Source organism: Bacteroides sp. 214, from assembly GCF_010501015.1.
Lineage (GTDB): Bacteria > Bacteroidota > Bacteroidia > Bacteroidales > Bacteroidaceae > Bacteroides.
The window spans coordinates 1-57,671 of the sequence record NZ_QVML01000011.1 but is presented as its reverse complement, the minus strand read 5'-3'; the positions used below and the strand labels follow the sequence as shown (position 1 = coordinate 57,671).

The following is a 57,671-nucleotide window of genomic DNA, read 5'->3' as shown; positions in this document are numbered from 1 at the left end:
AATATTGTGGAACTTGCCGAAGCCGGCGAATTTGGTAACGTTATTATAGATGGTCCGCTCGATGTACGCACCGCCTGCGAGAAGGCAAGTGGTGACATCAAAGGAATAGCATCTCCTATTAACGGTGAAGCAGATGTGTTGATATTTCCTAACATAGAAGCAGGAAATACATTTTATAAATCTGTATCTTTGTTCGCGAAAGCCGAAATGGCGGGTTTGCTGCAAGGCCCTGTCTGTCCGGTAGTACTTCCTTCGCGAAGTGATTCGGGCTTGTCTAAATATTACAGTATCGCCATGGCTTGTTTAACCAGCAAATAATACACAGATGAGAATTTTAGCTATTAATCCAGGCTCTACTTCTACCAAGATTGCCGTTTATGAGGATGAAAAACTCATAATGGAACGCACTATTCGTCATTCGGTCGATGAATTGAGTAAATATCCTTCGGTTATTGACCAATATGCTTTCCGAAAAGAGTTGGTGCTTACTGCTTTGAAGGAACAAAACAATTCGCTTACTTTTGATGCGGTAATTGGTCGGGGCGGATTGGTGAAACCTATTCCTGGTGGTATATACGAGGTAAATGATGCGTTGAAACACGACTTATTGCATGCCAAACGTAATCATGCATCCAACTTGGGCGGACTCATAGCCGCCGAGCTTGCAGGCATGATACCTGGTTGCCGCTCTTTTATTGCCGACCCCGTTGTGGTTGACGAACTGGATGAAATAGCTCGAGTTACGGGTTTACCTTTTTTACCACATCTCTCCATCTTTCATGCGCTGAATCATAAAGCCATTGCCCGTAGACATGCTGCCGAGCAAGGTGTTAAGTACGAAGAGTTAAACCTTATCGTTTGCCATCTGGGCGGAGGAATTTCTGTAGCAGCTCACCGCGAGGGGCGTGTAGTTGATGTAAATAACGCACTCGATGGCGAAGGCCCATTTTCGCCCGAGCGAGCAGGAACACTCCCGGCCGGGCAACTTATCAAGCTTTGTTTCAGTGGCGAGTACACCGAAGAGGAATTGCAAAAGCTTATTGCCGGACGTGCCGGACTAACAGCACACCTTGGTACTACCGATATCCCTTTGATTTTGAAATGTATTGAAGAGGGCGACGAACGTATTCAACTGGTGTTGGATGCTATGATATACAATGTGGCCAAAGCCGTAGGAGGTGCTGCCGCCGTGTTAAAAGGAAAGGTAAACGCCATTTTACTAACAGGTGGAATAGCCTATAGCGAATATGTTACGTCGGCACTGCGAAACTACATTTCTTTTCTTGCTCCTATTCACGTTTATCCGGGTGAAGATGAGTTGCAAGCACTTGCAGAAAATGCCTTGGCGGCATTAAAAGGCGATTTGGAAATAAAAACGTACTGCTGATAATTACTCAGCAGTATTGTACAGTGAGGTAGACAAATAACGCTCTCCTCCGTCAGGAAGCAGTGCAACTATCAGCTTACCCTCATTTTCGGGGCGCATAGCCAATTGTGTCGCTGCATAAACTGCAGCTCCCGAAGAGATGCCAACAAGTAATCCCTCTCTTGTTGCAAGTTCACGACTTGTGCGAATGGCTTCATCACCGGGCACAGGCATTACTTCGTCCACTATTTCGGGATTATAATTAGCAGGAATGAAATTGGCCCCTATCCCTTGGATTTTGTGTGCGCCAGCTTTTCCTCCCGAAAGTAAAGGCGATTCGGCAGGCTCAACAGCAACAATTTTAACTTGTGGGTTGTGTGCTTTCAACGCTTTGCCCACACCGCTTACCGTTCCTCCTGTACCTACTCCAGCTACAAAAATGGCAACATTGCCATCTGTGTCTTCCCATATTTCTTCTCCGGTAGTACGCACGTGAGCATCAGGGTTGGCAGAATTGGTAAATTGCTGCAAAATAATGGAGTTCTTTATCTCTCTGTTTAGCTCATCGGCTTTGTTGAGCGCTCCTTTCATTCCTTCGGCGCCGGGAGTAAGTACAAGCTCGGCACCGTATGCTTTAAGGAGTGTTCTACGTTCTACACTCATACTCTCGGGCATAACCAAGATTAGGCGATAGCCCTTAGTGGCGCATACCAACGCTAAGCCTATTCCAGTATTGCCGCTGGTAGGTTCTATAATTGTTGAACCGGGAGTAAGCAACCCTTTGGATTCGGCATTTTCTACCATTGCCAATGCAATGCGGTCCTTCACACTTCCTGCGGGGTTAAAGTATTCGAGTTTGGCTACTAACGTAGCTTTCAGATTTCTACTTTTCGCATAGTTCTTTAGCTCCAATAGGGGAGTACGACCAATGAGGTCAGTCAGAGTGTTTGCTATTTTTTTCATAACAATAATAAGAGGGTATTAGGAAGAATAGGTCATAAACCACCGCGTAATCTTTTCGCTGTAGCTTTTTGATATGGGAATGTCGGGTACGCCACCTATGCTAAACTCCAGATAGATTCCGTCGTTTTGCCTACGAATAACCTTTACCAGCGCAAAATTGGCCATGTACGAACGGTGACAACGAAGAACGGTCGAGTTTCGCATCCTTTCTTCAATAGACTTCAACGAGTTGCGAAGCATAAACTTGGTAAGATGATCCTTGTTCATGTACCAAATATTGACGTAGTTATCGGCAGTCTCAATATAGAGCAAATTGTTTTTATGAACAGAAAGACGCAGCTCATTCCGTTCGTCGTAAAAAGAGTAAACGTTATTCTGGCTACCTGCATCTCCTCTTTCTCCTTCCATTTGCTGTAACTTCAGCAGGTTGTCTCTATATAAAAAATATAGGTGCAACGCCGAATAAGGGAGCAATAACACTAACGCCGTATTGATAGATGAGCTTTTGAAAACAGACAACCATTCGCGCTCCGGGTTTAGCGACAATGTATAGATTGTATAGAAGAGAGACATGGAAAAAAGTTCCAATACAATCCATATCACATATTGACGAACGTTTATAGTATGTCGTTTCCCCCAGTAGTACATAATAATTCTACTAATTACCACAACAAGAACACCTGTGAGTATAATAAGACTGGAGAAAACAAAGAATTTAAAATCGGATACAGGATACCAATTCGAAGACTCAAAAGGTTTATAGAGATTGATAAACACCAAGGCGAATAAAGCGGTTAAAAGGATAAGTCGAACTATTACCCTTTTCTCCAAAATAAAGTTAGGTATCTTTTGATTCCACATACTGCCTCTTTAGACTAAATTCGTGACAAATATAACATTATTACCATTTACTTTCGTCCCTGAATACGTTTTTTTACCCCTAAATAGCACTTTTCGCCCCTTCTTTGGGGTGAGTAAACCATAAATTTGACAAAATAACTTTTACCGCTTTAATTTGTATCATAATTAAGAAAAAATACCCCGGAGCCTGTTTACTTGCACATTTTCAGTTTAAAACGTCTTTTAACCTAAACCGGACGGAGGTTCCGGGAATATTTTTTCTTATTCCTTTCCTCTCCTTTCCCCTCTTTTCACTACATTTGTCTAGAAGCTTTTTTGAATTAGCTTGTTCTTTTATTCTGTGGAATTTTAAACAGCTTCTATATACAATTAAAAATAGACCATTATGTTCTCAAAAGAAACGTACGTACAACGTAGATCCGCGTTAAAAAAATCCGTAGGGTCGGGGGTTTTATTGTTTTTAGGCAATGATGAAACAGGTTTGAACTATGCCGATAATAATTTTCGTTATCGACAAGATTCCACCTTTCTTTATTACTTCGGGTTATCATTTGCCGGATTATCTGCTGTTATCGACATAGACGAAGATAGAGAAATCATCTTTGGCGATGAGCTTACCATTGACAGCATTGTATGGATGGGTGCACAACCCACGCTAAAAGAGAAAGCAGAACGAGTAGGTATTATTCAAACGCTTCCTTCCGCTTCGCTGACCGATTATTTGAGTAAAGCCATAAAGAGTGGTCAGGAAATTCATTATCTTCCTCCATATCGTTCGGAGCATAACATAAAATTGATGGAATGGCTCAACTTACCTATTGCGGCGCAGAATGGTTCAATTCCGTTTATTAAAGCGGTTGTGAATCAGCGTAACTACAAATCTGCCGAAGAAATTGTAGAAATAGAGAAGGCTTGTAACATTACTGCAGATATGCATATTGCCGCTATGAAAGCTATACGCCCAGGCATGAAAGAGTACGAAATAGCCGGTTTGATGGAAAGCATTTCGTTGACGCTTGGTGGAAATCTTTCGTTCCCTACTATTGCTACCATTAATGGACAAACACTGCATAATCACTATCACGGAAATACGATAAAATCGGGCGATTTGTTCCTGATAGACGCCGGAGCCGAAACCGAAATGGGGTATGCGGGCGATATGTCTTCTACCATTCCTGCCGACAAAACATTTACATCACGTCAACGCGCGATTTACGAAATACAGAACCGGATGCATGTTGAAGCAGTAAAAGCGCTTCGTCCGGGTGTAACGTTCGAAAGTGTTTACGATTTATCGGCCAAGATTATGGTTGAGAGCCTGAAAGAAATAGGATTAATGAAGGGAAATGTCGAAGAAGCTGTTCGCGAAGGGGCACATGCTATGTTCTATCCGCATGGATTGGGACACATGATGGGACTCGACGTACATGATATGGAGAATCTGGGCGAGGTATGGGTAGGTTATGATGGTCGCCCGAAGAGCACACAGTTTGGCCGGAAATCGCTCCGATTGGCAAGAATGCTCGAACCGGGATTTGTACTTACCATTGAACCGGGCATCTATTTCATTCCCGAGCTGATTGATAAGTGGAAAGGCGAACATAAGTTTACCAACTTTATCAATTATGACTTATTGGAAACATACAAGGACTTCGGTGGTATTCGTAATGAGGAAGATTACCTGATTACGAGCGATGGCGCCCGTCGGTTGGGTAAGAAAATACCGCTAACACCAGAGGAGGTGGAGGCTTTGCGATAAAAAAATCGTTTGTCATGCAGTAATTCCCTTTTTCTTTCATTTTCATAATAAAACCTAATAAACAATACGTTTTTGCAGGTTGCCTTGTGAACTAAAAAACAATCAAAATTGTTTAATAAGCACTATACCAAACCTTAGTATTAGCTACATAGAAACAATAACTATTATGAAAAAAGGAATTGCGCTTTTATTCTTTTGTGTACTTTATCCCTGCATAATTATAGCAGTGATACTTATGGGGTTCAGAAAAGAGGCTTTGCACAAGAGATTCTTGTTTTGAGAAGAAAAAATAAGCCTAAACCCACCTTAACGAAGAAAGGCGACTCGGTAATGGAGTCGCCTTTTCTGTTTTCATCAGTACTGTGTTTTTGTTCTTCTTTGCCTATTTTTTGCCAGTGCGTTGGCAAGCTTTTGCCAACGCGGTGTCACAGTCTTGCCAACGCATTGGCACAACTTAGCCAACGCACTGGCAAACATTTGCTGATGCAGTGGCAAAATAAGAACTAAGCCTAGCTCCTTTAACAAAAAAGCGACTCCGTAATGGAGCCGCTTTTGCTTATTTATCTCAAAATGTCTATTTGATTACAATTGAGGACCTGAAGGAATCAAGTTAGCTCCTTCTGGAAGATATTGCTCGAAGTTCTTGATGTAACGTCCGGCAAGGTCTTTCGCTTTAGCTTCCCACTCAGCTTTGTCAGCATAAGTGTCGCGTGGGTCAAGGATACCTTCGTCTACATTGTTCAGCGCTTTAGGAGCAACCAAGTTCATGATAGGAATATTGATTGTTTCCGCTTTTTCGATTGAACCATCAATGATAGCATCAATGATAGCACGTGTATTCTTCAACGAAATACGTTTTCCTGTTCCGTTCCAACCAGTATTTACCAAGTATGCTTTAGCACCATGTTCTTTCATTTTGCCTACCAATGTCTTAGCATACATTGTTGGGTGCAGCGTCAAGAATGCTTCACCAAATGCAGGAGAGAATGAAGGTACGGGTTCTGTGATACCACGTTCTGTACCAGCCAATTTAGAAGTATAACCGCAAAGGAAGTGATATTGAGCCGAGTTTTCATCTAAGATAGAAACCGGAGGCAATACACCGAATGCGTCAGCAGAAAGGTAAACGATCTTGCTTGCGTGGCCAGCTTTAGAAGGAAGTACAATCTTGTTGATGTGATAGATTGGGTAAGAAACGCGGGTGTTTTCTGTTTTTGAAGCCTCTTTCGAGAAGTCGGGAGTTCCGTCAGCATTTACAGTAACGTTTTCCAATAGAGCATCACGACGAATTGCACGCCAAATGTCTGGTTCTTGTGCTGCACTCAGGTCGATAACCTTAGCATAGCAACCACCTTCGTAGTTAAATACTCCGTGGTCGTCCCATCCATGTTCGTCATCACCAATCAGGTAACGTTTTGGGTCGGCCGAAAGAGTTGTTTTGCCTGTTCCCGAAAGACCGAAGAATACAGCTACATCGCCTTCTTCGCCTACGTTTGCCGAGCAGTGCATAGAAGCAATGCCTTTCAATGGCAAGTAGAAGTTCTGCATAGAGAACATACCTTTCTTCATTTCACCACCGTACCAAGTACCGCCAATAACTTGTACTCTCTCTGCAAGGTTGAAGATAACATATACTTCAGAGTTCAAGCCTTGTTCTTTCCACTTGTCGTTAGTAGTCTTAGAGGCGTTGAGTACTACGAAATCGGGTTCACCGTAGTTGTTCAATTCGTAGTGAGAAGGACGAATAAACATGTTGGTAACAAAGTGTGCTTGCCATGCTACTTCCATGATGAAGCGAACCTTCATGCGAGTATCTTCGTTTGTTCCGCAGAATGTATCTACTACATACAGTTTTTTGGCAGTATTAAGTTGTTTCAGCGTCAATGATTTGCAGTAATCCCAAACTTCTTCGTTTACTGGTTTATTGATGTTACCATCCCACCAGATTTGTTCCGAAGCAGCGTTCTTAACAATGTAACGGTCTTTAGGAGAGCGACCTGTAAATTTGCCGGTATCAACAGAAACCGCACCGGTTTTAGTCAATGTACCTTTTTCAAATCCTTCGTTTGCAGGATCCATCTCAGCTTGAAAAAGCTGCTCGTAAGAAGGGTTGTGAACAACTTCAATGTTGCCACTAATACCATACTTGCTTAAATCTAAATTTCCCATCTTTTAACAATTAATGATTGAGTTTTTATTACTATATTCTCTTTTTTTACCTTATTATTACCGGGCTACCAAAAGCGCCCTAGTAAACCGGATACAAAAGTAGCGTTTTATCTTTGAAACAAAAGTCTGATTATGGATATTTTTCTTTAATGAAAGACGATTTATGTTTAGATAACAATATCTGCAAAGTGAATGTTGCAAAATCGAATATAATTTGTTCCTTTGTAACACTTTACCCCTGAACTTAAAGAACAAAATGTTATGAGAATAATTAATTTGTCGGATACAAACTCGGTATTAAATCAATATATCGCCGAAATCAGAGACGTTAATATACAGGGCGATCGCCTTCGTTTCCGTCGCAATATTGAACGGATAGGGGAGATTATGGCCTATGAAATAAGCAAAACATTTCAATACGAGACGCGAGATATTCAGACTCCGCTTGGTGTTGCACCTACCCGGTTGTCGGATGCTAAGTTAGTACTAAGTACTATTCTCCGGGCAGGTGTTCCTTTCCATCAGGGATTTCTTTCTTATTTTGACTATGCCGAGAATGCTTTTGTTTCGGCATACCGTAAATATAAGGACACGCTGAAGTTTGATATTCATATTGAATATATCGCTTCGCCTCGCATAGATAATAAAATACTGATTATTACCGATCCTATGTTAGCCACGGGTGGTTCTATGGAACTTACCTATCAGGCTATGCTTACCAAAGGGCAACCGGCAGAGATTCATGTGGCAGCAGTTATTGCCAGCGAACAGGCGGTAAAGCATATTGCTACTGTTTTCCCCGAAGATAAAACCACTATTTGGTGTGCTGCTATCGACCCTATGATAGATGACCATTCGTATATTGTGCCTGGCCTTGGAGATGCAGGCGACTTGGCGTACGGAGAGAAGGAATAGGCGTTGGCGAAATTAATTCTGCCATAGTCTGACGCACCATCTGCCTATGGCTGACGGGTCATGAGCCTATGGTTGACAGGTCATGAGCCATAGGCTGACGGGAGATGAAACTATGGCTGACAAAACACACTTTTAAGCAATTGTCTTTTTTCTGACTGGTTTTTGCTTCACTTCTGACTGGTTTTCGACCTGTTTCTCAGTGTTTTCTTGGTACAAAAACAGTCGGAAAATTGCCTGTGAAGACCCTGTGAAGGATAAAAGAGGGGGTCTTCACACATAACTAACTCACTATCATAAACTTACAGCGATTTGTGAATGTGAAGACCTATTTCGTAGAACGGCATTTGGAGGGTATATGAAGCTATTGGGTTAAGAAATATGTATTCGAATAAGATTATACATCAGCCTAATTATCCTCCTGCATAATTTCCTTTGCCCTTTCTAGTGCCTTATTTATATTGGGGCAAATATTTTCTTCTCCCATCAACTGATAGAAACCAGAATTCTCCAACGCCTCGTGTACTGCTTGGTTTACACCCGAAAGTACAATGGTTATTTTTTCCTTTCTTGAGGTCTTGATTAAGTTTGTAAGATTATGAATACCGGTAGAATCGATAAATGGTACGCGTCGCATACGAATGATGCGTACAGCAGGTCTGTCTCCTAAAAGTATCATCTGTTCCTCGAATCTATTGGCGATGCCAAAGAAGTAAGGACCGTTAATTTCGTACACCTCCACGCCTTTAGGAATTTGTAGATTCTCATCCTTGTTAATATCCATATCGAGTTCCTCGCTGGGATTGATTTCATCTTTCAGTACAGATATTTCGGTGGTTTCGGTAACGCGACGCATAAAGAGCAGACAGGCAATAACCAAGCCTATTTCAATGGCAATGGTCAGGTCAAAGATAACCGTAAGTAAGAATGTAGTGAGCAACACCGCTACATCCGACTTGGGGTTACGTAGTAACGCTTTGAATGTACGCCACTCACTCATATTATAGGATACAATAACAAGTACACCCGCCAGACAAGCCATGGGGATGTATTGTGCCAACGGCATCAGGAAGAGAAGGATTAATAAAAGCACTATTGCATGTATGATTCCGGCAACGGGAGTCTTTCCACCGTTATTGATGTTTGTCATTGTACGGGCTATTGCGCCGGTAGCCGGTATGCCACCAAATAGCGGCGCAATAATATTCGCTGCACCTTGTGCCAGAAGCTCGGTGTTGGAGTTGTGTTTATCGCCAATCATACCGTCGGCAACAGTTGCCGAGAGCAGGGATTCAATAGCACCCAGTATAGCAATGGTAAGAGCGGCAGGAAATAGTCCGCGAATAGTTTCCCAGTCCATCGCGGGGACTTCTACCGCAGGAAGCTCTGATTGGATAGTAAAGCGATCGCCAATGGTATCAATCACAGTGATGCCTGCAAAGGTTTTCAGTAAGTAAACCACTACTGTCATCAGTACAATGGCAATGAGCGATCCGGGTATTTTCTTAAAGAGTTTGGACGAATAAACAATAACCAGAATGCTGGTGATACTTACCACTGTGTTCCACCAATTAATGGTATCGAAATGACGGAAATAAAGTATCCATTTGCCAACGAAATCGCCAGGAACGGTTTCGCCGCCAAAGTTCAACCCGAATATATCGGCAATCTGTGTGGTAAAGATAGTCAGTGCGATACCGCTGGTAAAGCCTACAATGATAGGGTAGGGAATAAATTTAATGATAGCTCCCAGTTTGAAGAGACCTAACAACAGTAGCATAACTCCGGCAATGATAGTAGCAATAATCAGTCCCGTTTCGCCATACTGTTGCACAATGCCGTAGACGATAACAATAAACGCACCCGTAGGGCCACCTATCTGCACCTTGCTACCTCCCAGAAAAGAGATAATAAAGCCGGCAACAATAGCAGTGATGATTCCTCTCTCGGGCGATACACCCGAAGCAATACCAAAGGCGATAGCTAATGGAAGTGCTACAATTCCTACAATAACGCCCGCCATGAGGTCGGACATAAATGTTTCCTTAGAGTAGTTCTTAAGCGTAGAAAACAACCTGGGCTTGAACGCAAAGACTTTTTGTGTATCCATCTCAATACGTATAACTGTTTAAAACTGAGTGCAAACTTAGGTAAAAAAGAAACACAAAGTATGCTAAACGCAATCTCTTTTTGTCCTTATAGATAAAATCTATTTTGCTAATAAACTTTATTAATTAAAAAAAAGAGTTGTTCTGCTGAGCAATTTATACCTTTGTTTTGTTATTAGGAAGTGGAACTACTAATTATAAGAAAATATATAACTAATTATTAACTCAAAAAACGTATAAAATTATGGCTACTATCAAAGGAACCCAGACCGAGAAGAATTTATTAACCTCATTTGCCGGCGAGTCTCAGGCAAGAATGCGCTATACTTATTTTGCTAGTGTAGCAAAGAAAGAAGGATTTGAACAAATTGCCGCTATCTTTACCGAAACTGCCGATCAGGAAAAAGAACATGCAAAACGTATGTTTAAGTATCTGGAAGGTGGTATGGTAGAAATTACAGCTACATATCCTGCAGGTGTTATCGGCACTACTGCCGAGAACTTAAAAGCAGCAGCTGCTGGCGAACACGAAGAATGGAATCTGGATTACCCTCACTTTGCCGATGTAGCAGAGCAAGAAGGATTTAAAGATATTGCTGCTATGTACCGCAACATTGCAAAAGCAGAAAAGGGACACGAAGATAGATACCTTACTCTCTTGAAGAATGTAGAAGAGAATCGTGTATTTGCGAAAGAAGAGAAAGTAGTATGGCAATGTCGTAACTGTGGATTTATGCATGAAGGTAAAGAAGCTCCACAAACTTGTCCCGCTTGCTTACACCCACAAGCTCATTTCGAAGAAATGAAAACGAACTACTAATAATAAGACCGGTTATAAAAAACCTTAACAAAAAGGGAAGTGCTCTGACAAGTACTTCCCTTTTTTTACTACTCAACCAATGCAAAATCCAGTTGCTTCCGCTCCAGATTTGCTTTGGCTGTTTTTATTTTTATAGCATCGCCGAGACTATAAATTCCATGTTTGCGACGACCACGTAAACAATAGTTTTTCTCATCAAACTCGTAGTAATCATCGTCAAGGTCGCGAATAGGTATCATTCCCTCGCACTTATTCTCGTTAATTTCCACATAAATTCCCCATTCGGTAACACCCGAAATAACGCCATCATACACTTGTCCTATTTTGTCCATCATGAACTCTACCTGTTTGTACTTGATAGAGGCGCGCTCGGCATTGGCTGCAATTTGTTCCATGTTGGAACTGTGGTCACATAAATCTTCGTATTTTGCCTCCGACACACTTCGTCCGCCATCAAGATATCGCGTTAACAGGCGGTGTACCATCATGTCGGGGTAACGACGGATAGGCGAAGTGAAGTGTGTATAGTAGTCGAATGCAAGTCCATAATGACCCATGTTGTGTGTAGAATAAATAGCTTTCTGCATGGCACGGATAGAAACTGTTTCGATTAAATTCTCCTCTTTCTTTCCTTGAATATCGTCGAGCAAATGGTTGATAGATTTGGATACATCGGTCTTGCTGCCACTGGTGCGCAGTTTGTAGCCAAAACGAGCGATGAATTGTGCAAGGTTGTCCAATTTATCAGGGTCGGGCAAATCGTGAATACGATAGGGAAATACTTTTGGTTTTTGGCTTTTGGGTACTTTGCCTATCTTTTCGGCAACGGTTTTGTTGGCAAGCAACATGAATTCCTCTATTAGTTTATTGGCATCTTTGGATACTTTGAAGTAGACTCCAAGTGGTTTCCCTGTATCATCAATATCGAATTTTACCTCGTAACGGTCAAAATTAATAGCACCGTTGGCGAAGCGCTTTTCGCGGAGTGCTTTGGCAATCGTGTCGAGTATCAACACTTCTTCTTTATAATCACCTTTGCCGGTTTCTATAATCTCTTGCGCTTCTTCGTAAGTAAACCGTCGGTCGGATTTAATCACAGTATGCTTGATGCGATAATCCTTTATCACGCCTTTGTCTGTTATATCGAAAATAACAGAATAGGTTAGCTTTTCTTCGTTGGGGCGCAAAGAGCATATAAAGTTGGAAAGTCGTTCGGGGAGCATCGGGATAGTACGATCTACTAAATAAACCGATGTGGCACGCTTTTCGCCTTCCTTATCAATGATGCCACCCTCTTTTACATAGTGCGTTACATCGGCAATGTGTACACCTACTTCCCACAACCCTTCTTTCAGTTTGCGTACTGAGAGTGCGTCATCAAAATCTTTAGCATCTTTGGGGTCTATAGTAAAGGTTGTTACCTCACGGAAGTCTTCGCGTTTGGCAATTTCTTCTTCTGAAATAACATCAGATAGTTTTTCGGCAGCGGCTTCTACGGCTTTAGGATAGATATAAGGCAATCCAAATTCTGCAAGAATGGCGTGCATCTCGGTGGTATTATCACCTGCTTTCCCTAAAATATCAATAACCTGTCCGATGGGATTCTTGGCACGGTCGGGCCATTCTATTACTTTAACCAATGCTTTATCGCCGGTAACTCCTCCTTTAAGTTTCTCGCGTGGAATAAAAATATCATTGGCAAGCGTACGGTTTTCGGTTACAAGGAAGGCATACGATTTGGTAACCTCCAGCGTACCCACAAAAGTATCGTTGGCACGTTCCAATATTTCTACTACCTCACCCTCGGGCTCGCGCTGCTTGCGTTTAGCGAAGAAAATAACCCGTACTTTATCGTTGTTCATGGCATGGGCAGAATTGCGTTCGGCTATGAAGATAGGGTCGCCACCCTCTTCGGGAACAAAGAAATTCTTACCGTTGCTTTTGCGGTGGAAAATACCAATGAGTTCTTTCCCTTGTGTATTCAACTTAAATTTATGCTTATCTACTTCAGTAAGATACCCATCCATGGTCAAATCGCTAAGAATATCCACACAAAGCATTTTGAGCGGATGCGTAGTGAGACGTAAAGCTAAGAAGATAGTCTTCAAACTGAATACATTATTGGGTTCGGTCTGAAAGAAGTGTATCACAATCTCCGCCAGTTGCTTTTTTGTCATGCGTTTACCGGCTTTCTTTTCTTTCTTTTTTGCCATATTATTGTTCTGTTTTAGTATATTGTTGGGATAAGTTTTCGTAACTTTTTGCGAATATAGGGAATTAATAAACTTTCTTATCTATATTTGCAAACATATTACGCAAGGTTTTTGTTCTTGCCTCTTGGCAAAAGAATAACCAAACTAATAACTAAGGTACATGGCAGCGAGTATATTGGTAACAGGAGCCAGTGGTTTCATTGGTAGCTTTATTGTCCAAGAAGCATTGAAACGGAAGTTTGGTGTATGGGCAGGCGTACGACCTACTTCGAGTAGGGACTATCTGCAAGCACGCAAAATACACTTCCTCGAGCTTGACTTTGCACATCCCAATGAACTACGAGCACAGTTATCCGGTCATAAAGGAACATATAGCAAGTTTGACTATATAGTTCACTGTGCCGGGTTGACTAAGACCACCAATAAATCTGATTTCGACAAAGTAAACTTCCTACAAACCAAATACTTTATTGAAACGCTGAAAGAACTGAATATGGTTCCAAAGCAGTTTATCTTCCTTAGTTCACTAAGTGTATTCGGTCCTATTCATGAAAAGGATTACACCTCTATTCGCGAATACGACATACCTAATCCCAATACTCTTTACGGTATCAGTAAACTGAAAGCAGAGTTGTATATACAGAGTCTTGCTGGTTTTCCTTATGTAATTTATCGTCCTACAGGGGTTTATGGGCCACGCGATAAGGATTACTACCTGATGGCAAAAAGTATCAAGAATCATTTTGACTTCTCGGTAGGCTACAAACAACAAGACATCACTTTTATATATGTGAAGGATTTAGTTGACGCGATCTTTGCCGGCATTGAAAAAGATGTTGTAAGGCGTGCCTATTTTGTAGCCGAAGAAAACGTTTACCAGAGCAGCTCTTTTTCTGAATTGATAAGGAAAGAGTTGGGTAATCCATTTGTGTTTCATATAAAAGCACCTTTATTCGTATTAAAAATTATATCTTTGCTCGCCGAAACCGCGTCTCGGCTTACAGGAAAGAGTAGCACACTCAACGCGGACAAGTATAACATATTAAAACAACGGAACTGGCGGTGCGATACCTCCCCTATTGAAAAAGAGTTAGGTTTTAAACCTACTTACTCACTAGCTGAAGGGGTAAAAGAAACCATTGCCTGGTACAAAGAACAAGGATGGCTTTAGATTTATTTAAAAAGGTAGAATCAAGAAAAGGATTATTTGCCGTAGAAAAGATTTCTCTGATTTACAACTTACTTACCACAATCATTATGTTGTTCCTCTTTACGGAGATGGATCATCCGTGGCTCATGTTGCGTGACAGGATTGCTATTGCTTGCATGACGTTTTTGTTGATGTATGTGTATCGTTTAGCACCTTGTAAGTTTTCTGCTTTTGTGCGCATCGCTATCCAGATGGCACTTCTCTCGTACTGGTATCCCGATACATTTGAATTCAACCGTGTGCTTCCTAATCTCGACCATGTGTTTGCTACGTGGGAACAAAGTCTTTTCGGCTGCCAACCTGCCGTGTTATTCTCGCAATATCTACCTCAAATATGGGTTAGCGAACCGCTTAACATGGGTTACTTCTTTTACTATCCAATGATTTTATTGGTGACAATGTATTACTTCGTTTATCATTTTGAGTGGTTTGAGAAGTTGTCGTTTGTCTTAGTAGCAGCATTCTTTATATATTACTTCGTTTATATATTCGTGCCATGTGCAGGTCCTCAGTTCTATTTCCCGGTAATTGGCAGTGAGAATGTTGATCTTGGAATTTTCCCCTCTATTGGCGACTACTTTAACCAGAATAGTGAGGTGCTTCTTGCGCCCGATTACGAACAAGGATTCTTTTATAATCTAGTAAAAGCCTCACAACAGGTAGGTGAGCGTCCTACAGCTGCTTTCCCCAGCTCGCATGTAGGTATCTCTACGATATTGATGATTATGGCTTGGCGTGCCAACAAGAAATTGTTTTGGTCTTTGTTTGTGTTCTACATCTTCCTTTGTCTGGCTACTGTGTATATCCAAGCACACTACCTGATTGACTCAATTGTAGGATTCTTTTCGGCGTTTGGACTTTATGTACTGGTAACGAAAATGTTTAAGAAGTGGTTTGCCGTACCCATGTTTAAGTCAATGGAGTAGTAGCTACCATATCTTCTATCCGGGCAAATATTTCAAATAATTCCTCCACCGATTCTGTGCGTAGCATAGCGATACGTGTTTCACGGAAGTTGGGTATACCCTTAAATAGCGGTGTAGCAGCCAAGTGGCGACGAATATGAATAATACCTCTGCGTTCGTCCAGCCGTTCCACGCTGCTTAACACCTCCTCGCGGAGTACTTGCATTTTCCAGGCAAAGGAGAGTGGTGGAAGTTCTTCGCCTGTCTCTAGATAGTGTTTTATTTCTTTGAATATCCACGGGCGACCAATACTGCCTCTCCCTACCATGATAGCATCTACACCATAACGGTCGAAACATTCTTTGGCACGCTGTGGAGTAGTTACATCACCATTGCCAATGATGGGAATGTGCATGCGGGGGTTGTTCTTTACTTCGCCAATGAGTGTCCAGTCGGCTTCGCCGGTATACATTTGCGCGCGGGTTCTGCCATGAATAGCTAAGGCAGCAATACCACAATCTTGTAGTTGTTCGGCAAGTTCAACGATGATTTTACTGTCTACATCCCAACCAAGGCGGGTTTTTACTGTAACGGGTATCTTTACTGCATCAACAACAGCCTTGGTTATTTCGAGCATTTGAGGAATATTACGCAACATACCCGCTCCTGCCCCCTTACCTGCCACTTTTTTTACCGGGCAGCCAAAGTTGATGTCTAGAATATCAGGCCGTGCTTCTTCTACGATTTTAGCGGCACCTACCATGGCTTCGGTTTCTTTGCCGTATATTTGGATAGCCACGGGGCGTTCTTCATCGCTAATCGTTAGCTTCTGCTTGGTTTTGTTTACTTCGCGAATCAGTGCGTCGCTCGAAACAAATTCCGTATAGACCATGTCGGCACCAAAACGTTTACACATCAGGCGAAATGCGGGGTCTGTTACATCCTCCATAGGAGCTAGAAGGATGGGGTATTTGCCAAGGTCAATTGTATCTATTTTCATTCACGAATTGCAATTATTGCCCGCAAAGATACTACATACGCACTAAAAAGCTACCTTTGCAGGTAATAATTAAAGAATTATGATACAGGATTTTGAAATCATGGCACCCGTAGGCTCTCGTGAGTCACTGGCTACTGCCATACAAGGAGGGGCCGACTCTATCTATTTCGGGATAGAAAATTTGAATATGCGTGCACGCTCATCCAACAGTTTTACCATAAACGATCTTAAAGAGATTGCGGAAGTGTGCAAGAAAAACGGACTCAAGAGTTATCTTACCATCAATACAATCATCTATGACGGTGATTTATCCTTGATGCGGACAATTATTGATGCTGCTAAGAAAGCGGACATATCGGCTATCATTGCTGCCGATGTAGCGGTCATGAATTACGCCCGTGAAATAGGACAGGAGGTACACCTCTCTACCCAACTAAATATATCTAATATTGAAGCACTGAAGTTTTATGCACAATTTGCCGATGTAGTAGTGTTGGCTCGTGAACTTAACCTCGACCAAGTAGCCGAAATCTACCAACAGATAAAAGAACAGAATATTTGTGGCCCCAATGGAGAATTAATACGTATTGAAATGTTCTGTCATGGAGCACTTTGCATGGCGGTATCGGGTAAGTGTTATTTGTCGCTGCACGAAATGGACAGTTCGGCAAATCGCGGTGCTTGTATGCAGGTTTGTCGCCGTGGTTATATTGTGAAGGATAAGGAAACAGATGTGGAGTTGGAAATAGATAATCAATACATCATGTCGCCCAAAGACTTGAAGACCATCCATTTCATGAATAAAATGATCGATGCCGGTGTGCGGGTGTTCAAGATAGAAGGACGTGCTCGCGGTCCTGAATATGTTCGTACTGTATGCGAGTGTTATAAAGAAGCTATACTAGCTTGTTTGGAAGGAACCTTCACAGATGAGAAGATTGCTGCGTGGGACGAACGACTTAAGAAGGTTTTCAATCGTGGTTTCTGGGATGGATATTACTTGGGGCAGCGACTGGGCGAATGGAGTAAAAACTATGGTTCGGAAGCTACAGAACGCAAAGTCTATGTTGGTAAAGGAATAAAATACTTCAGTAATATAGGCGTGGCTGAGTTCCTTGTTGAGGCTGCCGAGCTTTCTGTTGGAGACAAACTGTTGATAACAGGACCAACTACCGGTGCCGTTTTTGCCACACTCGACGAAGCACGTGTAGATCTAAAACCGGTAGAAACCGTACATAAGGGCGAACGCTTCTCCATGAAACTGGAAGATAAGATACGTCCAAGTGATAAGCTTTTTAAATTGGTGGATGTAAACCAACAAAAGAACAAATCTAATGAGTAAATATATATACGAACTAACGATGAAGGTACGCGATTACGAATGTGATCTGCAAGGCGTTGTAAACAATGCAAACTACCAACATTATGCGGAACATACCCGTCATGAGTTCCTTCTTTCAAAAGGTGTAAGCTTTGCAAAGTTGCACGAGCAGGGGGTTGACCCCGTTGTTGCACGTATCAACATGGCTTTCAAAGCTTCTCTGAAGAGTGGCGACGAGTTTGTTTCCAAGCTTTATGTAAAAAAAGAAGGTATTAAGTATGTGTTTTACCAAGATATTTTCCGCAAAGAAGATAATAAACTCGCGCTGAAAGCAATAGTCGAAACGGTGTGTGTTATCAATGGAAAACTATGTCACAGCGAATTATTCGACACCGTATTTGCACCTTACCTATTTTAAATGAATTCTGAAGAGACTATCTATTCTATTGCCCTGACACAAGTTCCGGGCATTGGAGCAATCTGGGCAAGAAACTTGATGAATGCCGCCGGCTCTGCCAAAGAGGTATTCTTGCGACGCAAAGAACTTCCTACCTTATTAAAAGGAATAACTCCCCGTGTGATAGAGGCTTTGAACTCTCCCGAAGCCATTGAACGCGCTGAACGCGAGTATGCTTTTGTGGAGAAAAACAATATTAAGTGCCTTACTATCCAAGATGACGACTATCCGTTGAGACTGCGCGAATGCGAAGATGCTCCTGTTGTGTTATTCTTCAAAGGGAATACAAATCTGAACAACCTGCGAATTATTAACATGGTAGGTACAAGAAATGCAAGTGAATATGGTAAATCGCTCTGCTTTCAGTTCCTCAAAGAGCTGAAGGAGCTATCGCCCGAAGTGCTTGTGGTGAGCGGATTGGCCTATGGAATTGATATACATGCACATCGTGCAGCATTAGATAATAGCCTCTCTACCGTTGGTGTACTGGCACATGGGTTAGACCGTATTTATCCGTCTGCACACAGAAAGACTGCTGTTGAAATGGTAACATCAGGTGGTTTGCTTACCGAATTTCTGACAGGAACCACGCCCGACCGTTATAATTTTGTTAGCCGCAACCGTATTGTTGCAGGAATGAGCGATGCTACTATTGTAGTAGAATCTGCCATAAAAGGTGGGTCGTTGATTACTGCCGACCTCGCGAATGGTTACAATCGCGAATGTTTTGCTTTTCCGGGTAGAGCTTCTGATGAATTTTCGAAAGGGTGCAACCAATTGATTAGAGACAACAAGGCGCACCTCATTCAATCGGCAAAAGATTTCGTTGGATTGATGGGGTGGGAAAGTAACGCTTCACAAAATAAATCAAAAAATATTCAACGGACACTCTTCCACGACCTATCAGAGAATGAGCAACAAGTGGTAGATGTTTTGATAAAAATGGGCGAAACCCAAATCAACAACCTTGTTGTGGAAACCAACATCCCTATCCATAAGATGAATGCACTACTCTTTGAACTAGAGATGAGGGGCATTATCAAGGTGTTGGCAGGCGGAGTATATAAACTACTGGCGTAATACAACAAAGAATCCCCCAAGTCAATAAACCTGAGGGATTCTTATCTTTATAGCACTATAAAATTAATCTTTCAGTTTCGCTGCGATAAAGTGACGGTTTAAGCGCGCGATGTGACTGATTGAAATGTTCTTAGGACATTCGGCTTCGCAAGCGCGGGTGTTGGTGCAGTTACCAAACCCAAGCTCATCCATCTTAGAAAGCATTGCTTTTGCACGGCGGCTTGCTTCAATCTTTCCTTGCGGAAGTAAGTTGAGTTGGCTAACCTTTGCCGAAACAAATAACATTGCCGAACCATTCTTACAAGCAGCAGCACAAGCACCGCAGCCAATACATGAGGCGGCATCCATTGCCTCATCCGCCACTTCCTTAGAAATAAGAATTGCATTGGCATCTTGAGGAGCACCTGTGTTCACACTTACGTATCCACCGGCTTGCATAATCTTGTCATAAGCCGTGCGGTCTACCATTAAGTCTCTGATAACAGGAAAACCTGCCGAACGCCAAGGCTCAACGGTGATGGTTTCTCCATCTTTGAAACGGCGAATGTATATTTGGCAGGTAGTTGCTCCTGTACCCGGTCCGTGTGGACGTCCGTTAATGTACAAAGAACACATTCCGCAAATACCCTCGCGGCAATCATGGTCGAACACAATCGGTTCTTTTCCTTCGTTGATCAGGTTTTCGTTCAATATATCAAGTGCTTCCAGGAATGATGTATCGCCCGGAATATCTTTCATTTGGTATGTTTCAAATGCTCCTTTAGCTTTTGGTCCTTTTTGACGCCATACCTTCAGCGTGAAACTTATTATTTTTTCCATTTCCTTTATGCTTTGTAGTTACGGGTTTGAACCTGCACAAATTGATAATTCAGGTCTTCCTTAATTAATTCAGGTTTTGAGTCTTCGCCGGTATACTTCCAACAAGCTACATACGAGTAGTTGGCATCGTCACGAAGGGCTTCTCCTTCGGGAGTTTGATATTCTTCGCGGAAGTGTCCACCACAAGACTCATTACGATTGATACCATCCAATGCCATCAACATGCCCACTTCTATAAAGTCGTCGAGACGCAGTGCTTTTTCAAGTTCAATATTCAATTCGTCTATATCGCCCGGGATGCGAACATCACTCCAGAACTCTTTTTTGATTTTTTGAATCTCAACCAAGGCTTTTTCCAAACCTTCTTTGGTACGACCCATACCTACTAATTCCCACATTACAAGACCTAGTTTCTTATGGATAGAGTCTACCGAGTGCTTACCGTTAATTGCTTTCAGCTTCTTCATCTTATCCACGATTGCTTTTTCGGCTTCCTTAAACTCTGGAAGGTCAATAGAGAAACGTGGAACCTGAATCTGATCGGACAAGTAATTTTGTATGGTATACGGAAGCACGAAGTATCCGTCTGCCAGTCCTTGCATCAATGCCGATGCGCCAAGACGATTTGCTCCATGATCGGAGAAGTTAGCTTCGCCAATGGCAAATAAACCGGGAATTGAAGTCATCAATTCATAGTCTACCCAAATACCACCCATGGTATAGTGAATGGCAGGGAATATCATCATTGGAGTATGGTATGGATTATCGTCGGTGATTTCTTCGTACATATCAAAAAGATTACCGTAACGGTCGCGTACCACGTCTTCTCCCAAACGTTCGATAGCATATTTGAAGTCAAGATACACAGCAAGACCAGTATTGTTTACCCCAAAACCAGCGTCACAACGTTCTTTGGCAGCGCGCGAAGCTACGTCGCGAGGAACCAAGTTACCGAATGCCGGATAACGACGTTCGAGATAGAAGTCGCGATCTTCGTCGGGTATTTCAGTCGGTTTAAGCTTACCTGCTTGCAATGCTTTGGCATCTTCAATCTTCTTTGGCACCCAGATACGTCCATCGTTACGAAGCGACTCGGACATCAGCGTCAACTTTGATTGTTTGTCGCCATGTACAGGAACACAGGTTGGGTGAATCTGTGCAAAAGCAGGGTTAGCAAAGTAAGCACCCTTTTTGTAGCATTGAATAGCAGCCGATCCATTGGAACCCATTGCGTTTGTAGAGAGGAAGAAAGCGTTTCCGTATCCGCCTGTACCGATAACAACAGCGTGTGCAGAGAAACGTTCAATTTTTCCGTTAACCAAGTTGCGTGCGATGATACCGCGAGCGCGACCGTCAATAACAACGAGGTCCAACATTTCATAGCGGGTAAACAATTTTACGTTGCCTTGATGTACTTGGCGGCTTAATGCCGAGTAAGCACCCAATAGCAACTGTTGTCCTGTTTGACCACGAGCATAGAATGTGCGCGATACTTGCGCACCACCGAATGAACGGTTGTCGAGAGTGCCACCATAATCGCGGGCAAAAGGTACTCCTTGCGCCACACATTGGTCAATGATAGCGTTTGACACTTCGGCAAGGCGATATACGTTTGCCTCACGAGCACGATAGTCACCACCTTTAATTGTATCGTAGAAAAGACGGTACACAGAGTCGCCGTCGTTTTGATAATTCTTTGCAGCATTGATACCTCCTTGCGCAGCAATAGAGTGTGCGCGACGCGGAGAATCCTGAATGCAGAAGTTGAAAACCTTAAATCCCATTTCGCCAAGCGAAGCAGCAGCCGAAGCACCGGCTAAGCCTGTACCCACTACAATAATATCCAATCGGCGTTTATTGGCAGGGTTTACTAATTTTTGATGAGCTTTATAGTTACTCCATTTTTCGGTCAATTGACCTTCGGGAATTTTTGAATCTATCTTAGTCATAATGTATGTTCTTTATAAAGATTTCGCGAAATAGATAATCACTACCAAGGCAAAACCGCCCATCACAATGCTTGTGTAAATAGCAGATACTACTTTCCATCTGTTCAACCATATTTTGTTGCTCCATCCCATCGTTTGTAAAGCACTCCAGAAACCATGATTCAGGTGAAACCAGATAGCGCCTAACCAGATAAGGTACAACACCACATACACTGGGTTGCTAAAGGTAGCGGCAATAAAGCCGGCACCGTCGGTAGGAGCAATGCCACCGTTTTCTATAGCCCCATGAATACCCATGATTTCCGAAAGTTGCATCTTGTACCAGAAGTTGAACAAGTGCAGTCCCAGTCCCAGAACAACAATAAGTCCTAATACGAACATGTTTTGAGAAGCCCATGTTACTTGTTTAGGAGTGTTTGTTACAGCATAACGTTCGCTACCCCTTGCTTTTCTGTTTTGGAAGGTAAGCAACAATGCGTAGAGAAAGTGAAGAGCAACAAGCCCCGCAAGTCCAACAGTAGCAACCAACGCATACCAGTTGGCACCCAAAAACTCACAAATCATGTTGTAAGCCTCCGCACTGAAAATAGCAACGAGGTTCATCGCCATGTGAAAGGTTAGAAACAGGATAAGGGCAAAGCCAGTAAGACTCATAACCACTTTCCTACCTACAGATGAATTAATTAACCACATAAATGATTGTTTTTTAATTATTTAATTGTTATTACTATAAAATTCTATTTTGTAATCTCACTTATCTGGCAAAAGTACATGAAATCCCTAAACAAAGCAAGTTATTAAAGAAATAATTCTTTAATAGTGCTGAGGGCGAACAGCAACTATAGTTGACGAACCATAAGCCATAGGCTGACGGAGCACGAGACTATGGCTGACGGGGCATGAGACTATGGCTGACGGGGCATGAGACTATGGCTGACGGAGCATGAGGCTATGGCTGACAGCGCCTTTAGATAAGAAGAAATTCTCACCACGTTGAGAACAAATACTCGCCTTGTTGAGAACGAATACTCACCATGTTGAGAATTTATTCTCAACATGATAAAACCTTTTGAGAAAAACCTGTTGTGGTTGTGATTTAACTATTCTTTTTTTTATTGGCTGTGAAGACCCTGTGAAGGATAAAAGAGGGGGTCTTCACACGTAATCCACTTACTGTTAATTGGTTACAGCGTTTTGTGAAGGTGAAGACCTATTTTGTAAAAGTCTATTTGGAGAATGTGTCATAAAAAAACGAGGCTCATTCTTTCTAAAAATGAACCTCGTTTTTGCGAAGTTTAGGCTTCACTTTCGGTTGATATGAAGCCTACTTATTTAGTACTTAAAACTACTTCCCCCCAAGAACTCCCTTAATAATGATGTTGGTGGTATCTCGTTATCTTGTATCGGCAAGAAATATTTAATAAACTTCAGCAATCGGTATGCTTCCGCATACTCCGGACAGTTGCGTGGCACGGACATTAGTATTGGCTCCACATGTCGGCGTAGTACTGCCAACTCAAACAACAGTGCTGAGTTAAACATAGAATCTGCATTTTCCTGGAAAGGGAATATCCATTTATCTTCACCAGCCCGTACGCTTGCCCAACGCGAAATAGTTTCTTGAGCTGAGTAACCACGATAGTTGTAGTCGCGCAAGATGCGGCGAAGAAGACGGTTGTCGGTAGTAGGAATCCAGTTATGGTCGTCAATCGAAATAGTGGTCAACGCGGATACGTAGATTTTATATTTACTGTGATTATCTATATGCTTGGTAAGTTCTGGGTTTAACGCGTGGATGCCTTCAAGAATAAGTACCGTGTGCTTATCAATGCGCAACTTATCGCCTTTGTATTCTTTCTTTCCGGTAGTGAAGTTATAGCGCGGTAGTTCCACCTCTTCTCCATTAAGAAGTGCTTCTATCTGGCGGTTGAACAAATCCAAGTCCAAGGCATATAGCGACTCGTAGTCATAGTCTCCATTTTTATCCAGTGGTGTTTGGTCTCTGTCTACAAAATAATTGTCGAGCGAAATAGGATAAGGTTTGATAGCATTTGTCATCAATTGAATAGATAGGCGCTTGCTGAATGTCGTTTTCCCGGAAGAAGAAGGCCCAGAGATAAGTATCAACTTCACCCTGTCGCCATTCATGCCTCGTCCGTAAATGGTATCTGCAATTTGTGCTATCTTTTTTTCCTGAAGAGCTTCCGCTACATTAATCAGTCCGGTAGCACGTCCTTCTGCACAGATAATATTGAAGTCGCCCACATTACTTACTCCCATAATAGAATTCCAGCTAAGGTGCTCCTTGAAGATATCGTTCATCTTATCTTGACGAATAATTTCAGCGAGCTTATTTGGATTCTCTTTATTAGGAATACGTAATAACAACCCATCAAAGTATTTAAGCAGGTCGAACAACTTAACGAAGCCGGTGCTGGGGACTAAACTACCATAGTAATAATCTATCGTTTTGTCCAGCGTATAATAATAGGTATAAAGCGAACCTGATGTTTCCAGCAACTTAACTTTATCTTCCATGCCGTTTTCGCTAAAGATGCGAACAGCTTCGGTGGTATGACATTCTGTGCGATGGAAGCGTATATCAGCATCTATAATTTCCAGCATACGCTCTTTGATACGAGTTACATCTGCCTCGGTAATAGCTCTACCAATGTCTAATTTGCAGTAATATCCTTTGGAAACAGGGTGTTCTACAAACAGTTTCCCTTCGGGGAAAAGTTCGCTTGCCGCTTTATAAAGGATAAAACAGAGTGAACGTACATAGGTTCTCATTCCCGAAGAATCGCGCACATCCAGAAATTCTACATCTTTATTATTATATACCTTGAAGGTTAGTCCTTCTGTGCGATTATTAACTTTGGCGCTAACTACCTGATAAGGCATATTTAGATTAAAACCATTATAAATATCCAAAAGAGAACTCCCAATCGGGAATTTTTTGGAAATATTATTATTTTTGCAAAGAATTTCAATTGTGTCTACCATATCGTTGTCATTTAATTCCGAAATATATTGATAACTAAGGAGTAACACAAAAATAAATACTTAATAAATAAAGATGGAATATTCTTTTTATGATTTTTTAAAGCTAATAGGCTCTTTAGGGCTCTTCTTGTACGGAATGAAGATCATGAGCGAAGGCTTGCAAAAGGTGGCTGGAGATAGACTCCGCTCCATACTTACTGCAATGACTTCCAATCGTGTGACGGGTGTGCTGACCGGTGTGGCAGTAACTGCTTTGATTCAATCTTCATCGGCAACAACCGTTATGGTTGTAAGTTTTGTAAATGCCGGTTTGCTTACCTTGGCGCAGTCCATCACGGTTATTATGGGAGCCAATATCGGTACCACAGTCACGGCATGGATTATATCCGTCTTTGGGTTTAAGGTTGACATGGCCTCCTTTACTCTTCCGTTAATTGCCTTCGCCCTTCCACTTATCTTCTCTAAAAAGAGCACCCATAAGTCGATGGGCGAATTTATTTTTGGCTTCTCCTTTCTGTTTATGGGGCTTTCGCTACTGAAAGCAAATGCACCCGACTTAGGTAAGAACCCCGAAATGCTGGCTTTTGTTCAGAATTATACCGATATGGGCTTTGGATCTGTGTTGTTGTTCTTGTTCATAGGTACGCTACTTACCATGATTGTGCAAGCTTCGGCGGCTACAATGGCTATAACACTCATTATGTGTGCCAATGGTTGGATTAGCTACGAATTGGGGGCTGCACTAGTGTTGGGCGAAAATATAGGAACAACTATAACAGCCAATCTTGCTGCGTTAACAGGGAATACGCAAGCCAAACGGGCGGCACTAGCACATCTTGTTTTCAATATATTCGGTGTTATTTGGGTGCTGCTTTTGTTTACGCCCTTAACGAGTAGTGTTAGTTGGTTTGTTGATAATTATATGTTCCCCGGCTCGGAAGAGGTTGCGGTATCTTATAAGCTTTCGGCGTTTCACACCTTATTTAATATATGTAATGTATGCGTCTTGATATGGTTTGTGAGACTAATTGAAAAAACCGTGTGCTTTATCATTCCTCAAAAAGAAGAAGAGGAAGAATATCGTTTACGCTATATCAGTGGAGGTATGCTTTCTACATCAGAACTCTCGATTGTGCAGGCGAGGAAAGAAATTCACCTCTATGCAGAACGCACACAACGGATGTTCACCATGGTACAAGACTTGCTGCATACCGAAAAAGACGATGAATTTAATAAGATATACAGTCGCATAGAGAAGTACGAGAATATCAGCGATAACATGGAAATTGAAATCGCCAACTATCTCAATGAGGTATCGGAAGGTAGGTTAAGTTCTGAATCTAAGCTACAAATCAGGTCTATGCTACGTGTTATTACAGAGATAGAGAGTATTGGCGATAGTTGCTACAATTTGGCACGCACAATCAATCGTCAGCGTGAAGCGAATGTGTCTTTCAGTGCGAACCAGTACGAACATATTCATTCCATGATGAAAATGGCAGATGCCGCCTTGTTACAGATGATAAATGTGGTAGAGCGTTCGGTAAATCAAATAGCCGACTTAAACAAGTCGCACAATCTGGAGAATGAAATCAATAACTACCGTAACCAACTGAAAACTCAGAACATTCTAGATGTGAACAATAAGGAATATAACTATCAGGCGGGAGTCTACTACATGGATATCATTGCCGAGTGTGAGAAACTGGGCGACTATATAGTCAATGTTGTGGAAGCGCAAATACTAAAAGAGCACAAACCTGTATAAAAAGATTGAGGCAGCCAATTGGCTGCCTCAATCTTTTTATACAGGTTATGGGTATTAATACTCATCTTCATTAAAGAAGAAATCTTCTTTACTTGGATAATCTGGCCAAATATCTTCAATACTTTCGTAAATCTCACCTTCATCTTCCATCTCCTGAAGATTTTCAATTACCTCCAATGGTGCACCCGAACGCATGGCGTAGTCAATCAACTCTTCTTTAGTTGCTGGCCAGGGGGCGTCTTCTAGTCTTGAGGCTAATTCCAATGTCCAATACATAATAGTTTTAGGTTTTTACGTGAATATTTATTTCTACTCTCTATTTTTCGGCAAAAGTATAATAATTATTCTCACTTGCAACTATTATTCCAAAATATTTCGTCGTGTGCAGACTGAATATTCAATTTTCGCGACAAAACAAACAGATAATCCGAAATTCGGTTGATATATGCCATTACTTCGAGAGCAACAGGGTAGGTTTCCGAGAGAGCAACAACTTTTCTTTCCACCCGCCGGCAAACTGTTCGACAAACATGGCAAACAGCTGCAGCACGACATCCACCGGGAATAACAAAAGCTTTAAGTGGTGGAAGTTGTGAATCTACTCTGTCAATCTCTTTTTCTATACCTTCAATATGCTCGTGGGTAATAATACTTGATTTACTTAAAGTAACTTTTTCCTGATCGGTAGCAAGATGAGCCCCTATGGTAAATAGCTTATCTTGAATATTCAACACAATCTCTTTATCGTGCTCATCGGTCAAATAGGTACACAGTACACCAAGTTGTGCGTTAAACTCATCTACGGTTCCGTAAGCTTCTAAACGTATATCTGTTTTAGACACTCGGGTTCCGCCAATCAAACCGCTACTTCCTTTGTCTCCGGTTTTTGTATATACCATACTCTTCTTCATTGTATTAAGTAGTGTTTTTTTAGAAGTTCACTTTATAATGCTGTTTCTCTTTTTTGCGATCGAAGAATATAATTCCTATATCGTACAAATCAAATGTGATTCCTGTTCGTTCACTCTCCTTTAGCTGTTTCCACAATTGTTTCATCTCCGGTGAGTATTGAATACCTTCAATAATAAGAACTGAAGAATCGGTTATATTATTGTCTATCAGCTTAAAGATTAGCTCTTTTGTTTCCTTTGCTTTTTCTTTTTTGTAGTGGAAGAGGATTAAATCCGCTAAGTACACGTCTATACTGGTATCGGTAGTGGTGAGATGTGTGTAGTTACACATTCTTTTTGCGGCAAGCAGGTATTTCTGGCTTAACGGTGTATCGCCTATTTCGAGGATTGTTGTAGGCTGTAGTGAGTTGGTAATTCTGAAGAATAGCCTGTTTAGTTTTCTGGAGAGGTGTGTCGATAATTGCTCTGCGTTTTGCTCCAGCTCTTTGTACGCATAGTAATTCTCTTTTTCATAAATGACTTGGGTTATGAAATTGAATGCGAACGGAGAGTGTACACCATAACCACAACGATAGCGAAAACGCTTTAGCCAAACAAAAGAACGCTTTAAGCTATGAATAATGCCCATTGCCTAAGAGGGGTTTTGGCTTTGTACTTGTACTGTTGGGTCGAATGGAATAGTAAACCAGAAAGTAGAACCTTTCTCAAGTTCGGATTCTACACCTATTTCTCCACCCATAGCAGTAATGATGCTTTTACAAATAGGAAGCCCCAAGCCTGTACCTTGCTCAAACGAATCGAGTTTTATAAATCGTTTAAAGATATTCTTCTGTTTTTCATCGGGGATACCTGTTCCCGTATCTGTTACATAAAAATAAATTCGGTTATTCACGGGCTTTTTGTAACCAAAGTGGATACTACCTTCGTAGGTAAATTTGATGGCGTTGTTAATAAAGTTAGTAATAACCTGCATTACGCGACTTTGGTCGGTGTACAATCGTAGCGCACTCATTGGTATTTCAGCTTTGATCTCAATTCCTTTTCTTCCTTTAATCCGGGATGTTTGCTCTATTTCTTTGAGCATTTTATTGATATCTACATCCGAATACATGAAGTCCAATGTTCCTGCCTCTATTTTAGCTAAGTCAAGAATGTCACTAATGAGTTGCAACAACAGTTCATTATTATGCTCAATAATGCTAAGATATTCTTCTTTCTCTTGCTCGTCGGTTTCGTGCGCAAGTATACTGGAAAATCCTACAATAGCATTGAGTGGTGTGCGAATTTCGTGACTCATGTTGGCAAGGAAAGCAGATTTTAATCTGTTTGCTTCTTCGGCTTGCTCCTTGGCTTTACGCAAGTCGCGCTCCATGATTTTCATGTCGGTAATATCCCAAGCAGTATATACAATCCAATTGCGATTGTCAGGCATGGATATATAGTTATTGTTCTGAAAAGTGAAATACTCTTTACCTTGCGAATCAAAAAAGTGTCGAATATCCGATTGTGCAATACCTGTCCTGGCTAACTCAACATCTTCTTCACGAATCATATCGGCAACGTCCTTTTCCATAATGTCGTAATCTGTTTTTCCAACGGCATTTTCTGCCGGAAACTCAAATAGCTCGGCTGCTTTTTTATTCCAGAAGAGGTAACGCATATTGTCGTCCGGGTCTTTTATTTTGGCAGCTATGGGCAGATTATCTAATATAGACTCCAAAGACTGTTTGTGGGTTTGCTCATTCAATAATACTTTGTATGAATCGGTTTTGTCAATAAGAAACGTATTGATAAATCTCTTATTAGATGCTTTAAACGTTAATTTGTCAAAGTGTCTGGTTTGTCCGCTTACATCGGGTATGGTAATTGAAACATTTTCATCTATTTTACTTTCTAGCATAAAGTTGAGTGTGGGTGTCTTCTTGATGATAGAATCCAAGCGTTTACCAACAATGTTTTTTTTGCTTACACCAAAAAATGCTTCGAATGAGGGGTTAACATCAGAAACAATAATTCCTGTTGTCTCCCCTTTCTCATTGAATAAGAGTTCCTTCTTAAAGAAGATAACCGGCATATTAGAGATAACTCCTTGATAGCTGGAACTCAACTCATGCTCTTTCTCTGTGTGCCTTTTCTTAAGTAATAGTATGTGCCGTTTGTGTCTTAAATAGAGAACTAAAAAGAAAAGGAGGCTGATGATGGCAATTATATACGCTGTGTGTTTTTGCCAAAAAGAAAGCGGAACATCGTAGTAAACCGCGTCTTTAGGGAATAACTCTGAGGGTATTCCTTTATTTTGAAGATATAAATAGCTGAGGCGTGTAGCGGCATTGGTTATCCTAATTTCTCGTTCAGTAGGAGTAACACCGTTTAAGAGGTTAATAATCAGATTTAATGTTTGCTCTTCGATAGCTGATTTATCGGGAAAATGCCCACCAGCCAACAACCCTGGGAACAGGTCGGCCAATGCAAAAACGGGTGTTTTGCTAATGTCTGAAACATAGCGATGCATCCGTTCACTAGGATAGTACATATCCACAGCAGAATTTCCTGATAAGTTAATCCAAGAGTGAAAGATAATACCTGTATGTATATCATATTCGTTTAATTTGCCTAACATAGACTCTGAGTCAATCTCCGGATAGGTAAGTAGCTCTATCTCTATTTCTGGAAAATTATTTTCGCACGCTTGTAGTAATTCTTTTCTTAACAATGCACAAGTAAATCTTTGGTCAGAAATAAAAGCAAGCTTTTTCATTCCGGGGATTACCTTTTTCATGGCAAGGATGGTTTCGTCAATGTAGAAAGGTATCTCAATGGTATAAACATTGTTTTCTTCCAACATCTTTTGAGAAGAGATAAGCTCCTCGTCGGGGATTTCTTGCAATGCACAAAATGATTTCAAGTCGCTATATGAATGTTCTTGCGTATGGTAAACCACAACAGGAATATCTTTCCACTCGTTGGTTAATAACGGCTGACACACGTACCATCCCACATCACCTACAATAACAACTATTTTTGGAGGAATGCTGTCAAATTCTTGTTTTAGATAAGCTCTTTTTTCGTTAACTAACTCCTGATTGTTTAATTCCCAAACAACCAATGGCTCAGCGTGAACATTCATAGAAAACTCTTTCATGAGTGTTTCTTTCATTTTTGCATGGATGCTATTTGCCCATCTATCGCGAAAGTTGGATGAACTTAACAAAAGGGCATAATCAGAATTTATTCTATGGGAATGAATAGAGCCGGTTACTAAGGTTAATAGTATCAAAAGAAACAAACACCTTTTAGAAAAGAACGATAGGCTAATATGCATAAATACAATTATATGAATACTAAAAAAGATTTTTTCAAACGATTAAGCGCACTATTAGGGTTAAAACTTTGCAAATATAAAAAAATGTACAGATAAAAATGAATTTGAAGAACAAAATGTTCAATAGACACAATTTTTTTAATGAATATAAGTTTTATGTGTTGATGAAGTCCTCTAAATGTTTGTTTATAACCGTTTTAATGCTTTTGCTATCTGCTACTGTAAAAGCACAGTTCGATGCTCATTTCAGTCAATTTTGGAATGCGAAAGGGTACTACAATCCGGCATGGGCAGGGCAAACGGACCTCCTCACTATAACCGGTGCTTACAACATGGAACTGCTGGGATTTACGAATGCGCCAAAGTCAATGTATCTGGCTGCGGATATGCCGATCTCATTTATGGAAAAGAAACATGGGGTAGGGCTTTCTCTCTTTAGTGAAGGTATAGGATTGTTTCGTGACCAACTTATGTCGTTGCAGTACTCATACAAAACAACAATAAAGAAAGGAAAATTGGGGATAGGTATCCAAGCGGGCTCACTTAAAGTCTCATTTGACCCTACCAATATCAATCTTGGTGAAGATACCGATGACGAGGCTTTTCCTACTAACAAAGAGAGTGGCTCAGCGCTGGATTTGGCAGCCGGGGTTGTCTATACACATGCAAAATACTATCTTGCCTTTTCTGGTCAGCATCTCACCGCGCCGAAAATTTCATTAGGCGAGCGTTCCGAAATAGAGATCTCTCCGGTAATTTATTTAACAGGCGGATACAATATTCCAACACGTAATCCGTTAATAACCATACAGCCATCAGCTCAGTTGCGTACGGATTTTACAACAACGCGCTTGGACTTGGCCGGCAGGTTGTTCTATACGCACAACGAAAAGATCTTCAATGGAGGGGTTATATACACCCCCGATACGTCTGTCGCTGTGTGCTTGGGTGCTACTATTCGTGGTGTAACGGTAGGTTATGTCTATGAATATTATACATCTAAAATATCCATAGCCAATGGCGGTCATGAATTGTTAATCAGCTATGCTACAGAGATAAACCTGTTTAAGAAACAAAAGAATAAACATAAAAGTATACGAATATTGTAACGATAGTAAACGTATGAATACCAATAAAGAAACATCATCGAAATCTCTTCTTACTGCATTTATAGTGGTTCTGCTTATTATGCTTGCCTCGTGTATGGGTCCTGCGAGTGTTACTTCCCGTGGAGGCGAAGTTACAGGAATGAGTGCAGTGGCATGGAATGAACCTACGCCGTTTGGAATGGCCTTAATCAAACGCGGATCATTGAAAATGGGTGCCGAAGAACAAGATAGTTTGTGGGGAAGTCCTGTCCCAACAAGAGAAATATCCGTCGAATCTTTCTGGATGGACGAGAAAGAAATTACCGTAGGGCAATACAAACAGTTTGTAAACTGGGTACGCGACTCTATCATCCGCGAACGCTTAGCCGATCCTGCTTATGGTGGTAACGAAATCTACAAAATAGAGGAAGATAGAGAGGGGAATCCTATTAAACCTTATCTTAATTGGTCGCGACCTATTCCATGGAAGCGCGCTTCTGAGGATGAGCAAATGGCTATTGAAAGTGTTTACAAAAGACATCCTATCGATGGAACGTTAATGCTTGATGCTTCGCAAATGAATTACTACTACGAAGTATATGACTATACAGAAGCTGCTAAGCGTCGTAATCGTTTGAATCCTGAAGAAAGGAATAAAAATACGGATATCGAAGTAGACCCCAACGAAATCATCATGATTTCCAAAGATACAGCCTATATCGATGAAGAAGGACGTATTGTCAATCGCACTATTACCCGTCCACTCTCGGGCGAATGGGATTTTCTGAATAGCTACATAGTTAATATATACCCGGATACAACGTGTTGGGTTAATGATTTTGATAACGCCAATAATGAAATGTATATGCGTATGTATTTCAACCATCCGAGTTATAACGAACATCCGGTAGTGGGGGTAAGTTGGGAGCAAGCAAACGCGTTCTGTAATTGGCGTACAGACTATCTTCTGGCAGGGCTGCGTGGTTATGCTAAATATATACAGCGTTATCGACTGCCTTCCGAAGCCGAATGGGAATTTGCCGCGCGTGGTCGTGAAGAAAACCAGTTTCCATGGAAAGCCGATGCCACGAAAGATGATGATGGTTGTTTTTATGCCAACTACAAACCTGGCAAAGGAAACTATACCAAAGATGGTAACTTGATAACCAATAAAGTAGGTGCTTATGGCACCAATTCGCAAGGCCTCTATGATATGGCGGGCAACGTCTCCGAATGGACATCTACCGTATTTACTGAGTCGGGTGTGCTTTCAATGAGCGATCTCAACCCCGATTTAAAATACAATGCTGCCATAGAAGACCCCTATGCTATGAAGAAGAAAGTGGTGCGTGGAGGCTCTTGGAAAGATGTCAGTTCGTTTATTCGTTCTGACTCTCGCTCTTCGGAGTATCAAAACGAACAACGCTCATACATTGGTTTTCGCTGTGTACGTTCGTATGTAGGTGCCAATCGTAAAGGAAAATAGTAACCACCGAATATATAAATAATCTATATGACTACAGATAATAAAAAGAAGAGAAGCTTGGCACGGAGAATACAAAACTATCTCGGAACCTATCGTGGACAAGTTTATCTCAATTATGCTTATAACTGGGGAGCCGCAGTTGTAATACTTGGTGCTTTGTTTAAGCTAACCCACCAGGATGGTGCCAATACAATGCTTTGGATAGGTATGGGTACGGAAGTGCTGGTGTTTTTCATCTCAGCTTTTGATTTACCTCAACGCATAGATGCTTCGCCAAGTGCACAACCCAATATTAATATTCAGGTAGCTGGTGGAAGTACAGACCCGCAAGGCACTATTAATATTGCTGCTGGTGGAGGCGGTGGCGTTTCGCAAAGTGTACCTCAGTATGCACAAGATGGTGCAGCTGTAACATCGATACCTCAACAGGCAGGAGTTCAATCTGCAATGGCACCAGGCATGGAAGATTCGTTGATTGCTTATCAAGAACAACTGAAGGAAATGACCGAAGCTTTAAGCCGTTTTGCTAAACAAACGGATTCGGCGGCTATGGATTCCGAACAGATAGCTATCCTCAATAAGAACCTTGCAGGCATCAATGCAATCTACGAAATGCAGTTGCGCAGTGTTAGTTCGCAAATAGGTACAATAGATCAAGTACACGAAGAAACCCGCAAAATGGCTCGTCAGATAGAAGAGTTGAACGAAGTATATGCGCGTATGTTGGAAGCTATGAACGGAAACAAAAAAGCATAACCTATGGCTGTAAATAATAAAACACTCACCCCACGGCAGAAGATGATAAACGTAATGTATATCGTCTTACTGGCTATGTTGGCGCTGAATGTTTCTTCAGACGTACTGGAGGCCTTTTCGCAGGTCGATGATAGCCTGAAGCGTACTGCCGAAGGATCTATGAAACAGAACGAACTGCTATTTGCCGACCTTACCGAGCACATGAGAACTAATCCGGAGAAGGTAGGCGCTTGGTTTAAAAAGGCGGAGCGTGTAAAGTTGCTTTCCGATTCCTTATATAATTATGCGCAAGAGCTAAAAGTGCGTATCGTGCAGCAATCCGAAGGAAAAAAGGGGGATGTTAACAATATTATCAATAAAGATGATTTGGAAGCGGCCGCATCTGTGATGCTTGCTTCGGGAAAAGGGCATGGCAAGAAACTGCTGGAAAGCATCAATGCTTATCGTGAAGAAATGCTCTCTATGGTAGAAAGTACCACGCAACGAGATATCATCAGGCAGAATTTAAGTACAGAGGTACCTCCTAAAGAATCTGCAATGGGGAAAAACTGGCAAGAGTACATCTTTGAGAATACCCCGGTGGTTGCAGCAGTAACGTTGTTGTCTAAGCTGCAAAGCGACATACGCTATGCAGAGGGAGAAGTGTTACACACGCTGGTTAAGTATGTCGACGTGCGCGATTTACGTGTAAACCAGCTCAATGCCTTTGTCATTCCTAACTCTCGCCACGTAGTGCGTGGAGGAAAGTTCAGTGCGCAGATTGTATTGGCAGCAGTAGACTCTACACAGCGCCCCGTTATATACATTGATGACAAGCCATTGCCTGCCAATAATAATGGATTGTATGAAATGGTTTGCAATAGTACCGGTGAGTTTACCCTCAAAGGACATCTTGAATTGGGTGGCGCAAACGGTGAAGTCTTTAAGCATAATTTTTCGCAACCCTATACGGTTGTAGAGCCTTCGGCTACTGTATCGGCTACCTTAATGAACGTGCTTTATGCAGGATACGATAATCCTATTAGTGTATCCGTGCCCGGAGTGCCCAGCGGAAGTGTACAAGCGGTTATGGCAAATGGCAACGGAACGCTGCAACGCACAGGAAACACATACATCGCCAAACCTGCTAAAGTAGGCGAAGACGCGGTTATCCGTGTAACTGCAAGTGTGGATGGACGCACACAGGTTATGGGCGAATATGTTTACCGTGTACGCCAGCTACCCGATCCCTCTCCTTTTATTGAGTACAAAGACGCGCAAGGTGCGGTAAGAAGGTATAGAGGTGGTACTGGGTTCTCTAAAGCGATATTGATGAATACAGATGGTATTGTAGCTGCGGTAGACGATGGGTTACTTGATATCAACTTCCGTGTACTAAGTTTTGAAACCACTTTCTTTGATAACATGGGAAATGCCGTTCCCGAAGTATCGAATGGTACCAACTTCTCGGCGCGCCAAAAGGATATGTTCAGAAGATTGTCGCGTGGGAAGCGCTTTTATATTTCGCGTGTGCGGGCAATTGGTCCCGATGGCATAGAGCGCGTGCTACCTACCACGCTCGAAGTGATAGTTAATTAATAGGATTACGACCCAAAAGAAAAAATAAAGATGAAAGGCATACTTATTTTAATAGCTGTTTTACTCTGCACCCACTTCACGGCTGTAGCTCAACCCAATGCGCGAGCTGCTCGCGAACGGGAACAAAATACGAAATCAGACATGTCGCTTAGAGCGCAAACAAGATATCCTCGTTCCAAATCATTGCCCGAAGACCTTATTTGGATGCGCGAGATTTATCGCACACTGGATTTAACCAAAGCTGCCAACGGCACACTGTATTATCCTGTTGAGGCTATGAATGATAAACAAAACCTGATAACTACTATGTTTAAGCTATTGGCAGAAAAGAAAATACCGGCGTACGAGTATATGCTTGATGGGACGGAGCGTCTGACCGATAAGTTTAAAGTAGATTTTAAAGATGTGCTGGACCGCTTTCAAATCTTTTATGAAACGCAACGAGTAGGTAGTCGTGATACCGTTTTGGTTATCAACGATAGTGATATTCCCTCTCCCGAAGTAAAGAGTTATTTTATAAAAGAAGTATGGTACTTTGATCAGCGTACTTCTACTTATGGGTCGGTGGTTACAGCTATTTGTCCGGTGATGCATCGTGCCGATGATTATGCTTCGGAAGAGTTGAAACTCCCTATGTTTTGGGTAGCTTATGCCGACATTGCCCCTTACCTTACACAAATGCGGGTAATGACCAGTAATCTGAATAATGCTGCCACGCGTAGTGTAGACGATTTCTTTGTGTCGCGTTTGTATGATGGAGATATCTATAAAACAACCAACATGCAAGATGTTATCTTGGCGCAATATTGCGAAACGGATAGTGCCTTGGTAAAAGAACAGAAACGTATTGAAGATGAGTTGTTGTTGTTCGAAAAACGTCTGTTTGGTGAGGAAGAAGTAATAGCAAAGAAAGATTCTATTCCGGCAACTAAAGCGGTAAAAGAGAAGACTACTAATACCAAACGTCAACGAAATACGACCGTTAAGGAAAGCAAATCCAAATCTTCTTCATCCAAATCTTCTTCGGGATCGGCAAGAGTAAGCGTTCGTAGGCAAAGAAGATAGGGCAACATACCCTCCAAATGGGCTTTTAGGAAATAAGCCTTCACATTCACATATCGCTGTAAGTTTATGGTGGTGAGTTAGTTATGTGTGAAGACCCCCTCTTTTATCCTTCACTGGGTCTTCACAACCAATAAAAAGAATGGTTGAGTCACAACAAAATAGCTGTTTTTCTCAAAAGGTTTTATCATGTTGAGAATAAATTCTCAACAAGGTGAGTATTCATTCTCAACAAGGCGAGTATTTGTTCTCAACGTGGTGAGAATTTCTTCTTAAAGGCACTTCGTCAGCCTCATCTTCCGTCAGCCATAGCCTCCTCTCCTGTCAGCCATAAGCTCATGCTCCGTCAGCCTATGGCTCACGCTCTGTCAGCCTATGGCTCACAACTGATGCGCCTATGGCTCATCGTTCGTCAACCATAGTCAAAAAGGGAAAGTGTCTAAAAGCAAAAGAGGCTGTCTCAACTTTTGTCTTGAGATAGCCTCTTTTATAGAAATCAGGAATGTTTTTTTATTTACTCCATTCTTTATTAATTGCAGTTGCTATTTCGGCAAACTCTTCTGCGCTCAATTTTAACTTAGGGTTAGAGAACAACATGTCTCCTTCCTTATTGATAGGTATTAAATGGATATGCGCATGTGGCACTTCGAGCCCAATAACTGCGACACCAATGCGTTTGCAGGGAATTACTTTTTCGATGGCATTTGCAACCGACTTGGCAAACACATGCATAGCAGCCAAGGTGGAGTCATCCAAATCGAAAATATAATCGACCTCTTGTTTGGGCACCACCAAAGTGTGCCCTTTTGCTAATGGGTTAATATCCAAAAAGGCATAGCAGTATTCGTTCTCAGCTATTTTATAACTAGGAATCTCTCCTGCGATTATTTTGCTAAAAACTGTTGCCATAATTCTATATGTTATTTTAGAATGATATGTTTAAGATCTCGAGGCTTACGCTTCCTTGTGGCACTTTGATGTTTGCCACCTCTCCCACTTTCTTACCCAACAAGCCTTGCGCGATAGGAGTGCTTACCGATATTTTGCCTTCTTTGAGGTTAGCTTCACTCTCAGAAACAATGGTGTATGTCATTTTCATGCCATTGCTTACATTTTTGAGTTCCACTTTATTGAGTATCTGTACCGAATCTGTTTTTATCTTAGATTCATCAATAATCTTAGCATCGGCAATGATCTCTTTAAGTTTGCTGATTTTCATTTCCAGCATACCTTGCGCTTCTTTAGCAGCATCATATTCTGCATTTTCTGATAAATCACCTTTGTCACGCGCTTCAGCTATCTGGCGTGAGATTTCCGGACGATTTACTGTTTCCAATACTTTTAGCTCTTCAACTAATTTCTTGTATCCATCTTCTGACATATAAGCCATTGTCTTTCCTCCTTTTTATTATTGAAGTATATAACAAAAAAGAATTCCAACACTGTGTCATGTTGGAACCCTTTTCTCAAATTTCTTATGCAAAGGTATGCTTTAATATCACATCAGCCAAAATCAAAAGGCTGTTATGTAACATATTTTAATTAATTTTGCCATTACGGCTTCTTTTCAGTGCGCCTATAACAATGCTTTGATAGCCGATTCGAGGCTTTCAATAGAGTCTTCTCTGGAGCTCAACTCACTATTCTTATTAACTAAAAAATAGGTAGGAACTTTCTGGACATTGTAAATATTGACGTAAGTAGAATAAATGCCATTGCCATCTCTTACGCAAACCCAAGGCAGGTTGCCTGCTACGGTTCTCCAAAAGTGCTCGTCGGAGTCTAAGGATAGTTGGTAGATTTCCAATCCTTTGTCGGCATATTTCTTGTAGAGGTCTACTAACATGTGGTTGTGTGGGGTCGATAAATTGGTTTGATAAACGGTGAAATCTATCAATACCACTTTGCCTTTAAGCTCACTGACTTTCTTGATATTTCCTTTGATATCGGGCAATGCGATGTCAATGATTCCTACTTCGGATATTTTTTCTTCCGGAATTTCTACAACCTCTTCCTTCACAATACGTGTGTTTTTAAGACCGCGTATGGCAAGATTTGCAAGATTTTTTACTCGAAGCGCATGTGGGTAACGCATATCCCAACTTGTGGCAACAGCCTGAAAACACTTTAAGTCTTCTTTGTTGTTCATCGGATCGAAAATTAAATACTCATTCAACTTCTGAAACAGTGCAAAGTAAGCGGCGGGACTATAGGGCTGTGTAAATATATAGTTAAATTTTACGTCGTTCTTATAAGCACTCAGTAAGTTGGAAATAGAGTCTCCTAAGGCAACATTTGTCATTCGATATTCTTGATTTGCCTTGAGTAACTTGTTTACCTCGCTTTGAAGAGCAATCTGTTTCAGTACCAGTTCTTTTATATGTGTACTGCTCTCTGAACCTTCTACGGAATAAGCGGTAGAGAAATTCGCAAAAGGTGCGTTGATTTTTATTGTTTCGGTAGAGTCTACAGCAAAGTTTATGACTTTGTTTTCTATACGTAGTCGGAAAAACTCAGGAGAGGCAGGTGCCGGGTAGTTGAACTTAAAGGTTCCGTTTTCTTTCAACTTTACAGAATCAAGTAAAGCTATTCCTTGAATGGCGGAAGCTTCCAGATATATTTTCTTGCCAGCGGCAGCGCTGATAGTTCCCTCTATGGTAAACTTTGCTTCTGGTTGGCAACTAGCCAACAAAACTATTACAAAAGTGAGAAAAGATAATTTCTTCATGTTATTCAATGTATTTTAACGATGCAAATATAGCTTTTTTACAAATTACTCAAAGCTTTTTGCTCCGCTTCTTGTTAATGTAAAGAGGAAAAACGAAAAATGAAGTAACTTTTCGGCTCATTTTCACTATATTAGGAGTAGATTGTGTATCTTTGCCCGAATTTTAAAGAGAAAAAGAATACAAAACAATTATTTATGATTAATCCAATTGTTAAGACAATCGAGCTGGGTGATGGAAGAACCATCACACTCGAAACCGGGAAATTGGCAAAACAAGCAGATGGTGCTGTTATGCTTCGTATGGGAAAAACCATGATGCTAGCCACTGTTGTTGCCGCAAAAGACGCAACTCCCGGAGTTGATTTTATGCCACTACAGGTAGAGTACAAAGAGAAATTTGCTTCTTTCGGAAGATTCCCCGGAGGATTTACCAAAAGAGAAGGTAGAGCCTCAGATTATGAAATCCTTACCAGTCGTTTGGTAGACCGTGCGCTTCGTCCACTCTTCCCTGATAATTATCATGCAGACGTATTTGTTAATATAACCCTTTATTCTGCCGACGGAGTAGATATTCCTGATGCACTTGCCGGACTTGCTGCTTCTGCTGCACTTGCCGTATCGGATATCCCATTTAATGGACCAATCTCGGAGGTGCGTGTTGCACGTATTGATGGTAAATTCGTTGTAAATCCTACTTTTGAACAATTGGAGAAGGCCGACATCGATGTGATGGTAGCTGCTACTATGGACAACATCATGATGGTGGAAGGTGAAATGAAAGAAGTATCGGAAGCCGAACTGCTCGAAGCGATGAAGGTAGCTCACGAAGCTATTAAGGTACATTGCAAGGCGCAAATGGAGCTGATGGAAGAAGTGGGTAAAACCGTAAAACGTGAATATAACCATGAGGTGAATGACGAAGAACTTCGCCAAAGAATACACGAAGCTTGCTATGATAAGGCATATGCTATTGCAGCTTCGGGGAATAAAAATAAACACGAACGTCATGATGCCTTTGTCGCTGTTTGCGATGAATTCAAAGCATCAATGACTGAAGAAGAATTGGCAGAAAAAGCAGGCTTAGTGGCGCGCTACTATCACGATGTGGAAAAAGAAGCCATGCGTCGTAGCATCCTTGATGAAGGAAAACGCTTGGATGGTCGTACTACAACAGAGATTCGTCCTATTTGGTGTGAAGTAGATTATCTACCGGGTCCTCACGGCTCTGCAGTGTTTACACGTGGTGAAACACAATCATTGACTTCGGTTACATTGGGAACCAAGCTTGATGAGAAAATGGTAGACGATGTGTTATTCCACGGAAAAGAGCGTTTCTTATTGCACTATAACTTCCCTCCATTCTCAACAGGCGAAGCAAGACCACAACGTGGTGTAGGACGTCGTGAAATTGGACATGGTAACTTAGCGCACAGAGCTTTGAAGGGAATGATTCCTGCCGATTATCCATACGTAATTCGCGTTGTTTCGGATATTCTTGAATCAAACGGTTCTTCATCTATGGCAACTGTATGTGCCGGCACATTGGCGCTTATGGATGCGGGCGTGAAGATGAAAAGTCCGGTTTCGGGTATAGCCATGGGATTGATTAAGAATGCCGGTGAAGAAAAATATGCCGTTCTTTCGGATATTCTTGGAGACGAAGACCACTTAGGCGATATGGACTTTAAGGTAACCGGAACTACCAAAGGTATCACTGCAACGCAAATGGACATCAAGGTAGACGGACTGTCATTCGAAATCCTGGAAACCGCATTGAACCAAGCTAAAGAAGGTCGTTTGCACATCCTTAATAAGATTACCGATACAATGCCCGAACCACGTGTTGATCTTAAAGACCATGCACCACGCATTGAAGTACTTGTTATTCCAAAAGAATTCATCGGAGCTGTTATTGGACCGGGTGGAAAAATCATTCAAGGAATGCAAGAAGAAACCGGTACAGTTATTACGATTGAAGAAATCGATGGAACTGGTAGAATTGAAGTTTCTGGAACCAACAAGCAAAGTATTGATAATGCTATGCGCCTGATTAAAGGTATTGTTACTGTGCCCGAAGTTGGCGAAGTATACAAAGGGAAAGTACGTTCTGTAATGCCTTATGGTGCTTTCGTTGAATTCTTGCCAGGTAAAGACGGATTGCTTCACATCTCTGAAATAGATTGGAAACGTCTGGAAACAGTAGAAGAAGCTGGTATCAAAGAAGGCGACGAAATAGAAGTGAAATTGCTTGATATTGATCCTAAAACAGGTAAGTTCAAGTTGTCAAGAAAGGTGTTGCTTCCTCGTCCGGAAAAGAATTAAATTCCTAACGCCAAAACGTAATAGGAAAACCTGATCAATTTTGATCAGGTTTTTTTTAGAACGATAAGTAAAAAGCGTACTTTTACAAAAAGAATCGGAAAGTACCCCCATACCTTCCGATTCAAAACAGTTACAAATCGACCATAATCAATTTATTAACTTAACACATTGCAAATATAAAATAATATTTTGGCAAAAATGTATTTTATGTAAACTTTTAGTTTCAAATGCAACACAGAGTATTTATGAAGAAAACTATTTTGGCATTAGTATGGCTTATAGCTATGCTGGCTCCTGCGATTGCATATGCTCAAACAGCAGTTGGAGGAAATGTGACAGATATGAAGGGAGAGCCGATTGGTGGGGTATCTATAGTTGAGAGAGGCGCCAACAATCGTGTGTTTACCAATGCTAATGGCGACTTTGTCATTGATCTTAATGCGGATAGCGAACTGCTCATAACCGCAACCGGGTATAGAACACAGCTAATACCGGTAAATGGGCGTACGCAAATTCCTATCCGTATGGAAGTCGAAGCACTTATGGAGACTGCTATCGTTACGGCGATGGGTATTACCAAAAAAGAGGCTTCTATTGCATACTCTACGCAACTGATACAAAATGAAGAGTTTACACGCGTAAAAGATCCTAACTTTATAACCGCGCTGGCCGGGAAGTCGGCTGGGGTGCGTATTAATCGTAGCTTTTCCGGACTTGGTGGCTCTGCCAAGATTAACATACGTGGTACCCGTTCAATTAATAGTAGTAATCAACCTCTGTTTGTGATAGACGGGGTGCCTATCTTGACTAGTATCAACGAAGGTGTATCGACCGTTATCGGTGGGATATCTAATGCTGCTAACCGAGATGGAACCGATGGTATTTCCAATCTTAACCCCGACGATATTGAGAGCCTTAGCCTTTTGAAAGGTGCTTCGGCGGCAGCTCTTTATGGAACGCAGGCAGCAAATGGTGTTATTGTGATTACAACTAAGAAGGGAGAACAAAACCGTCAGCTGACCACATTCTCATCTACCACTATGGTTGATTATTCAACATCTTTGCCGGAGTTTCAGAACCACTACGGAATGGATGATAATAGAATGAGTTGGGGAAGCGCGGGTAAGTTACAGCAATATAATAATGAGAAAGATTTCTTTCGCAAAGGAGTGACGAGCATTAATTCGCTAAGTATTTCCAAGGGTACTAAGGAGGCACAAACCTATTTCTCTTACGCAAATACTTATGGTAGGGGAGTTGTAGATAAAAACAACCTGAAGAAACATAACCTGATGTTTCGAGAAACAACCAACTTCTTCAAGAACTACCTTAAAGTGGATGCCAACGTAAATCTGATGCATCAGAGCGTGAAGAACCGTCCTACTACCGGTGGCTATTATATGAATCCGTTGGTAGGACTATATACTTTTGCACGTGGCGAAGATATTAAACCATACAAGGAAGGGTTTGAAGTGTATGACGCAGGAAGAAATATGAAGGTGCAGAGCTGGTACAAAGACATTACCAGTTTTGAACAGAATCCTTATTGGCTTACAAACAGGGCGTTAAGTGAAGATACCCGTTTTCGTGGCATAGCAAACCTAACGGCAAATATTAAAATAACCAATAAGTTAAAGTTGCAACTGCGCGGTACGGCAGATTATATTAATGATAAATATACGCAAAGAATATATGCCTCTACTGCCTCCGAGATTGCCGGGCTCTATTTCCCCGAAGGAGAAAGTAACGGTTATGCCAATGGACGATACATTGATATGAAGCAAACCGAGTTTCTGCTTTATGGCGATATTATGGCAATGTATGAAAACACATGGGGAAACTGGTCTTTCAATAGTGCAATCGGTGCAAGTATCAATAATACAAAGGTGAATATGTTGCGTTTAGATTCCAAAAATGCCTCATTGTATTACCCTAATCAGTTTAATGTTGCGAATATCGTGATGAATACAAATGCCGATATAGAAGAAAGTATTGATGAGTGCAGAGAATTGCAATCTCTTTTTGGTACCGTACAAGTGGGGTGGAAAGATTTTCTATATGTAGATGCTACGTTGCGTAATGACTGGTCATCTACATTGGCATATACCAAAAACAATAGTTTTATGTATCCTTCTATTGGGGTGTCGTGGGTAGTTGGTAACTCTATGCGCTTGCCTAAATGGATATCACATGGAAAGTTGCGTGCTTCTTGGGGGCAAGTGGGTAATGACCTGCCTTTGTTCATCAGCAAGCTGCAAGATAAGATTGTTTCGGGTGGAGGTATACAAGCTAATGATAAAGCACCATTCGAGGAACTGAAACCAGAACGAAATACTTCGTACGAAATAGGTACTGACTGGAAATTTTTTAATCAGCGACTGGGCATAGACCTTACTTTTTATCGAAGTAAAACAAAGAATCAGCTGCTTACATTGCCCAACGCTGCCGGAGCTGCTTATAAATATTCTATGATGAATGCCGGTGAAATTCGCAATAGTGGCATTGAGTTGATGCTGGAAGCGACGCCAGTTATTTATTCAGGCTTCCGTTGGATAACCGGTTTGAACTATTCATGGAATAAGAATGAAATTGTTTCATTACATCCCGAACTGCAAAGTTATATTTACGGAGATGAAGGTATTTCAATGAACTACGCCATGCGCTTGGAGCCGGGTGGCTCGTTTGGCGATATTTATGGTAATGCTTTTCAACGTGATGAAAACGGGAAGATAATGCTGGATGAAAGTGGATTACCCTTGTCGGCTGGGCAAAAAAATACAGAGAAGGTGGGTAACTGTACTCCTAAGTATATGCTTGGTTGGGATAATAATCTAATGTACAAAGGTTTTTATCTTTATTTTCTTATCGATGCTCGTATAGGTGGAGAGGTGTTTTCGGCTACACAGGCAGAGTTGGATTACACCGGAGTGAGCAAAGCAACCGGTAGTGCACGCGATAAAAGCTATGTAGTGGTAGATGGACAGAAGTTTACTGACGTAGAGGGTTTCTATAAACTGGTAAGCTCCCGCAATACCTGCATTACCGAATATTATATGTACAGTGCTACAAATGTGCGGTTGAGAGAACTTTCTATCGGTTACTCGGTACCCAAAAGCATTGTGGACAAAACGGGTATATTCAATACGGTTGACTTCTCGCTGATAGGTCGTAATCTATTCTTCTTTTATAAGAAAGCACCCTACGACCCGGACAATACCATGTCTGCGGGCAATGCTTTGCAAGGAGTAGATGTGTTTGGTTCGCCTTCTTACCGGAGTTTTGGTTTCAACATTAAAGTATCTTTCTAATAATATTGCACCATGAGAAAAATATATAATACTTTATCGGTTATCGGAATTATTGTTTTCTTGACGGCTTGTACCGGGTCTTTTGAAAAATACAATACCGACAAAACAGGTTTCCCTGAAGAAGAACAAGAATACGATTATAATAAATATGGTATTCAGCCCAGTATTATTCAAAAAGGGATTTACTTTAACTATAACTGGGGAACAGGCTTGAATTGGCAATTCCAGATTATGCAGAATTTGAATGTAGATATGTTTGCAGGCTATTTTCATAATTATACCCATGCCAATACTACCAATTCTGTTTATAACTTGCACGATGGTTGGAACTCCAGTAATTGGGAAAATACGTACGGATATATTATGCCCGCCATCTATAAATCGGAAGAACTAACGTTGTCCGATGAATATCCCTCTTTTCTTGGTATAACCAAGATACTAAAGGTGGCAACTATGCATCGCATTGCCGACCAGTACGGTCCGCTGATTTATTCGGCATTCGGTACTGAAGACAACAGTCCTGAATCTTTGCAAGTAGCCTATCAAAACTTTTTTTCCGATTTGGAAGAGGGTATTATATTGATTCAGGCATGGATGAACGAGAATCCGGGCGTTGAATCTTTTGCCAAATTTGATATAATCACAAAGACACGTACGTACGACGAATGGCTTCGCTTTGCCAATACATTGCGCCTTCGGTTGGCTATACGTGTCTCGAATGTAGATAAGGCAATGGCTCAGACGCAAGTGAACAAGTGTTTTGCAAGTAAAATTGGCTTTTTGAATACCAACGAACATCTTATTGCCGTGTCAACTATCGGAAGCGGATACATCAATCCACTGGGTGAGATTAATAAGAGTTGGGGCGAAGTCTTTATGAATGCCAATATGGAGTCGTTTCTAGTAGGCTTCAATGACCCGAGGCTACTAGCCTATTTCGATCCTGCCGAAGGAGATGGAGATGGACAATACATCGTTAATGTCAAAGGAATCTATAAAGGTATCCGTCAGGGAACGGGTGTTGCAAGCAATATCTATAATTCGCATTCCAAGAGTGCTATATCGCAAACAACAAATGCGATATTAATGACTCCTGCCGAAGCGTGGTTTCTTCGTGCCGAAGCGGCACTTCGCGGTTTGACTGCCGAGAATGTAGCGGAATGTTACGAGCAGGGCGTTCGAGCTTCTTTCTTGCAATGGAGCGTATCTTCCGAAACTGATACGTATTTAAAGAGCGAGAGGACCCCTGTTGATTATTTCGACGCGTTCAATGCGCAATTTGATGTAGCTACCCGCTCTTCCATCACACCTAAATGGGAAGAAACCGATACTAATGAACGGAAATTGGAACGTATCATCACCCAAAAATGGTTAGCCTGCTACCCCGAAGGTGCGGAAGCTTGGGCTGAGCAACGTCGCACCGGATATCCGCAACTCTTTAGAGTCGCAGTGAATAATAGTGGTGGAACCATTAATACAGAAGAGATGATTCGCCGATTACCTTATCCAACCAATATGGCATCATCGCAATATAACAAGCTACTTGAACTGCTTGGCGGAGTAGATACCGGGGGTACGAGACTTTGGTGGGATGTAGGACGGAATGTGTTCTAACATGGTAGTGATTGACGTTCAAAAACTCAGTCGGTTTTACATCAAAACTCAGTCAGAAAATAAAAAAACTCAGTCAAAAGAGAAGTAAAACTCAGTGAGTTTTTTGAAAGAGGAAGGTGAACCTCGTTTTATCCCGGAATGAACTTTGTTTTTATATAAATTGGGCTTCACTTTGCATAAAAGTGAAGCCCAAAAACTAATTGATTGTATTTCGTTCAGCCTTATCGGGCTATCACTAAATAATAATTCTTCTTGCCTCTTTGTACCAGCAGGTATTTGCCGTTGAGTAAGCTATCGGTGTTGATAACTTGGTCGAATGTTTCCAACTTTTCTTTGTTTAACGAAACTCCTCCGCTTTGTACCAGCTTGCGCATTTCTCCTTTGGATGGGAATATGGCAGAATTGTCAACAAACAAATCGACAGCTTTTACACCTGCTGCCAGCACTTCTTTATTCACTTCAAACTGGGGTACGCCTTCGAAAACAGCAAGGAGTGTTTCCTCGTCCAGCTTTTTTAAGGTATCGGCGGTTGCGTTTCCAAACAGAATGTTTGATGCTTCTACTGCGGCATTATAGTCTTCTTCGGAGTGTACCATGATGGTAATCTCTTTTGCCAGACGTTTTTGAATTGCCCGCAGGTGTGGTGCTTCGGCTTGTTCGGCTTCGATTGATGCTATTTCTTCCTGGTCAAGAGCCGTAAATATGCGGATGTATTTAGCTGCGTCTGCGTCGCTTACATTCAACCAGAATTGATAAAATTTATAAGGAGAAGTATAACGACGATCCAACCAGATGTTCCCGCTTTCTGTCTTGCCAAATTTACCACCATCGGCTTTGGTTATGAGTGGGCATACAAGTGCAAATGCTTCGGTTTCCGAACCGAGCTTACGACGGATTAACTCTGTCCCTGTGGTGATGTTTCCCCACTGGTCGGAACCTCCCATTTGTAGGCGGCAACCTTCGTGTTGATATAAATATAGATAATCGTATCCTTGCAAAAGCTGATAAGAGAACTCTGTAAAAGAGAGTCCTACACTTGATTCGGAATTCAGACGTTTCTTTACCGAATCTTTTGCCATCATGTAATTCACTGTGAGGTGCTTACCGATATCACGAATAAAATTCAGGAACGTATAATCCTTCATCCAGTCATAGTTGTTGACCAACTTGGCTGCATTGGGCGCATCTGAGTCGAAATCCAAAAACTTCGCCAATTGCTTTTTGATACTTTCCTGATTGTGACGGAGAGTGGCTTCGTCCAGTAGGTTGCGTTCTGCCGACTTCATCGAGGGGTCTCCGATCATACCGGTGGCTCCACCAATCAAAGCGATAGGACGGTGTCCCGCACGTTGAAAATGCTTCAACATCATTACACTGACCAAATGTCCTATGTGCAATGAATCTGCCGTAGGGTCAATTCCTACGTAAGCAGAAGTCATTTCCTTTTGTAACTGTTCTTCTGTTCCCGGCATCATATCCTGTATCATGCCTCTCCATCTTAATTCTTCTACAAAATTCATCAAATGATACTATTATTTATACATAAAATTGATTTCGCAAAAGTACGACTAAAGGTTTGAACAAACAAACTCTTCTTAGCTAAAAAACACAGTGTCAATGTTTTGAAAAATCTCTTTTGCAAGTACTTTAACCGGCATGGAGTGAATTGTAGCAGCGAGTTGGTATAACGTGTGGATGTCAATATTGCTTTCGTCTGTTTCGAGAAAGAGCTTGTTAAGAGGAGTGGCTAACATGGCTTCTTGTTGATACTTCTCACCAAATGAAAGATAAAAGCCATGTTCTATTAGTTGCTTGGCAAGTTCTTTTTTACCACGAAAGCCATGAATAATCCATGGTACAGTTGGTTTAATATCTCTCTTTGAGCAGATTATTTCATTATAGCTCTTTACTGCATGGATGATAAGGGGTTTGTTCGTTTCCTCAGCAAGGGTGGCTTGTTGTTCGAAGGATATTCGCTGCTCTTTCAGTGAAATGCTGCGAATTTTATCTAACCCGGTTTCGCCTATGGCAAGTACCTGTGGGTGTTTTGCACATTCGGCTAGCAGTATCCAATCTTCCTCAAGGTAGCTCGGTAAGTACCACGGATGTAATCCTACAGAATAATACATATTCGGTTGTGGACTAAATTCTCTTGGCGAGCAATTGAAAATGGCTTCCTGAGAGTTAAGAAGGCTGTGTGTATGTATATCCAGTAACTTCATAACCAATTATTAAGGTACGGGGTCGTATCCCGAATCTCCCCATGGGTGACAACGGAGTATCCGTCTGACTGCTAAATAAAATCCCTTGAATGGCCCGTGTTTTTTAATTGCTTCAATAGCATATTGAGAACAGGTTGGGGTAAAACGGCAAGACGCCGGTGTGATGGGGGAGATACATGCCCGGTAAAAATAGATTGGGGCTAATAATATATAAGAGAGTAGCCGTTTCATACGCTAATCTTTTCGTTGATACGTGTCAAGGTTGTTATTATTTTGTTTTCCAACTCTTCGGATGAAATGATTTCGTCGGATAAATAAATAAAAGCGATGGCTAGCCCTATTTGCTTTTCCTGTAGTGAGTTTAATAGTTCGTGCTTGTTCTTGCGGTACGCTTCTTTTATTTGTCGTTTAACGCGGTTGCGCTTTACTGCATGCTTAAAACGTTTCTTAGGGACACTTACCAATATGCTTGCTGCGCATTCTTCTTTTTGGTTGGTAGGCATAAAGACTGTGCGAATAGGGTAAATCGAAAAAGATTTTGATTTACCCGAGAAGAGTTCTTCAATCAGCAGCTTACTGTTGATGCGTTCGGATTTGCAAAGCGTATTTCTTTCATTCATAGCTAAAGCGAAAGTAAATAAAAAACGGTTAGTAATCAACTTTTGCCAACTACTAACCGTATATTTATTGTTTCTTGACTTCTGGGCGTTATTTCCCTTTGTTTGTTTCCTTAATAAACAGGTCCAAAGCAGCAGTCATCGAAGGCGCCTGAACTGTTGGAGCCTCGAGGTCTAAACGTAAACCGGCATCACGCACAGCTTGCGCTGTAGTAGAACCAAAAGTACCAATCTTTATATCTTTCTGTTCAAAATCGGGGAAGTTCTTTTTGAGCGAACTGATACCCGAAGGGCTGAAGAAGATAAGCATATCATAATCAAACTCTTCGTCTGCAGTGAAATCATTACTTACCGTACGATACATAACACCTTCTACGTATTGTACTTTTAGCTTGTCCAACAAATTTTTGATGTCATTGTTGTGTACATCCGATACAGGAACAAAAAACTTCTCGGAGTTGTGTTTTGTAATAGATGTAGACAGGTCGTCTATTTTTCCCGATTGCCCGAAGAAAACTTTACGCTTTCTGTATTGAACGTACTTTTGAATATAAAGAGCAACTTGTTCGGTTATACAGAAATACTTCATTGTTTCTGGAATGGTAACACGTAACTCTGTACATAGATTGAAGAAGTGGTCAATAGCATGACGAGATGTAAACACTACCGCGGTATAATCCAGGATAGATATTTTTTGCAACCTAAACTCCTTAGCCGAAAGCCGTTCTACTTTAATAAACGGACGGAAGTTGATTTTTACTCCATGTTTCTCGGCAATATCAAAATAAGGAGACTTGCCTGTTTCAGGTTGAGGCTGTGATACTAAAACTTTTCTAATTTTCAACTTTCTAAATTTTTATAAGCAACAAATTGTTAGCAAAAATTATTCCTTTGAAAACCATAAAAATGGGTATGATTTCGAGGGCACAAAGATACAGAATTAAAGCGACAAGCGAACTTGCTTGCCCGAAAAAAAACTTAATGCTTTTATAAAAAATCAATATTTTAACAACAATGAGTATAACTATCCCCGAAATAAATAATAAATTGGTACTTAAATTGAAATAAACAGAAAATAGAGTCAATGGGAAAAGCACGAATCCGACAAAATAAATGATTGTGAAGTAGGACTCTATCCATAGTCTAACTGTTGTTTTATCTAAGAAAACCCACCCTACGAATAAGTATGTAATCCATTTAAGTATAAAATACACAACGCAAATGCAGCAATATAATGTGAGCAACAAATGCGGAGAAACGTGTTGTGTCAATTCGGGGGTTAAATCCTTAAAGTAGGTTAATAGGCAAATGCCTAATAATAAGCACGTTTGTAATACGAGCAACAACATAAAACGCATATCGGCAGAAGTAACCGATATGAATAGACTCGACCTGTTTTTATGCAGAATAAAATTTTGTCCAAGTAGCTCTAACAGCTTTCTGTAGCGGGCTAATATGAAAACAGACAACAGAAGGCATGCAAGTAAGATAGCAGCAATAACATCATCGTTTCTCAAAGAGTAGGAGATGGATGTTAGTTTGGCTGTTGATACTATGCCTTCTGAGAACGTCATATAGCTGCGAATTTACGGATAGAGCTATCCCAGATAGGGGTATTATAAATTAATTCAATGGCTTCTTCGGGGGTAGTTGCTACTTTCCAAATATCCCCATGCTCGAGGCGCATAAAGTTTTCGCTGATAGCTTTATTCAACATGTCGAGTAACGGGTCGAAAAAGCCATTGATGTTTAATATAATAATGGGGTTCAAATAAAGTCCCAACTGTTTCCATGTAATGACTTCGAGCAACTCTTCGAGTGTTCCGCATCCTCCCGGCAAAGCAATAGTGGCATTACTTAAGTTCGCCATCGTTTGTTTGCGTTCGTGCATGGTTTCTACCTCAATGAGCGTGGTTAGCCCAGTGTGATGCCAACCTTGTTCTATCATAAAGCGAGGAATAACGCCCGTAACCTCTCCGCCGCCTGCTAAAGCTCCATCCGAAACAGAACGCATTAGTCCAATACCACCAGCTCCGTTTATTAAGCGGATGTTATGAGTTGCCAATAGGTAGCCGAGCTTCTCGGCTACTTCAAAGTAGTTTTGGTCAATTTTTGTACTGGATGCACAATATACGCACACGGCGGATATGTTGTTTCTCTGTTCCATGCGTTTTCTGTTCTTAATTCTTGTTTGCGCGTTTACGCTCGTTCTCGTCTAAAATTATTTTACGCATACGCATATGTTTAGGGGTTACCTCTACATATTCATCGGCTTTGATGTACTCCAACGCTTCTTCGAGCGAGAATTGCACCGGAGGGATGATACGTGCTTTGTCATCGGCACCTGATGCGCGCATATTGGTCAATTTCTTTGACTTAGTTACATTTACCACCAAGTCCGTGTCGTGTGAGTTCTCGCCTACAACTTGTCCGGCATACACATCTTCTTGTGGGAAAACAAAGAAACGTCCACGATCTTGCAACTTGTCAAGAGCATATGCAAAAGCCGTTCCTGACTCCATTGCGATGATAGAACCATTTGTGCGACGTTCGATTTCGCCTTTATATGGTTGGTATTCTTTGAAGCGATGAGCCATAATAGCTTCACCCGCTGAGGCTGTCAAAACGTTAGTACGCAAACCAATGATACCGCGTGAGGGGATATTGAATTCCATATTCACACGTTCTCCGTTGCTTTCCATCATTAACATTTCACCTTTGCGGCGGGTAATCATATCAATAAGTTTGCTGGAGTATTCTTCCGGAACATTAACGGTAAGCTCTTCAATGGGTTCGCATTTTTCACCATCAATAGTTTTGTAGATTACTTGTGGTTGCCCAACTTGTAACTCGTAGCCTTCGCGACGCATCGTTTCGATAAGTACCGACAAGTGAAGCACGCCACGTCCGTACACTAACCATTTGTCGTCAATCTCGTTTTTCGTTACACGGAGTGCTAAGTTCTTATCCAACTCCTTCATCAGGCGATCGTGGATGTGGCGGGAAGTAACATACTTGCCATCTTTTCCAAAGAAAGGAGAGTCGTTGATTGCGAATAACATACTCATGGTCGGTTCGTCGATCGCTATAGTTGGTAGTGGCTCGGGATTCTCGTAATCGCAAATGGTATCGCCAATTTCAAAACCTTCGATGCCAATCAGTGCACAGATATCTCCCGAAGAAGCTTCGGCGCTCTTTACATGCCCTAGCCCTTCGAAAAGGTGCACTTCCTTGATTTTTACCTTTTTCAAAACGCCGTCTCGCTTGGCAAGTGTTACGTTCATGCCTTCTTTTAGTGTGCCGCGATGTACACGACCTACGGCAATACGCCCGGTGTACGAAGAATAATCCAACGATGTGATTAACATCTGTGGAGTTCCTTCCAGTATTTCGGGTGCGGGTATATTATCAAGGATACAATCAAGTAGTGGTGTGATGTTTTCTGTAGGTTGTTTCCAGTCCGTGCTCATCCAACCGTTCTTGGCCGAGCCATAGATGGTTGGGAAGTCCAATTGTTCTTCGGTAGCATCTAAGCTGAACATGAGGTCGAAGACCATTTCGTGTACTTCGTCCGGACGGCAATTTGGCTTGTCTACCTTATTAATAACGACAATTGGTTTCAACCCGATTTCTAATGCTTTTTGTAATACGAAGCGGGTTTGTGGCATTGGTCCTTCAAAGGCGTCAACAAGTAGTAAACAGCCGTCGGCCATATTCAACACACGTTCCACTTCGCCACCAAAATCGCTGTGTCCCGGTGTATCAATAATATTGATTTTAGTCTCTTTATAATTGATGGATACATTTTTAGAAAGAATGGTAATCCCTCTTTCACGTTCTAGGTCGTTGTTGTCAAGAATTAGTTCGCCATTTGATTGACTATCGCGGAAGAGGTGTCCGGCTAATAACATTTTGTCAACAAGTGTGGTTTTCCCATGGTCTACATGGGCAATAATTGCAATGTTTCTAATATTCTGCATATAATACCTATTAAATAGTTTGCAAAGTTACGGATTAATAATGGAACTTTTTTTCTTGATAATCAATAAATTTCAAGTTTTATCTTTTCGAATTCATTTTATTCACTATCTTTGCACGCTCAAAAGAGTTATTTTATATTAAAGTCTAAGAATTATGTATTTAGATGTAGCTAAAAAGCAAGAAATCTTTGAAAAGTACGGAAAGTCTAACACTGATACTGGCTCACCAGAAGCGCAGATAGCATTGTTTTCATACCGTATTTCTCACCTGACTGAGCATCTTAAGCTCAACAGAAAGGATTATAGTACAGAAAGAGCTCTAACAATGTTGGTAGGTAAGCGTCGTAGACAATTAAATTACCTGAAAGACAGAGATATCGCAAGATATCGCGCCATCGTTAAAGCGCTTGGTTTGAGAAAGTAAGCAATTGCTTTTGAAAAGACAAAAAGAGAGAGAGTATCGTTAGATATCTCTCTTTTTTTTGTTCAAACTTACTGCTACATGTCGTCTTCTGCAAAAAAACCGTATATTTGTTTAAGTAACACGTTGAACTATTAACCTTGAATATAATAAAACAGTAGGCAACACGTATGAACAAGTTTCTCTTTTTCCTTTTTCTTATTTGCGCTTCCGCATCATTTGCTATTGCTTCGGATAAGAATATCTATAAAGAACTTGATGAGGCATTGACGCAACAGCACGAGTTTCTGCACATCAAACAAAATCGAATTGATAGTTTGAAAGGAATGTTAGTTGACGATTTGTCCGATGCGGATCGCTTTAACTTCTATATTCAACTGTTCGATGAATACCAGCCTTTTATTCTGGACTCCGCTTTTACTTATATTACCAAAAGTATTGACCTAGCTATTCAGATGGGTGACTCCGCCCAACTCATTAACGCATATATACATCAGGGTTATCTTTATACTTTTTCGGGACTTTACTCGGAAGCTATCAAAATATTGGAGCGCATGGATCCTGCTAAAATGGAGGAAGCGAGAAAAATACAATACAGCTATTTATCCATGACGCTTTATGAGCATTTGGCGCGGTTTGCCTTGAATGAGAAGATTGCGGCTAATTATAATCAATTGCGCAGTAATTGGCGCGACACGATTCTTGTATATCATCAGGATGGAATGTTGCTTGCCGACCGGTTGGTAGAAAAGGGAGACTACAACTCTGCTATTGCCATTATGGAAGAACAGATTCCCGAAAATGATCGTGCTTCGGCTATTCATTATCACCTCCTTTCGCAGATTTATAATAAGCAAAACAATCGGCAGTACGAGAAGAAATATCTTATTCTTTCGGCTATAGCCGATATACGGAATGCGGTTAAAGAATACATTTCGCTGCACGATTTAGCTTATTTGCTTTACGAAGAGGGCGATATTGATAGGGCTTATCGCTATATACACCAATGTGTTGATGATGCTGTTTTTTGCAATGCTAAGTTGCGCACAATTGAAATCTCACGTTTCCTTCCGTTGATAGATGCTGCTTATAGCGCCAAAGAAGAGCGGCATCAAAAGCAAATAAGGAATTTCCTGGGATTTATCACTTTGCTTTCTGTATTATTGTTTTTGAGTTTGATTTACGTGTACACGCAAGTGAAAAAGCTACGTGCATCGCGCAGGAGGCAGCATGAAATTAATGCCCGCTTACACGAAATGAACGAGGAGCAGCAGAAACTGAATAACGAGCTGCAGGTACTCAATGAATCATTAAAGCGTTCGCACAACAAGCAATTGGCGCTTAACCTTACGCTGTCGGATACTAACAGGATAAAAGAAGAATACATAACCCGCTTTCTTAATCTCTGTTCCGAGTATCTGACCAAGATGGAGAACTACCGCCGGCAACTCAATCAGATAGCGGCAACACGTAAGGTCGAAGATCTGTACAAAGAGTTGAAATCCAAGAATTTTATTGAGGGTGAGCTGGATAATTTCTACAAAACATTCGATAGCTCTTTTTTACATCTTTATCCTCATTTTGTGGAGAAATTCAATGAACTGCTTTATCCGGAAGAGCAGATACACTTAAAACCGGATGAAAGGCTAACGACCGAACTCAGAGTCTATGCTTTGCTGCGTTTGGGTATTTCGGATAGTGGATGCATGGCGGAATTTTTACGTCACTCCGCTTCTACTATCTATAACTGTCGAACCAAAATGCGTAATAAAGCCATCGACCGTGATTCGTTCGAGAACGATGTGATGAAAATCATGTAAGAACTCGCACTTAAAGGAAGAGGGCTGCAGTCGTAATTACCGATGCAGCCCTCTTATTATAAATAGCTGTAAAGCTATGCTGATTACAATCCGAATGTAGCTTTTACTTTATCTACATAATCCAGCTTTTCCCACGTAAAGAGTTCTACCTCCATTACTTTGTCGGGTTGATAACGGGAGTGGAATCGTTTGGTAACCGTTTCCGGTTTACGTCCCATATGTCCATAGGCAGCTGTTTCGCTGTAAATAGGCATACGTAACTTCAGTCTGTCTTCAATGGCTTTGGGGCGCAAGTCAAACAGTTCTTCAATCTTTCCGGCAATCTCTTCGTCATTCATTGCCACATGGCTTTTGCCGAAGGTATTTACGTAGATATTGATAGGTGTGGCTACACCAATGGCGTACGATACTTGTACCAATATCTCGTCGGCTACTCCTGCAGCTACTAAGTTCTTGGCAATATGGCGTGTAGCATATGCTGCGCTACGGTCTACTTTACTAGGGTCTTTGCCCGAGAAAGCACCGCCGCCGTGTGCGCCTTTGCCGCCATAAGTGTCTACAATGATTTTCCTTCCGGTAAGTCCGGTATCTCCATGCGGACCACCAATTACGAACTTACCCGTAGGATTTACGTGGTAGATGATGTCCGTTCCAAAGAGTTTCAGTACTTCTGGATGGCTGATACCTGCAATGACGCGTGGCATAAGTATTTCAATAACATCTTTCCGAATGATGGCAAGCATATCGCTGTCGGCTTTTTCTTGCGCTTCGGGAGTGTTATTGGCAGGTTGTATAAAGTCATCGTGTTGTGTAGAAACAACAATGGTATCTATACGAACGGGTGTGCCATTGTTATCGTACTCAATGGTAACCTGACTTTTTGCGTCGGGACGTAGATAGGTCATCTCTTTTCCTTCGCGTCGAATCTCGGCTAGTACTTGGAGGATGCGGTGTGAGAGGTCTAACGAAAGCGGCATATAATTCTCCGTTTCGTTGGTGGCATAACCAAACATCATACCTTGGTCGCCCGCTCCTTGTTCCATCGGGTCTTTGCGTTCCACACCGCGGTTAATGTCCGCGCTTTGCTCATGTATGGCCGAGAATACGCCACACGAGTTTCCCTCGAACATATACTCGCCTTTGGTATAGCCAATTCGTTTGATAACTTGCCTAGCTACCTCTTGCAGGTCTACATAAGCTTCTGATTTCACTTCTCCAGCCAGTACTACCTGTCCGGTAGTTACCAGGGTTTCGCAGGCTACTTTAGAATTGGGGTCGTAAGCCAACAATTCGTCCAGTACAGCGTCCGATATTTGATCGGCCACTTTGTCGGGGTGTCCTTCAGACACCGATTCGGATGTGAATAAATAACTCATAAAGAATTTAATCGTTAAGTTAAAATGCAGTGGGGACTTATATGAGTAGAATACAGGAGTACAGAAAGGAATGTTGTTTTAGCATTTTTTTCTGTGGTTGCAAGCTACTCAAATCTCTCCACAATTAGATGCTGCAAAGTTATGTATTCTTTCTCGAATACCGGCAAATATTATTCTAAGAAAGCTATTAAATAGCATTTTTTAATTTAATATAGTATGGGATTGCTGCTGAGATACCTTTATTTGACGTAAGAGACACTGCAATGTTAACTCTTTGTGTCTTATACGGGATTTGGTTGTCACCTTTTTGCTGCATAATATTTTCTTATTTATGCATAAAACCGTACAACATCGCTACAGTGAAACTTTTAAGT

47 protein-coding genes (1 of these 47 running past the window's edge) are annotated in these 57,671 nt (G+C 41.4%); 21 read left to right on the top strand and 26 right to left on the bottom strand.

What is annotated here, in order from left to right:
* Both D0T50_RS09140 and buk read left to right on the top strand, forming a co-directional pair.
* On the top strand, window positions 1–318 hold the final stretch of the coding sequence (locus tag D0T50_RS09140) for a phosphate acyltransferase (protein ID WP_163223221.1). Its footprint begins 591 nt before the window's first position; only the last 318 of its 909 coding nucleotides appear in the window; the start codon falls outside the window, past its left edge; it ends in the stop codon at window positions 316–318.
* Window positions 319–325: 7 nt separating this feature from the next.
* Window positions 326–1,387, top strand: coding sequence for a butyrate kinase (gene buk / locus D0T50_RS09135; RefSeq protein ID WP_163223220.1), 1,062 nt, complete (start codon window positions 326–328; stop codon window positions 1,385–1,387).
* A gap of 3 nt (window positions 1,388–1,390) precedes the next feature.
* Here the strand turns inward: buk and cysK are convergent, their stop codons facing one another.
* Both cysK and D0T50_RS09125 read right to left on the bottom strand, forming a co-directional pair.
* Window positions 1,391–2,329, bottom strand: coding sequence for a cysteine synthase A (gene cysK / locus D0T50_RS09130; protein WP_163223219.1), 939 nt, complete (start codon window positions 2,327–2,329; stop codon window positions 1,391–1,393).
* An 18-nt stretch (window positions 2,330–2,347) separates the two neighbouring features.
* Window positions 2,348–3,190, bottom strand: a complete 843-nt coding sequence (locus tag D0T50_RS09125) for a LytTR family transcriptional regulator DNA-binding domain-containing protein (RefSeq protein ID WP_163223218.1) — start codon at window positions 3,188–3,190, stop codon at window positions 2,348–2,350.
* 385 nt (window positions 3,191–3,575) lie between these two features.
* Here D0T50_RS09125 and D0T50_RS09120 point away from each other — a divergent pair, with 385 nt between their 5' ends.
* A complete protein-coding gene (locus D0T50_RS09120; protein WP_163223217.1) occupies window positions 3,576–4,949 on the top strand; it encodes an aminopeptidase P family protein in 1,374 nt (457 codons plus the stop codon).
* Between the two features lie 582 nt (window positions 4,950–5,531).
* On the opposite strand, the gene pckA is transcribed toward D0T50_RS09120, so the two are convergent.
* Entirely contained in the window at window positions 5,532–7,118 is a 1,587-nt protein-coding gene (pckA, locus tag D0T50_RS09115) for a phosphoenolpyruvate carboxykinase (ATP) (RefSeq protein ID WP_163223216.1), read from the bottom strand.
* A 261-nt stretch (window positions 7,119–7,379) separates the two neighbouring features.
* On the opposite strand from pckA, the gene upp reads away from it, so the two are divergent.
* Complete coding sequence (upp, locus tag D0T50_RS09110) at window positions 7,380–8,033, top strand: uracil phosphoribosyltransferase (RefSeq protein WP_163223215.1); 654 nt, start codon at window positions 7,380–7,382, stop codon at window positions 8,031–8,033.
* A gap of 406 nt (window positions 8,034–8,439) precedes the next feature.
* Here upp and D0T50_RS09105 read toward each other — a convergent pair whose 3' ends face one another.
* The gene (locus D0T50_RS09105; protein ID WP_163223214.1) at window positions 8,440–10,140 is read right to left on the bottom strand and encodes a SulP family inorganic anion transporter; all 1,701 of its coding nucleotides are present in this window, start codon (window positions 10,138–10,140) and stop codon (window positions 8,440–8,442) included.
* 239 nt (window positions 10,141–10,379) lie between these two features.
* On the opposite strand from D0T50_RS09105, the gene rbr reads away from it, so the two are divergent.
* Window positions 10,380–10,958: a rubrerythrin gene (gene rbr / locus D0T50_RS09100; protein WP_163223244.1), complete on the top strand. Its 579-nt coding sequence runs from the start codon at window positions 10,380–10,382 to the stop codon at window positions 10,956–10,958.
* Between the two features lie 68 nt (window positions 10,959–11,026).
* On the opposite strand, the gene rnr is transcribed toward rbr, so the two are convergent.
* Window positions 11,027–13,171 (bottom strand): ribonuclease R, encoded by a 2,145-nt coding sequence (gene rnr / locus D0T50_RS09095; protein ID WP_163223213.1) that lies wholly within the window; start codon window positions 13,169–13,171, stop codon window positions 11,027–11,029.
* A 160-nt stretch (window positions 13,172–13,331) separates the two neighbouring features.
* On the opposite strand from rnr, the gene D0T50_RS09090 reads away from it, so the two are divergent.
* Window positions 13,332–14,342, top strand: a complete 1,011-nt coding sequence (locus D0T50_RS09090; RefSeq protein WP_163223212.1) for an NAD(P)-dependent oxidoreductase — start codon at window positions 13,332–13,334, stop codon at window positions 14,340–14,342.
* The gene (locus D0T50_RS09085) at window positions 14,333–15,307 is read left to right on the top strand and encodes a phosphatase PAP2 family protein (protein ID WP_163223211.1); all 975 of its coding nucleotides are present in this window, start codon (window positions 14,333–14,335) and stop codon (window positions 15,305–15,307) included. The genes D0T50_RS09090 and D0T50_RS09085 overlap by 10 nt, the downstream gene beginning before the upstream one ends.
* On the opposite strand, the gene dusB is transcribed toward D0T50_RS09085, so the two are convergent.
* The gene (gene dusB, locus D0T50_RS09080; RefSeq protein ID WP_163223210.1) at window positions 15,291–16,286 is read right to left on the bottom strand and encodes a tRNA dihydrouridine synthase DusB; all 996 of its coding nucleotides are present in this window, start codon (window positions 16,284–16,286) and stop codon (window positions 15,291–15,293) included. The genes D0T50_RS09085 and dusB overlap by 17 nt on opposite strands.
* 79 nt (window positions 16,287–16,365) lie before the next feature.
* Here dusB and D0T50_RS09075 point away from each other — a divergent pair, with 79 nt between their 5' ends.
* From D0T50_RS09075 to dprA, 3 genes are read left to right on the top strand one after another with little or no spacing between them, the layout of a single operon-like run.
* Entirely contained in the window at window positions 16,366–17,628 is a 1,263-nt protein-coding gene (locus D0T50_RS09075; RefSeq protein WP_203558218.1) for a peptidase U32 family protein, read from the top strand.
* The gene (locus D0T50_RS09070; RefSeq protein ID WP_163223209.1) at window positions 17,621–18,025 is read left to right on the top strand and encodes a thioesterase family protein; all 405 of its coding nucleotides are present in this window, start codon (window positions 17,621–17,623) and stop codon (window positions 18,023–18,025) included. The genes D0T50_RS09075 and D0T50_RS09070 overlap by 8 nt, the downstream gene beginning before the upstream one ends.
* The gene (gene dprA / locus D0T50_RS09065; RefSeq protein ID WP_163223208.1) at window positions 18,026–19,144 is read left to right on the top strand and encodes a DNA-processing protein DprA; all 1,119 of its coding nucleotides are present in this window, start codon (window positions 18,026–18,028) and stop codon (window positions 19,142–19,144) included. It abuts the gene before it with no gap.
* Between the two features lie 63 nt (window positions 19,145–19,207).
* On the opposite strand, the gene D0T50_RS09060 is transcribed toward dprA, so the two are convergent.
* The 4 genes from D0T50_RS09060 to D0T50_RS09045 all read right to left on the bottom strand — a co-directional run bounded on the left by D0T50_RS09060 (window position 19,208) and on the right by D0T50_RS09045 (window position 24,918).
* Entirely contained in the window at window positions 19,208–19,963 is a 756-nt protein-coding gene (locus tag D0T50_RS09060) for a succinate dehydrogenase/fumarate reductase iron-sulfur subunit (protein WP_163223207.1), read from the bottom strand.
* Between the two features lie 5 nt (window positions 19,964–19,968).
* Window positions 19,969–21,912, bottom strand: coding sequence for a fumarate reductase/succinate dehydrogenase flavoprotein subunit (locus D0T50_RS09055; RefSeq protein ID WP_163223206.1), 1,944 nt, complete (start codon window positions 21,910–21,912; stop codon window positions 19,969–19,971).
* Between the two features lie 12 nt (window positions 21,913–21,924).
* Entirely contained in the window at window positions 21,925–22,605 is a 681-nt protein-coding gene (locus D0T50_RS09050) for a succinate dehydrogenase/fumarate reductase cytochrome b subunit (RefSeq protein ID WP_163223205.1), read from the bottom strand.
* Window positions 22,606–23,244: 639 nt separating this feature from the next.
* Entirely contained in the window at window positions 23,245–24,918 is a 1,674-nt protein-coding gene (locus D0T50_RS09045) for a nucleoside kinase (RefSeq protein WP_163223204.1), read from the bottom strand.
* A gap of 73 nt (window positions 24,919–24,991) precedes the next feature.
* Here D0T50_RS09045 and D0T50_RS09040 point away from each other — a divergent pair, with 73 nt between their 5' ends.
* Window positions 24,992–26,686: a Na/Pi cotransporter family protein gene (locus D0T50_RS09040; protein ID WP_163223203.1), complete on the top strand. Its 1,695-nt coding sequence runs from the start codon at window positions 24,992–24,994 to the stop codon at window positions 26,684–26,686.
* A gap of 54 nt (window positions 26,687–26,740) precedes the next feature.
* Here D0T50_RS09040 and D0T50_RS09035 read toward each other — a convergent pair whose 3' ends face one another.
* The 4 genes from D0T50_RS09035 to D0T50_RS13790 all read right to left on the bottom strand — a co-directional run bounded on the left by D0T50_RS09035 (window position 26,741) and on the right by D0T50_RS13790 (window position 30,754).
* Window positions 26,741–26,962, bottom strand: coding sequence for a DUF2795 domain-containing protein (locus D0T50_RS09035; RefSeq protein ID WP_163223202.1), 222 nt, complete (start codon window positions 26,960–26,962; stop codon window positions 26,741–26,743).
* A 71-nt stretch (window positions 26,963–27,033) separates the two neighbouring features.
* Entirely contained in the window at window positions 27,034–27,597 is a 564-nt protein-coding gene (locus tag D0T50_RS09030; protein WP_163223201.1) for a cob(I)yrinic acid a,c-diamide adenosyltransferase, read from the bottom strand.
* Window positions 27,598–27,616: 19 nt separating this feature from the next.
* Entirely contained in the window at window positions 27,617–28,225 is a 609-nt protein-coding gene (locus D0T50_RS09025) for a hypothetical protein (protein WP_163223200.1), read from the bottom strand.
* A 3-nt stretch (window positions 28,226–28,228) separates the two neighbouring features.
* Window positions 28,229–30,754, bottom strand: coding sequence for an ATP-binding protein (locus D0T50_RS13790; protein ID WP_239058241.1), 2,526 nt, complete (start codon window positions 30,752–30,754; stop codon window positions 28,229–28,231).
* A 281-nt stretch (window positions 30,755–31,035) separates the two neighbouring features.
* Between D0T50_RS13790 and D0T50_RS09015 the strand changes: the two genes are divergently transcribed.
* The 5 genes from D0T50_RS09015 to gldN all read left to right on the top strand — a co-directional run bounded on the left by D0T50_RS09015 (window position 31,036) and on the right by gldN (window position 36,892).
* Entirely contained in the window at window positions 31,036–32,028 is a 993-nt protein-coding gene (locus D0T50_RS09015) for a PorP/SprF family type IX secretion system membrane protein (RefSeq protein WP_370520904.1), read from the top strand.
* Window positions 32,029–32,107: 79 nt separating this feature from the next.
* A complete protein-coding gene (locus D0T50_RS09010) occupies window positions 32,108–33,493 on the top strand; it encodes an SUMF1/EgtB/PvdO family nonheme iron enzyme (RefSeq protein ID WP_239058242.1) in 1,386 nt (461 codons plus the stop codon).
* Window positions 33,494–33,520: 27 nt separating this feature from the next.
* A complete protein-coding gene (gldL, locus tag D0T50_RS09005) occupies window positions 33,521–34,249 on the top strand; it encodes a gliding motility protein GldL (RefSeq protein WP_163223198.1) in 729 nt (242 codons plus the stop codon).
* Between the two features lie 3 nt (window positions 34,250–34,252).
* The gene (gene gldM / locus D0T50_RS09000; protein ID WP_163223197.1) at window positions 34,253–35,827 is read left to right on the top strand and encodes a gliding motility protein GldM; all 1,575 of its coding nucleotides are present in this window, start codon (window positions 34,253–34,255) and stop codon (window positions 35,825–35,827) included.
* Between the two features lie 30 nt (window positions 35,828–35,857).
* The gene (gldN, locus tag D0T50_RS08995) at window positions 35,858–36,892 is read left to right on the top strand and encodes a gliding motility protein GldN (protein WP_163223196.1); all 1,035 of its coding nucleotides are present in this window, start codon (window positions 35,858–35,860) and stop codon (window positions 36,890–36,892) included.
* A gap of 507 nt (window positions 36,893–37,399) precedes the next feature.
* On the opposite strand, the gene D0T50_RS08990 is transcribed toward gldN, so the two are convergent.
* The 3 genes from D0T50_RS08990 to D0T50_RS08980 form a co-directional block, all read right to left on the bottom strand.
* Window positions 37,400–37,798, bottom strand: a complete 399-nt coding sequence (locus D0T50_RS08990; protein WP_163223195.1) for an HIT family protein — start codon at window positions 37,796–37,798, stop codon at window positions 37,400–37,402.
* A 16-nt stretch (window positions 37,799–37,814) separates the two neighbouring features.
* On the bottom strand, window positions 37,815–38,279 hold the full coding sequence (greA, locus tag D0T50_RS08985) for a transcription elongation factor GreA (RefSeq protein WP_163223194.1): 465 nt from the start codon (window positions 38,277–38,279) through the stop codon (window positions 37,815–37,817).
* A gap of 186 nt (window positions 38,280–38,465) precedes the next feature.
* Entirely contained in the window at window positions 38,466–39,617 is a 1,152-nt protein-coding gene (locus D0T50_RS08980) for a DUF4369 domain-containing protein (protein WP_163223193.1), read from the bottom strand.
* Window positions 39,618–39,812: 195 nt separating this feature from the next.
* Between D0T50_RS08980 and pnp the strand changes: the two genes are divergently transcribed.
* The 3 genes from pnp to D0T50_RS08965 all read left to right on the top strand — a co-directional run bounded on the left by pnp (window position 39,813) and on the right by D0T50_RS08965 (window position 46,861).
* The gene (gene pnp / locus D0T50_RS08975; protein ID WP_163223192.1) at window positions 39,813–41,939 is read left to right on the top strand and encodes a polyribonucleotide nucleotidyltransferase; all 2,127 of its coding nucleotides are present in this window, start codon (window positions 39,813–39,815) and stop codon (window positions 41,937–41,939) included.
* Window positions 41,940–42,223: 284 nt separating this feature from the next.
* Entirely contained in the window at window positions 42,224–45,247 is a 3,024-nt protein-coding gene (locus tag D0T50_RS08970) for a SusC/RagA family TonB-linked outer membrane protein (protein WP_370520903.1), read from the top strand.
* Between the two features lie 12 nt (window positions 45,248–45,259).
* Complete coding sequence (locus tag D0T50_RS08965; RefSeq protein WP_163223190.1) at window positions 45,260–46,861, top strand: SusD/RagB family nutrient-binding outer membrane lipoprotein; 1,602 nt, start codon at window positions 45,260–45,262, stop codon at window positions 46,859–46,861.
* A gap of 221 nt (window positions 46,862–47,082) precedes the next feature.
* Here D0T50_RS08965 and tyrS read toward each other — a convergent pair whose 3' ends face one another.
* From tyrS to typA, 8 genes are all read right to left on the bottom strand, one after another.
* Window positions 47,083–48,381 (bottom strand): tyrosine--tRNA ligase, encoded by a 1,299-nt coding sequence (gene tyrS, locus D0T50_RS08960; protein WP_163223240.1) that lies wholly within the window; start codon window positions 48,379–48,381, stop codon window positions 47,083–47,085.
* A 75-nt stretch (window positions 48,382–48,456) separates the two neighbouring features.
* Complete coding sequence (locus D0T50_RS08955) at window positions 48,457–49,083, bottom strand: TatD family hydrolase (protein WP_163223189.1); 627 nt, start codon at window positions 49,081–49,083, stop codon at window positions 48,457–48,459.
* A 9-nt stretch (window positions 49,084–49,092) separates the two neighbouring features.
* Complete coding sequence (gene yidD / locus D0T50_RS08950) at window positions 49,093–49,314, bottom strand: membrane protein insertion efficiency factor YidD (RefSeq protein WP_163223188.1); 222 nt, start codon at window positions 49,312–49,314, stop codon at window positions 49,093–49,095.
* Window positions 49,311–49,703, bottom strand: coding sequence for a ribonuclease P protein component (gene rnpA, locus D0T50_RS08945; protein WP_163223187.1), 393 nt, complete (start codon window positions 49,701–49,703; stop codon window positions 49,311–49,313). The genes yidD and rnpA overlap by 4 nt, the downstream gene beginning before the upstream one ends.
* Before the next feature lie 88 nt (window positions 49,704–49,791).
* Window positions 49,792–50,544: a uroporphyrinogen-III synthase gene (locus D0T50_RS08940; protein WP_163223186.1), complete on the bottom strand. Its 753-nt coding sequence runs from the start codon at window positions 50,542–50,544 to the stop codon at window positions 49,792–49,794.
* Between the two features lie 4 nt (window positions 50,545–50,548).
* The gene (locus D0T50_RS08935; protein WP_163223185.1) at window positions 50,549–51,274 is read right to left on the bottom strand and encodes a DUF4271 domain-containing protein; all 726 of its coding nucleotides are present in this window, start codon (window positions 51,272–51,274) and stop codon (window positions 50,549–50,551) included.
* Window positions 51,271–51,867, bottom strand: a complete 597-nt coding sequence (locus tag D0T50_RS08930) for a TIGR00730 family Rossman fold protein (protein WP_163223184.1) — start codon at window positions 51,865–51,867, stop codon at window positions 51,271–51,273. The genes D0T50_RS08935 and D0T50_RS08930 overlap by 4 nt, the downstream gene beginning before the upstream one ends.
* A gap of 13 nt (window positions 51,868–51,880) precedes the next feature.
* Window positions 51,881–53,680, bottom strand: a complete 1,800-nt coding sequence (typA, locus tag D0T50_RS08925) for a translational GTPase TypA (protein WP_163223183.1) — start codon at window positions 53,678–53,680, stop codon at window positions 51,881–51,883.
* 154 nt (window positions 53,681–53,834) lie between these two features.
* Between typA and rpsO the strand changes: the two genes are divergently transcribed.
* Both rpsO and D0T50_RS08915 read left to right on the top strand, forming a co-directional pair.
* A complete protein-coding gene (gene rpsO, locus D0T50_RS08920; RefSeq protein ID WP_163223182.1) occupies window positions 53,835–54,104 on the top strand; it encodes a 30S ribosomal protein S15 in 270 nt (89 codons plus the stop codon).
* Window positions 54,105–54,271: 167 nt separating this feature from the next.
* A complete protein-coding gene (locus D0T50_RS08915; RefSeq protein WP_163223181.1) occupies window positions 54,272–55,921 on the top strand; it encodes a DUF6377 domain-containing protein in 1,650 nt (549 codons plus the stop codon).
* 83 nt (window positions 55,922–56,004) lie between these two features.
* On the opposite strand, the gene metK is transcribed toward D0T50_RS08915, so the two are convergent.
* Complete coding sequence (gene metK / locus D0T50_RS08910; RefSeq protein WP_163223180.1) at window positions 56,005–57,297, bottom strand: methionine adenosyltransferase; 1,293 nt, start codon at window positions 57,295–57,297, stop codon at window positions 56,005–56,007.
* Window positions 57,298–57,671: the final 374 nt, after the last annotated feature.

Excerpts from the sequence above, each read along its gene's own strand:
- buk (WP_163223220.1), top strand. The coding sequence starts at position 326 with ATGAGAATTTTAGCTATTAATCCAGGCTCTACTTCTACCAAGATTGCC.
- metK (WP_163223180.1), bottom strand. The coding sequence starts at position 57,297 with ATGAGTTATTTATTCACATCCGAATCGGTGTCTGAAGGACACCCCGAC.
- D0T50_RS09025 (WP_163223200.1), bottom strand. The coding sequence starts at position 28,225 with ATGGGCATTATTCATAGCTTAAAGCGTTCTTTTGTTTGGCTAAAGCGT.
- D0T50_RS08965 (WP_163223190.1), top strand. The coding sequence starts at position 45,260 with ATGAGAAAAATATATAATACTTTATCGGTTATCGGAATTATTGTTTTC.
- D0T50_RS09090 (WP_163223212.1), top strand. The coding sequence starts at position 13,332 with ATGGCAGCGAGTATATTGGTAACAGGAGCCAGTGGTTTCATTGGTAGC.
- pckA (WP_163223216.1), bottom strand. The coding sequence starts at position 7,118 with ATGGGAAATTTAGATTTAAGCAAGTATGGTATTAGTGGCAACATTGAA.
- D0T50_RS08990 (WP_163223195.1), bottom strand. The coding sequence starts at position 37,798 with ATGGCAACAGTTTTTAGCAAAATAATCGCAGGAGAGATTCCTAGTTAT.
- D0T50_RS09105 (WP_163223214.1), bottom strand. The coding sequence starts at position 10,140 with ATGGATACACAAAAAGTCTTTGCGTTCAAGCCCAGGTTGTTTTCTACG.
- D0T50_RS09055 (WP_163223206.1), bottom strand. The coding sequence starts at position 21,912 with ATGACTAAGATAGATTCAAAAATTCCCGAAGGTCAATTGACCGAAAAA.
- rnr (WP_163223213.1), bottom strand. The coding sequence starts at position 13,171 with ATGGCAAAAAAGAAAGAAAAGAAAGCCGGTAAACGCATGACAAAAAAG.
- D0T50_RS08980 (WP_163223193.1), bottom strand. The coding sequence starts at position 39,617 with ATGAAGAAATTATCTTTTCTCACTTTTGTAATAGTTTTGTTGGCTAGT.
- D0T50_RS09060 (WP_163223207.1), bottom strand. The coding sequence starts at position 19,963 with ATGGAAAAAATAATAAGTTTCACGCTGAAGGTATGGCGTCAAAAAGGA.
- greA (WP_163223194.1), bottom strand. The coding sequence starts at position 38,279 with ATGGCTTATATGTCAGAAGATGGATACAAGAAATTAGTTGAAGAGCTA.
- gldM (WP_163223197.1), top strand. The coding sequence starts at position 34,253 with ATGGCTGTAAATAATAAAACACTCACCCCACGGCAGAAGATGATAAAC.
- D0T50_RS09075 (WP_203558218.1), top strand. The coding sequence starts at position 16,366 with ATGATACAGGATTTTGAAATCATGGCACCCGTAGGCTCTCGTGAGTCA.
- D0T50_RS08955 (WP_163223189.1), bottom strand. The coding sequence starts at position 49,083 with ATGAAGTTACTGGATATACATACACACAGCCTTCTTAACTCTCAGGAA.
- D0T50_RS09125 (WP_163223218.1), bottom strand. The coding sequence starts at position 3,190 with ATGTGGAATCAAAAGATACCTAACTTTATTTTGGAGAAAAGGGTAATA.
- rnpA (WP_163223187.1), bottom strand. The coding sequence starts at position 49,703 with ATGAATGAAAGAAATACGCTTTGCAAATCCGAACGCATCAACAGTAAG.
- D0T50_RS09085 (WP_163223211.1), top strand. The coding sequence starts at position 14,333 with ATGGCTTTAGATTTATTTAAAAAGGTAGAATCAAGAAAAGGATTATTT.
- D0T50_RS09010 (WP_239058242.1), top strand. The coding sequence starts at position 32,108 with ATGCTTGCCTCGTGTATGGGTCCTGCGAGTGTTACTTCCCGTGGAGGC.
- cysK (WP_163223219.1), bottom strand. The coding sequence starts at position 2,329 with ATGAAAAAAATAGCAAACACTCTGACTGACCTCATTGGTCGTACTCCC.
- D0T50_RS09050 (WP_163223205.1), bottom strand. The coding sequence starts at position 22,605 with ATGTGGTTAATTAATTCATCTGTAGGTAGGAAAGTGGTTATGAGTCTT.
- D0T50_RS09030 (WP_163223201.1), bottom strand. The coding sequence starts at position 27,597 with ATGAAGAAGAGTATGGTATATACAAAAACCGGAGACAAAGGAAGTAGC.
- D0T50_RS08970 (WP_370520903.1), top strand. The coding sequence starts at position 42,224 with ATGCTGGCTCCTGCGATTGCATATGCTCAAACAGCAGTTGGAGGAAAT.
- gldN (WP_163223196.1), top strand. The coding sequence starts at position 35,858 with ATGAAAGGCATACTTATTTTAATAGCTGTTTTACTCTGCACCCACTTC.
- yidD (WP_163223188.1), bottom strand. The coding sequence starts at position 49,314 with ATGAAACGGCTACTCTCTTATATATTATTAGCCCCAATCTATTTTTAC.
- D0T50_RS09070 (WP_163223209.1), top strand. The coding sequence starts at position 17,621 with ATGAGTAAATATATATACGAACTAACGATGAAGGTACGCGATTACGAA.
- pnp (WP_163223192.1), top strand. The coding sequence starts at position 39,813 with ATGATTAATCCAATTGTTAAGACAATCGAGCTGGGTGATGGAAGAACC.
- D0T50_RS09045 (WP_163223204.1), bottom strand. The coding sequence starts at position 24,918 with ATGGTAGACACAATTGAAATTCTTTGCAAAAATAATAATATTTCCAAA.
- tyrS (WP_163223240.1), bottom strand. The coding sequence starts at position 48,381 with ATGAATTTTGTAGAAGAATTAAGATGGAGAGGCATGATACAGGATATG.
- D0T50_RS09015 (WP_370520904.1), top strand. The coding sequence starts at position 31,036 with ATGTTCAATAGACACAATTTTTTTAATGAATATAAGTTTTATGTGTTG.
- D0T50_RS08935 (WP_163223185.1), bottom strand. The coding sequence starts at position 51,274 with ATGACGTTCTCAGAAGGCATAGTATCAACAGCCAAACTAACATCCATC.
- D0T50_RS08930 (WP_163223184.1), bottom strand. The coding sequence starts at position 51,867 with ATGGAACAGAGAAACAACATATCCGCCGTGTGCGTATATTGTGCATCC.
- D0T50_RS08915 (WP_163223181.1), top strand. The coding sequence starts at position 54,272 with ATGAACAAGTTTCTCTTTTTCCTTTTTCTTATTTGCGCTTCCGCATCA.
- upp (WP_163223215.1), top strand. The coding sequence starts at position 7,380 with ATGAGAATAATTAATTTGTCGGATACAAACTCGGTATTAAATCAATAT.
- gldL (WP_163223198.1), top strand. The coding sequence starts at position 33,521 with ATGACTACAGATAATAAAAAGAAGAGAAGCTTGGCACGGAGAATACAA.
- rpsO (WP_163223182.1), top strand. The coding sequence starts at position 53,835 with ATGTATTTAGATGTAGCTAAAAAGCAAGAAATCTTTGAAAAGTACGGA.
- D0T50_RS13790 (WP_239058241.1), bottom strand. The coding sequence starts at position 30,754 with ATGAAAGAAACACTCATGAAAGAGTTTTCTATGAATGTTCACGCTGAG.
- D0T50_RS09040 (WP_163223203.1), top strand. The coding sequence starts at position 24,992 with ATGGAATATTCTTTTTATGATTTTTTAAAGCTAATAGGCTCTTTAGGG.
- typA (WP_163223183.1), bottom strand. The coding sequence starts at position 53,680 with ATGCAGAATATTAGAAACATTGCAATTATTGCCCATGTAGACCATGGG.
- dprA (WP_163223208.1), top strand. The coding sequence starts at position 18,026 with ATGAATTCTGAAGAGACTATCTATTCTATTGCCCTGACACAAGTTCCG.
- D0T50_RS09120 (WP_163223217.1), top strand. The coding sequence starts at position 3,576 with ATGTTCTCAAAAGAAACGTACGTACAACGTAGATCCGCGTTAAAAAAA.
- dusB (WP_163223210.1), bottom strand. The coding sequence starts at position 16,286 with ATGAAAATAGATACAATTGACCTTGGCAAATACCCCATCCTTCTAGCT.
- D0T50_RS09035 (WP_163223202.1), bottom strand. The coding sequence starts at position 26,962 with ATGTATTGGACATTGGAATTAGCCTCAAGACTAGAAGACGCCCCCTGG.